General features: G+C 64.5%; 55 protein-coding genes, 1 tRNA gene and 1 pseudogene (1 of these 57 running past the window's edge). 16 read left to right on the forward strand and 41 right to left on the reverse strand.

From position 1 onward, the window contains the following. Positions 1-303: 303 nt before the first annotated feature. From GTW58_RS03870 to GTW58_RS03885, 4 genes are all read right to left on the reverse strand, one after another. A tRNA-Val gene (locus tag GTW58_RS03870) sits at positions 304-379 on the reverse strand. Between the two features lie 202 nt (positions 380-581). Beyond that, positions 582-1493, reverse strand: a complete 912-nt coding sequence (locus GTW58_RS03875; RefSeq protein ID WP_119932616.1) for a Sir2 family NAD-dependent protein deacetylase — start codon at positions 1491-1493, stop codon at positions 582-584. A gap of 70 nt (positions 1494-1563) precedes the next feature. Continuing rightward, positions 1564-2034: a peroxiredoxin gene (locus GTW58_RS03880; RefSeq protein WP_047691100.1), complete on the reverse strand. Its 471-nt coding sequence runs from the start codon at positions 2032-2034 to the stop codon at positions 1564-1566. A 93-nt stretch (positions 2035-2127) separates the two neighbouring features. Beyond that, positions 2128-2544 (reverse strand): DUF3052 domain-containing protein, encoded by a 417-nt coding sequence (locus tag GTW58_RS03885; RefSeq protein ID WP_119932615.1) that lies wholly within the window; start codon positions 2542-2544, stop codon positions 2128-2130. Positions 2545-2640: 96 nt separating this feature from the next. Here GTW58_RS03885 and GTW58_RS03890 point away from each other — a divergent pair, with 96 nt between their 5' ends. The 7 genes from GTW58_RS03890 to GTW58_RS03920 all read left to right on the forward strand — a co-directional run bounded on the left by GTW58_RS03890 (position 2641) and on the right by GTW58_RS03920 (position 11320). Beyond that, positions 2641-2823 (forward strand): hypothetical protein, encoded by a 183-nt coding sequence (locus GTW58_RS03890; RefSeq protein ID WP_157980457.1) that lies wholly within the window; start codon positions 2641-2643, stop codon positions 2821-2823. Between the two features lie 130 nt (positions 2824-2953). Further along, positions 2954-5689 carry a pyruvate dehydrogenase (acetyl-transferring), homodimeric type gene (gene aceE, locus GTW58_RS03895; RefSeq protein WP_119932614.1) on the forward strand — a complete coding sequence of 912 codons (2736 nt, stop codon included), beginning with the start codon at positions 2954-2956 and terminating at the stop codon, positions 5687-5689. A gap of 107 nt (positions 5690-5796) precedes the next feature. Continuing rightward, the gene (locus tag GTW58_RS03900) at positions 5797-7098 is read left to right on the forward strand and encodes a PucR family transcriptional regulator (RefSeq protein ID WP_119932613.1); all 1302 of its coding nucleotides are present in this window, start codon (positions 5797-5799) and stop codon (positions 7096-7098) included. Between the two features lie 163 nt (positions 7099-7261). Continuing rightward, positions 7262-8173, forward strand: coding sequence for an ACP S-malonyltransferase (locus GTW58_RS03905; RefSeq protein WP_119932612.1), 912 nt, complete (start codon positions 7262-7264; stop codon positions 8171-8173). A gap of 84 nt (positions 8174-8257) precedes the next feature. Continuing rightward, on the forward strand, positions 8258-9325 hold the full coding sequence (locus GTW58_RS03910; RefSeq protein WP_119932611.1) for a beta-ketoacyl-ACP synthase III: 1068 nt from the start codon (positions 8258-8260) through the stop codon (positions 9323-9325). Between the two features lie 338 nt (positions 9326-9663). Then, positions 9664-9909, forward strand: coding sequence for an acyl carrier protein (locus GTW58_RS03915; protein ID WP_006215098.1), 246 nt, complete (start codon positions 9664-9666; stop codon positions 9907-9909). 151 nt (positions 9910-10060) lie between these two features. Then, positions 10061-11320, forward strand: a complete 1260-nt coding sequence (locus tag GTW58_RS03920) for a beta-ketoacyl-[acyl-carrier-protein] synthase family protein (protein ID WP_119932610.1) — start codon at positions 10061-10063, stop codon at positions 11318-11320. Between the two features lie 124 nt (positions 11321-11444). Here the strand turns inward: GTW58_RS03920 and GTW58_RS03925 are convergent, their stop codons facing one another. From GTW58_RS03925 to ftsY, 25 genes are all read right to left on the reverse strand, one after another. Continuing rightward, entirely contained in the window at positions 11445-11948 is a 504-nt protein-coding gene (locus GTW58_RS03925) for a DUF3145 domain-containing protein (RefSeq protein WP_119932609.1), read from the reverse strand. A 248-nt stretch (positions 11949-12196) separates the two neighbouring features. Next, positions 12197-13177 (reverse strand): tyrosine-type recombinase/integrase, encoded by a 981-nt coding sequence (locus GTW58_RS03930; RefSeq protein WP_119932608.1) that lies wholly within the window; start codon positions 13175-13177, stop codon positions 12197-12199. 15 nt (positions 13178-13192) lie between these two features. After that, a complete protein-coding gene (gene dprA / locus GTW58_RS03935; RefSeq protein WP_231559447.1) occupies positions 13193-14440 on the reverse strand; it encodes a DNA-processing protein DprA in 1248 nt (415 codons plus the stop codon). Next, on the reverse strand, positions 14437-15990 hold the full coding sequence (locus GTW58_RS03940) for a YifB family Mg chelatase-like AAA ATPase (RefSeq protein WP_119932607.1): 1554 nt from the start codon (positions 15988-15990) through the stop codon (positions 14437-14439). The genes dprA and GTW58_RS03940 overlap by 4 nt, the downstream gene beginning before the upstream one ends. A gap of 176 nt (positions 15991-16166) precedes the next feature. Further along, positions 16167-16631: a YraN family protein gene (locus GTW58_RS03945; protein ID WP_232817991.1), complete on the reverse strand. Its 465-nt coding sequence runs from the start codon at positions 16629-16631 to the stop codon at positions 16167-16169. A gap of 134 nt (positions 16632-16765) precedes the next feature. After that, on the reverse strand, positions 16766-17464 hold the full coding sequence (locus tag GTW58_RS03950) for a ribonuclease HII (protein ID WP_119932605.1): 699 nt from the start codon (positions 17462-17464) through the stop codon (positions 16766-16768). Then, positions 17455-18354, reverse strand: a complete 900-nt coding sequence (gene lepB, locus GTW58_RS03955; RefSeq protein ID WP_119932604.1) for a signal peptidase I — start codon at positions 18352-18354, stop codon at positions 17455-17457. The genes GTW58_RS03950 and lepB (GTW58_RS03955) overlap by 10 nt, the downstream gene beginning before the upstream one ends. Then, a complete protein-coding gene (lepB, locus tag GTW58_RS03960; RefSeq protein WP_119932603.1) occupies positions 18351-19124 on the reverse strand; it encodes a signal peptidase I in 774 nt (257 codons plus the stop codon). The genes lepB (GTW58_RS03955) and lepB (GTW58_RS03960) overlap by 4 nt, the downstream gene beginning before the upstream one ends. Positions 19125-19226: 102 nt before the next feature. Continuing rightward, positions 19227-19982 (reverse strand): signal peptidase I, encoded by a 756-nt coding sequence (gene lepB, locus GTW58_RS03965; protein WP_119932602.1) that lies wholly within the window; start codon positions 19980-19982, stop codon positions 19227-19229. A gap of 56 nt (positions 19983-20038) precedes the next feature. Continuing rightward, entirely contained in the window at positions 20039-20398 is a 360-nt protein-coding gene (gene rplS, locus GTW58_RS03970; protein WP_119932601.1) for a 50S ribosomal protein L19, read from the reverse strand. Positions 20399-20624: 226 nt separating this feature from the next. Next, entirely contained in the window at positions 20625-21458 is an 834-nt protein-coding gene (gene trmD, locus GTW58_RS03975; RefSeq protein WP_119932600.1) for a tRNA (guanosine(37)-N1)-methyltransferase TrmD, read from the reverse strand. Beyond that, positions 21458-22048 carry a ribosome maturation factor RimM gene (rimM, locus tag GTW58_RS03980; RefSeq protein ID WP_119932599.1) on the reverse strand — a complete coding sequence of 197 codons (591 nt, stop codon included), beginning with the start codon at positions 22046-22048 and terminating at the stop codon, positions 21458-21460. Before rimM ends, trmD begins: the two co-directional genes overlap by 1 nt. A 104-nt stretch (positions 22049-22152) precedes the next feature. Then, the gene (locus tag GTW58_RS03985) at positions 22153-22395 is read right to left on the reverse strand and encodes an RNA-binding protein (RefSeq protein WP_047691158.1); all 243 of its coding nucleotides are present in this window, start codon (positions 22393-22395) and stop codon (positions 22153-22155) included. 2 nt (positions 22396-22397) lie between these two features. Next, the gene (gene rpsP, locus GTW58_RS03990; RefSeq protein WP_047691132.1) at positions 22398-22856 is read right to left on the reverse strand and encodes a 30S ribosomal protein S16; all 459 of its coding nucleotides are present in this window, start codon (positions 22854-22856) and stop codon (positions 22398-22400) included. A gap of 191 nt (positions 22857-23047) precedes the next feature. Continuing rightward, positions 23048-24247, reverse strand: a complete 1200-nt coding sequence (locus tag GTW58_RS03995; RefSeq protein ID WP_047691135.1) for an ABC transporter permease — start codon at positions 24245-24247, stop codon at positions 23048-23050. After that, the gene (locus GTW58_RS04000; RefSeq protein WP_370448265.1) at positions 24244-25170 is read right to left on the reverse strand and encodes an ABC transporter ATP-binding protein; all 927 of its coding nucleotides are present in this window, start codon (positions 25168-25170) and stop codon (positions 24244-24246) included. The genes GTW58_RS03995 and GTW58_RS04000 overlap by 4 nt, the downstream gene beginning before the upstream one ends. Positions 25171-25332: 162 nt before the next feature. Then, the gene (locus GTW58_RS04005; protein WP_119932597.1) at positions 25333-26076 is read right to left on the reverse strand and encodes a response regulator; all 744 of its coding nucleotides are present in this window, start codon (positions 26074-26076) and stop codon (positions 25333-25335) included. A gap of 3 nt (positions 26077-26079) precedes the next feature. Further along, entirely contained in the window at positions 26080-27504 is a 1425-nt protein-coding gene (locus tag GTW58_RS04010) for a sensor histidine kinase (RefSeq protein WP_157980456.1), read from the reverse strand. A 25-nt stretch (positions 27505-27529) separates the two neighbouring features. Continuing rightward, complete coding sequence (locus GTW58_RS04015) at positions 27530-28744, reverse strand: hypothetical protein (RefSeq protein WP_157980455.1); 1215 nt, start codon at positions 28742-28744, stop codon at positions 27530-27532. Positions 28745-28779: 35 nt separating this feature from the next. After that, positions 28780-29262, reverse strand: coding sequence for an NUDIX domain-containing protein (locus GTW58_RS04020; RefSeq protein ID WP_119932594.1), 483 nt, complete (start codon positions 29260-29262; stop codon positions 28780-28782). A 25-nt stretch (positions 29263-29287) separates the two neighbouring features. After that, complete coding sequence (gene ffh / locus GTW58_RS04025) at positions 29288-30913, reverse strand: signal recognition particle protein (protein ID WP_119932593.1); 1626 nt, start codon at positions 30911-30913, stop codon at positions 29288-29290. A 131-nt stretch (positions 30914-31044) separates the two neighbouring features. Further along, entirely contained in the window at positions 31045-31683 is a 639-nt protein-coding gene (locus GTW58_RS04030) for a GtrA family protein (RefSeq protein WP_119932592.1), read from the reverse strand. Positions 31684-31863: 180 nt separating this feature from the next. After that, the gene (locus GTW58_RS04035) at positions 31864-32202 is read right to left on the reverse strand and encodes a P-II family nitrogen regulator (RefSeq protein ID WP_119932591.1); all 339 of its coding nucleotides are present in this window, start codon (positions 32200-32202) and stop codon (positions 31864-31866) included. A gap of 51 nt (positions 32203-32253) precedes the next feature. Next, on the reverse strand, positions 32254-33558 hold the full coding sequence (locus tag GTW58_RS04040) for an ammonium transporter (RefSeq protein WP_047691795.1): 1305 nt from the start codon (positions 33556-33558) through the stop codon (positions 32254-32256). 170 nt (positions 33559-33728) lie between these two features. Continuing rightward, positions 33729-34868, reverse strand: a complete 1140-nt coding sequence (ftsY, locus tag GTW58_RS04045) for a signal recognition particle-docking protein FtsY (RefSeq protein ID WP_119932590.1) — start codon at positions 34866-34868, stop codon at positions 33729-33731. Between the two features lie 113 nt (positions 34869-34981). Here ftsY and GTW58_RS04050 point away from each other — a divergent pair, with 113 nt between their 5' ends. Beyond that, positions 34982-36286, forward strand: coding sequence for an MFS transporter (locus GTW58_RS04050; protein ID WP_232817990.1), 1305 nt, complete (start codon positions 34982-34984; stop codon positions 36284-36286). Positions 36287-36384: 98 nt separating this feature from the next. Next, a complete protein-coding gene (locus tag GTW58_RS04055; protein ID WP_119932589.1) occupies positions 36385-37569 on the forward strand; it encodes a Fic family protein in 1185 nt (394 codons plus the stop codon). A 30-nt stretch (positions 37570-37599) separates the two neighbouring features. Here the strand turns inward: GTW58_RS04055 and smc are convergent, their stop codons facing one another. After that, positions 37600-41352, reverse strand: coding sequence for a chromosome segregation protein SMC (smc, locus tag GTW58_RS04060; RefSeq protein ID WP_119932588.1), 3753 nt, complete (start codon positions 41350-41352; stop codon positions 37600-37602). 158 nt (positions 41353-41510) lie between these two features. Between smc and GTW58_RS04065 the strand changes: the two genes are divergently transcribed. The 4 genes from GTW58_RS04065 to GTW58_RS04080 all read left to right on the forward strand — a co-directional run bounded on the left by GTW58_RS04065 (position 41511) and on the right by GTW58_RS04080 (position 47557). Next, on the forward strand, positions 41511-42539 hold the full coding sequence (locus tag GTW58_RS04065; RefSeq protein WP_119932587.1) for a 3-oxoacyl-ACP synthase III: 1029 nt from the start codon (positions 41511-41513) through the stop codon (positions 42537-42539). Beyond that, positions 42536-45310, forward strand: a complete 2775-nt coding sequence (locus GTW58_RS04070) for an alpha/beta fold hydrolase (protein WP_232817989.1) — start codon at positions 42536-42538, stop codon at positions 45308-45310. The genes GTW58_RS04065 and GTW58_RS04070 overlap by 4 nt, the downstream gene beginning before the upstream one ends. Beyond that, positions 45307-46455, forward strand: a complete 1149-nt coding sequence (locus GTW58_RS04075; RefSeq protein WP_119932586.1) for an NAD-dependent epimerase/dehydratase family protein — start codon at positions 45307-45309, stop codon at positions 46453-46455. Before GTW58_RS04070 ends, GTW58_RS04075 begins: the two co-directional genes overlap by 4 nt. Positions 46456-46555: 100 nt before the next feature. After that, positions 46556-47557 carry a hypothetical protein gene (locus GTW58_RS04080; protein WP_119932585.1) on the forward strand — a complete coding sequence of 334 codons (1002 nt, stop codon included), beginning with the start codon at positions 46556-46558 and terminating at the stop codon, positions 47555-47557. A 120-nt stretch (positions 47558-47677) separates the two neighbouring features. Here the strand turns inward: GTW58_RS04080 and GTW58_RS04085 are convergent, their stop codons facing one another. The 3 genes and pseudogenes from GTW58_RS04085 to GTW58_RS14270 form a co-directional block, all read right to left on the reverse strand. Then, the gene (locus GTW58_RS04085) at positions 47678-48478 is read right to left on the reverse strand and encodes an HTH domain-containing protein (RefSeq protein ID WP_198673413.1); all 801 of its coding nucleotides are present in this window, start codon (positions 48476-48478) and stop codon (positions 47678-47680) included. 134 nt (positions 48479-48612) lie between these two features. Then, positions 48613-49308 (reverse strand): annotated as a pseudogene (locus GTW58_RS14260) (LysR substrate-binding domain-containing protein). Between the two features lie 74 nt (positions 49309-49382). Continuing rightward, positions 49383-49523 (reverse strand): helix-turn-helix domain-containing protein, encoded by a 141-nt coding sequence (locus tag GTW58_RS14270; protein WP_197052084.1) that lies wholly within the window; start codon positions 49521-49523, stop codon positions 49383-49385. A gap of 149 nt (positions 49524-49672) precedes the next feature. Here GTW58_RS14270 and GTW58_RS04095 point away from each other — a divergent pair, with 149 nt between their 5' ends. Both GTW58_RS04095 and GTW58_RS04100 read left to right on the forward strand, forming a co-directional pair. After that, the gene (locus GTW58_RS04095; RefSeq protein ID WP_119932584.1) at positions 49673-50509 is read left to right on the forward strand and encodes a sulfite exporter TauE/SafE family protein; all 837 of its coding nucleotides are present in this window, start codon (positions 49673-49675) and stop codon (positions 50507-50509) included. A gap of 160 nt (positions 50510-50669) precedes the next feature. Beyond that, a complete protein-coding gene (locus tag GTW58_RS04100; RefSeq protein ID WP_119932625.1) occupies positions 50670-50876 on the forward strand; it encodes an antitoxin MazE-like protein in 207 nt (68 codons plus the stop codon). A 62-nt stretch (positions 50877-50938) separates the two neighbouring features. On the opposite strand, the gene mutM is transcribed toward GTW58_RS04100, so the two are convergent. The 5 genes from mutM to coaD form a co-directional block, all read right to left on the reverse strand. Beyond that, on the reverse strand, positions 50939-51919 hold the full coding sequence (gene mutM, locus GTW58_RS04105; RefSeq protein ID WP_119932583.1) for a bifunctional DNA-formamidopyrimidine glycosylase/DNA-(apurinic or apyrimidinic site) lyase: 981 nt from the start codon (positions 51917-51919) through the stop codon (positions 50939-50941). 3 nt (positions 51920-51922) lie between these two features. After that, positions 51923-52759 (reverse strand): ribonuclease III, encoded by an 837-nt coding sequence (rnc, locus tag GTW58_RS04110; RefSeq protein ID WP_119932582.1) that lies wholly within the window; start codon positions 52757-52759, stop codon positions 51923-51925. A 5-nt stretch (positions 52760-52764) separates the two neighbouring features. Continuing rightward, complete coding sequence (rpmF, locus tag GTW58_RS04115) at positions 52765-52968, reverse strand: 50S ribosomal protein L32 (RefSeq protein ID WP_047690457.1); 204 nt, start codon at positions 52966-52968, stop codon at positions 52765-52767. A gap of 2 nt (positions 52969-52970) precedes the next feature. After that, a complete protein-coding gene (locus tag GTW58_RS04120) occupies positions 52971-53474 on the reverse strand; it encodes a YceD family protein (RefSeq protein ID WP_119932624.1) in 504 nt (167 codons plus the stop codon). Between the two features lie 183 nt (positions 53475-53657). After that, positions 53658-54128, reverse strand: coding sequence for a pantetheine-phosphate adenylyltransferase (gene coaD / locus GTW58_RS04125; protein ID WP_119932623.1), 471 nt, complete (start codon positions 54126-54128; stop codon positions 53658-53660). A 76-nt stretch (positions 54129-54204) separates the two neighbouring features. On the opposite strand from coaD, the gene GTW58_RS04130 reads away from it, so the two are divergent. Then, positions 54205-55521, forward strand: coding sequence for an aminotransferase class I/II-fold pyridoxal phosphate-dependent enzyme (locus tag GTW58_RS04130; RefSeq protein ID WP_232817988.1), 1317 nt, complete (start codon positions 54205-54207; stop codon positions 55519-55521). A 7-nt stretch (positions 55522-55528) separates the two neighbouring features. On the opposite strand, the gene GTW58_RS04135 is transcribed toward GTW58_RS04130, so the two are convergent. The 3 genes from GTW58_RS04135 to GTW58_RS04145 form a co-directional block, all read right to left on the reverse strand. Further along, on the reverse strand, positions 55529-56890 hold the full coding sequence (locus GTW58_RS04135) for a UDP-glucose dehydrogenase family protein (protein WP_119932580.1): 1362 nt from the start codon (positions 56888-56890) through the stop codon (positions 55529-55531). Between the two features lie 194 nt (positions 56891-57084). Then, positions 57085-57666 (reverse strand): 16S rRNA (guanine(966)-N(2))-methyltransferase RsmD, encoded by a 582-nt coding sequence (gene rsmD, locus GTW58_RS04140; RefSeq protein WP_119932579.1) that lies wholly within the window; start codon positions 57664-57666, stop codon positions 57085-57087. Continuing rightward, positions 57666-57671, reverse strand: partial view of an ATP-dependent DNA helicase RecG gene (locus tag GTW58_RS04145; protein ID WP_232817987.1) — the 3' portion only. The gene runs 2346 nt beyond the window's last position; only the last 6 of its 2352 coding nucleotides appear in the window; the start codon falls outside the window, past its right edge; the stop codon is at positions 57666-57668. Before GTW58_RS04145 ends, rsmD begins: the two co-directional genes overlap by 1 nt.

A 57671-nucleotide genomic window follows, 5' to 3' on the forward strand; every position in this document is an offset into this window, starting at 1 on the left:
GGGAGATCAGCTGTCCGCCCACGGGGAGATCACCTGACCGCCCACAGGGAAGTCGGGCTGACCGTTGACAGGCACGGCGCCACACCGACGCCACCAAATTACGCATGGCGGTTGCCTGGACCGTTGGCTCCAGCCGTGTGGCCTACCGGTTGGGGCGGCGACTGCCGGAGCCGCAAGTTGGACTGGGCCTGATCGACTGAGACGCCGCACATGGCACCTCATAGAAACGCCGAGTGGGCTGTTTGATCGCCCCTGGAATACTCGGCAACGATCAAACAGCCCACTCGGCGGTGTGGAGAACGGTGGTGGGCCCTACCGGGATCGAACCGATGACACCTGCGGTGTAAACGCAGTGCTCTACCAGCTGAGCTAAAGGCCCTGGGTGCAGAAAGTTGAGTGCACCGGGTGGACGACTTCTACAGACGCCAGCACCCAGTGCTGACGCATACAGTACCTCTCAGACCCGTACCAAAGTTGCCCTCGAGTGTGGGGAATGTGTCGATATGTGTATGAGATTCATCACACGGCTGAAAGGTGCATGTCACCCGCTGTTCATCTGCACTGCAATTGGGCACAGCAGGTCAATCCGAACCCCACAACTGCTGCGCAGCGTTCAGGAACTCAGCCACGGGCGCATCAATCTTCACCGTGGCGTCCTGGTCCGAGCGTGTCTTGCCGTGGTTCACGATCACCACCGGCTTGCCGGCCCGTACCGCCCGGCGCACAAATCGGCGTCCCGAGTGCACGGTCAGAGAAGATCCCAGCACCAACACGGCCTGAGCCGAGTCCACGATCGCTGCCGCATGGGCGACGTCGTGGGTGGCCGCGGATTCACCGAAGAACACCACATTCGGCTTGACCACACCGCCACACACAGGGCAGTCGGGCACGCTGTAGCGACCGTCGTAGACAATCTCGGCATCGGCGTCCGGGGCGAATTCGATGTCCTTCGGATCCCGGGAGTGCTGCGCGAACTCCGGGTTGGCAGCCTCCAGCATCTGCCCCCACCGGGCGCGCTGCAGCACGGTTCGGCACTCCACGCACAAGACTTGGTCATAGCGCCCGTGCAGATCGACGACGCCGAAGGCCCCCGCACGTTGATGCAGTCGATCAATGTTCTGCGTGATGATCCCGCGAATCCGGCCGACAGCCTCCAACTGGGCCAGGACACGGTGCGACGCATTGGGCTCAGCCAGCGCCAGGTGATGCCAGCCAACCTGGTTGCGCGCCCAGTACCGGGATCTGTTGGCCGCCTGGGCCATGAACTCCTGATAGGTCATGGGAGCGCGCGGGGCCGAGTCAGGGCCACGGTAGTCAGGGATCCCCGAGTCGGTGGAAATGCCTGCGCCGGTCACCACCGCCACGGGCCCACGGCGCAGCAGTTCAACTGAAGCAGAAAGTCCTGCCTCAAGCGTCAACGCATGCGGGTCAGGGAAGACGTCCTCCTGCCCGCGGGGCCCGTAGCCGGCGCCCAGAACACGTATGGGAGTCATGGAGACACCCGGCTGGAGACGGTGTGAACCGTGGCGGTCAACGCTTCGGCTCCGATTCCAGCAATGACTCTCAAGCCGGCTGGTCAGCCAGTTTCGCCAGGGCAAGTCGGTAGGACTCCGTCACGCGCGGAGTGCCCAACTCGGCAGAGGTGAAGCGGTCCAGGATCAGTCCGTCGGCATCGATCAGGAAGGTGGTACGGCTGGGCACACCCTTCTCCGGGTCGAGCACCCCGTAGCTGTCTGCCACCTGGCCGTGGGGCCAGAAATCGGAGAGGAGGTCGAACTCCAAAGATTCTTGGTCGGCAAAGGCCTTGAGCACGTGGATGGTGTCCGTGGAGATCGCCAGCAACAAGGCATCAACCTCCTGAACTTCCTCCAGCATGTCCTGCAACTGGCACATCTCGCCCGTGCACACGGAGGAGAAGGCAAAGGGGTAGAAGACCAGGACCACGGGGCGTCCGCGGTGTTCAGAGAGCTGGACTTCCTCCCCGTACTGGTTGAGCAAAGTGAAATCGGGGGCGAACTGGCCGATGTCAAGCATTGTGTGTCCTCACATCCGTTGGGTGAAGCGCTGGTCAGCGCCTGCCGGGACCGCCGTCACGGCGTGATCCGCAGATGCGCCACAGGCGACCGATCAAGAGTTTCGTTTGGGGGCCAGGCGCACGGCCGACCAGTCCTCGCTGACACCGGCGGTGGTGGTTCGGTGCAGACCTGCCGTGGAGGCAGCAGCCTCGACCTCGCCAGGATTGACGTAGCTGTCCCTGCCGGACTTGGGGGTCAGCAACCAGACCACACCGCCGTCATCGAGCTGGGACTGGGTGTCCACCAGGGCGTCCACCAGGTCGCCGTCGCCGTCACGCCACCACAGCAGCACGGCATCCACCACCTCTTGGTCGTCCTCGTCCAGGATTTCTTCCCCGGTGAGGTCCTCGATTCGTTCCCGCAGGGCGAAGTCGACGTCGTCGTCGTAGCCGAATTCCTGGACGATCGAATCCTCCGTGAGCCCGAGCTCGCTGAATGATCCGTCAGCGGTGGCCTTGGCCTCGCTCACTTCAGTACTCCTAACCGTGGGGCCTACGCCCCGTCCTGTGTCTGTGGTGGCATCTGCGCAACTCAACCGGCAGTTTCCGCACCGGTGCGGTTGCCCATGATCGACGGCGCCTGCGGCATCGCCGCCACCTGGGAGGTGTGCTGCGAACTTCCGTTCGCATGCCGCCTGGTGACCAGACAACACCGGATCGCAGCCAGGTGCAACCGGCCTGCAAGCAATCCGGCAACCCCGCGCAGCAGTCTGGACAAGAGTCTGGAGAAAATCCAGCACCAGCAGTGACCGGGTTCATATGGTGAAAACCTCGTTACACAGTGTGCGTGTGCCTGCCCGGATGTTGGATGATGGGTGCCAGTGTTTACCAACGCTTCAACGCGCAACTGCCGCGGAACTCGACGAAGAGAGGTTGAACGTGGCTTCTGAAAGCAACAACCACATCCTGAGCGGTCTGACCAATGACCTCAAGGACTCCAACACGGAGGAGACCCAGGAGTGGATCGAATCCTTCCGTGCCCTGGTGGAAACCCAGGGCACGGAGCGTGCGCAGTACATCATGCGCGCCCTTCTGCAGGACGCCGGCGCGCAGTCCGTGGGCGTTCCCATGGTCACCACCACTGACTACATCAACACCATTCCGGTGGACCAGGAACCCGAGTACCCCGGTGATGAAGAGGTGGAGCGCCGCTACCGTGCGTTGATGCGCTGGAACGCCGCCATGATGGTGCAGCGGGCCCAGAAGCCGGAGATCGGCGTGGGCGGCCACATCTCGTCGTTCGCCGGTGTGGCCACGTTGTACGAGGTCGGTCAGAACCACTTCTTCCGCGGTGCGGATCACCCCGGCGGTGGCGACCAGGTCTTCTTCCAGGGCCACTCCTCCCCCGGCAACTACGCACGCGCCTTCCTGGAAGGCCGGTTGACCGAGGAAGACCTGGACGGATTCCGCCAGGAGCGCACCAAGGAGGGCCATGCCCTGTCCTCCTACCCGCACCCGCGCATGATGCCTGACTTCTGGCAGTTCCCCACCGTGTCCATGGGCTTGGGCCCCATGAACGCCATCTACCAGGCACAGTTCAACCGGTACCTGGAGAACCGCGGCATCAAGGACACCTCGGACCAGCACGTCTGGGCTTTCCTGGGCGACGGCGAGATGGACGAGCCCGAGTCGCGTGGCCTGCTCCAGGCTGCCGCCAACGACAAGCTGGACAACCTGACGTTTGTGGTCAACTGCAACTTGCAGCGATTGGACGGGCCGGTGCGCGGCAACGGCAAGATCATCCAGGAACTCGAGGCCTTCTTCCGCGGTGCCGGCTGGAACGTCATCAAGGTGGTCTGGGGCCGTGAGTGGGATGAGCTGCTGGAGAAGGACACCAGCGGCAACCTGGTCAAGATCATGAACGAGACCTTGGACGGTGACTACCAGACCTACAAGGGCGAGTCCGGCGGGTTCATCCGCGACCACTTCTTCGGCCGCACCCCGGAGACCAAGGAACTCGTGGCGGACATGACCGACGACGAGATCTGGAAGCTCAAGCGCGGCGCCCACGACTACTTCAAGATCCACGCCGCCTACAAGGCAGCCCTGGAGTTCAAGGGTCAGCCCACGGTCATCTTGGCTCAGGGCGTCAAGGGTTACGGCTTGGGCCCTCACTTCGAGGCCCGTAACGCCACCCACCAGATGAAGAAGCTCACGGTGGAGAACCTCAAGGCCTTCCGAGACGCCCTGCGCATCCCCATTGAGGACGAGCAGCTGGAAGACCAGTACAACGCGCCGTACTACCACCCGGGTCCTGACGCCCCGGAGATCAAGTACCTGTTGGAGCGCCGCGAGGCCCTGGGCGGTTTCCTGCCTGAGCGCCGTCACGAGCAGAAGGAGATCACCCTCCCCTCGGACAAGGCTTTCGCCTCCGCCAAGAAGGGCTCCGGCAAGCAGATGGCGGCATCCACCATGGCCCTGGTGCGTGTGCTGAAGGATCTGATGCGGGAGAAGGAGTTCGGTCACCGCATTGTGCCGATCGTCCCGGATGAGTCCCGCACCTTCGGCATGGACTCGTTCTTCCCCACCGCCAAGATCTACAACCCGAACGGTCACAACTACCTGTCTGTGGACCGTGAGCTCATGCTCTCCTACAAGGAGTCCGAGCAGGGCGTGATCTTGCACCCGGGCATCAACGAGGACGGCGCCACCGGCCAGTTCATTGCCGCTGCCACGTCCTACGCCACGCATGGCGAGGCCATGATCCCGTTCTACATCTTTTATTCGATGTTCGGGTTCCAGCGCACCGGTGACAACTTCTGGGCTGCCGCTGACCAGCGGGCCCGTGGTTTCATCATCGGTGCCACGGCCGGGCGTACCACCCTGACGGGCGAAGGCACGCAGCACGCCGACGGTCACTCCCCGTTGATCGCCAACACCAACCCGGCTGTGATCACCTACGATCCCGCCTACGGTTACGAGATCGGGCACATCGTCCGCCGCGGCATCGAGCAGATGTACGGCACCAAGGACGAGGACCACGACGTCATGTATTACCTGACGGTCTACAACGAGCCCATCCAGCAGCCGGCCGAGCCGGAGAACGTGGACGTGGAGGGCATCCTCAAGGGCATCTATCTGCTCAAGGAGTCCGAGAAGGACGGTCCGCGCGCTCAGCTGTTGGCCTCCGGTGTTGCGGTTCCGTGGGCTCTGGAGGCCCAGCAGATGCTGGCCGAGGACTGGGGAGTTTCCGCAGACGTGTGGTCCGTGACCTCCTGGACCGAGTTGCGCCGGGACGCCCTGGCCGCGGAGAAGGAAGCCTTCCTGAACCCGAGCGAGGGCGCCCGTACCCCGTACGTGACCCAGGCTCTGGCTGGTGCCACCGGGCCGATCGTGGCTTCCACCGATTACGTCTCCGAGCTGCCGGATCTGATCCGCCAGTACGTGCCGAACGACTTTGCCACCTTGGGTGCAGATGACTTCGGTTTTGCAGACACCCGGGCCGGTGCCCGCCGCTGGTTCCACATCGACTCCGCCTCCATGGTGGTCCGCACCCTGGAGATGCTGGCCAAGCGCGGCGAGGTCGACTGGTCAGCACCGCAGCAGGCCATCGAGAAGTACGACCTGCTCAACCCGCAGGCCGGCACCTCGGGCAACGCCGGAGGCGACGCCTGATTCTCCCGGCACCCCGGACGACGTCCCTGCCCTGACGGGCAGCACGTGAGTTCTGGCCATACGGCACCGCAGTGGTTCATCCGCTGCGGTGCCGTATTGTTTTGGCCATGCCAAAGGAGACATCACCGGAGTCCGAGACCTTCGCCGCTGGGGGCAGGGAGCGCAGCGGATCGGGTCTCCTGGGAACGGGCTCACGGTGGATCTTGGGGGGTCGAACCGCGCGCACCGCGCCGCAACGCACAGCGCGCACAGGTGCTCCGCTGCCGTCCAAGAAGACGCTGGAGAACATCCGGGGCAATGTGGGCGCCATGTCCGGTGTCGCCGTTCAACGGTTGGAGTCCGAACTGGACTGGTTCCGGGACTTGCGTCCCAAGGACCGCTCGGAACTGGGGTTGGTGGCCCAGCGCGGCATCGCAGCTTTCGTGACCTGGTATGAGCAACAGGACGACGACGGTTTGCTGCTGAACCGACTGTTCAGGGATGCCCCCACCGAACTGGCTCGCGCGATCTCCCTGCAACAGGCTCTGCAGGTCATGCGCGTGGTGGTTGAGGTGGTGGAGGACAAGGTCCCTGAACTGGCCACCAGCCACGACGAACCCGTCCTGCGGGAGGGTGTACTGCGCTACTCACGGGACATCGCTTTTGCCGCCGCTGACGTTTATGCTCGCGCCGCAGAGAACCGCGGCTCCTGGGATGCCAGGTTGGAAGCCTTGGTGGTGGACGGGGTACTGCGCGGGGAGCACACGGATTCGCTGCGTTCCCGTGTGGCAGCCCTGGGGTGGAAGAGCAGTGGCCCCGTGACCGTGATGGTGGGCCATGCGCCGGAGCAAACCAGCCCCGCAGGTGTGGCGCGGATCCGGCGGACTCTGGCGCGGCACACCACGGATGCACTGGTCTCCATCCAGGGCAACCGGTTGGTACTGATCGTGGCGGGACTCTCCACTTTGGACCGTTCCCAAGACCGCATTGTGGGGCTCTTCGGCCCCGGACCCGTGGTGCACGGACCGGAGGCGGAGAATCTGTTTGCAGCAGCCGATTCGGCAGAACCCGCCCATGCGGCACTGACCGTGGCGGCAGCTTGGCCCGAGGCTCCACGCCCGGTGGACTCGGAGGAATTGTGGCCGGAGCGCCTGATGGCAGGCGATGCCACGGCCCGAAGCGCTCTGGTGGAGCAGATCTACCGAAAGTTGGAGGGCTCCTCCACCGGCCTGACGGAAACCCTGTCAACCTACGTTTGCGTGGGCCACAGTCTGGAGGCCACGGCCCGCGAGCTCTACGTCCACGCCAACACCGTGCGTTACCGGTTGCGCAGGATCGCTGATCTCACGGGTTGGGACCCGCTGATCCCCCGTGACGCGTTTGTCCTGCACTGCGCCATCGTGGCAGGGCGCCTGGCTGATGCCGACTAGGTCACGCGCTGCCGGTTGTGACACCCATCGCAACATGGTGTGACGTTCATTGCTGATTGCCTCCCGGTCCCGGCAAAGTTTGTAGGGACCCCACAAACCTGCCGCGCGGGCTTGGTCCGTCACCTTCCTGCCCCCAGGCCGCGTCAGTTGGTGCAATAGTCGGGTGATTGCAATCGTTTGCCCCGGACAGGGTGCCCAGAAACCCGGACTGCTCAACGACTGGCTCGCCCTGGACGGCGTCGCTGACCACTTGGCCGAACTCTCCGAGGCGGCGGGCCTGGACCTGGTCCACTACGGCACAGAGGCCGATGAGGAGACCATTCGGGACACTGCTGTGGCTCAGCCGTTGATCGTGGCCACCGGGCTGGTGGCCGGCAAGCTCCTGCGTGAGCAGCTCACCGGGCGTACCGACTTGGTGTTCGCCGGACACTCCGTGGGCGAGATCACCGCGGCGGCACTGTCTGGAGCCTTGAGTGAAGCCGATGCCATGACCTTTGTCCGGACTCGAGCCACGGCCATGGCGGAGGCCGCAGCCACGGTCCCCACCGGCATGTCGGCCGTGCTCTCCCCCAAGGAGGATGAGGTGCGCGCCGCCATTGAGGCGGCAGGCTTGACCCCGGCCAACTCCAACGGTGGTGGCCAGATCGTGGCTGCCGGCACCTTGGAGCAGCTGGAGGCCTTCGCAGCAGAGCCACCGGCCCGGGCGCGCGTGATCCCTCTGAAGGTGGCAGGTGCCTTCCACACGGAGCACATGGCACCGGCCCTGGAACCCTTGCGCGAGCTGGTGGGCCAGTTGCATCCGAAGCAGCCCACGGCACCGCTGCTCTCCAATTACGACGGCGCCCCGGTGGCTGACGGTGAAGCCAACCTGAACTCCCTGGTGGAGCAGGTCTGCCGCCCGGTGCGCTGGGATCTGTGCATGGCGCAGCTGACGGAGATGGGAGTGCAGCAGATGATTGAAATGCCTCCGGCCGGGACTTTGGTGGGTCTGGCCAAGCGTGGCATGAAGGGTGTTCCTGCACTTGCCGTGAACTCGCCTTCAGACCTGGATGATGCCCGTAACATTCTCAACTGAGGCACGGGGGCCGGGGCCCGCTCCGGTCCAATACGTACACAAGGTCTTGTCGCACGTCCCTTCGCACTAAGGAGCACTCACCACGTGGTGACTCTCAAGCAGTACACACCGAATACCCACTCGCGCATCTTGGGGATGGGCGCCTACCGCCCTGACACGATCGTGACCAATGACGACGTCTGCCAGTGGATCGATTCCTCCGACGAGTGGATCCGCCAGCGCACCGGGATCGTGACCCGACACCGTGCGGATGAGAACACCTCTGCGCTGGACATGGCCGTGGGCGCCGCCCAGGAAGCCATTGAGGCTGCCGGGATAAAGCCGGATGAACTGGACACCGTTCTGGTTTCCACCATCTCCTACCCGTATCTGACCCCGTCCATGGCCGCAGTCCTGGCCGACAAGCTCGGGGCCTCCCCCGCAGCTGCCTACGACATCTCCGCAGCATGTGCCGGTTACTGCTACGGCATCGGTCAGGCTGACGCCCTGGTGCGTTCCGGGATGAGCAAGTACGTCTTGGTGGTCGGTGTGGAGAAGCTCTCGGACGTCATCAACAACGGGGAGCGCTCCATCAGCTTCCTCCTGGGAGACGGTGCCGGCGCCGCCGTCGTCGGCCCTTCCGAGACCCCGGGAATCGGCCCCACCGTGTGGGGTTCGGATGGTTCCAAGCACGATGCCATCCGCATGACCCACCCGCTCACGGACATTCGCGACGCCGAAGCCGGTGAAAAGCGCCCCTTCCGCAAGGACCTGGCGGACCCGAAAACCGGTGAGATGCCGGAGGACGCGCCGTTGTGGCCCACGCTTCGCCAGGATGGTCAGACCGTGTTCCGCTGGGCCTCCTTCGAGGCTGCCAAGAAGGTCACCGAGGCCTTGGAAGCAGCAGGGCTCAAGCCGGAGGACCTGGGCGCCTTCATCCCTCACCAGGCCAACATGCGCATCATCGATCAGATGGCCAAGGTGCTCAAGCTGCCCGAGTCCGTGGTGATCGCCCGTGACATCGCAGATGCCGGGAACACCTCAGCGGCTTCCGTCCCGTTGGCTGCCCACCGGTTGCTGAAAGAGCACCCCGAGCTCTCCGGCATGCCTGCCCTGCAGATCGGATTCGGCGCGGGCCTGGTGTTTGCCGCGCAGGTTGTGATCCTGCCCTGAGATTTGGTGGTGGGAACCTGCACTGCGTGGGTTCCCACCGCTGCACGACGACGGTCCTGCGGCCGAGGCGTTCGTGGCGGATGACTGCTGAACCTGCTGCGCGCGAGTACGGACAAGGTTCACGGGACGTCAAGTACCGGTAGCAACAAATCCGACGCACCCGCCCGGGGACCGGTCACGCACGCCAGGCACCACGTGCCCGTCGTAAAGTGGCACCGCACTGCACTCCGGTTGAACCGGGTCGGGCTGGTCCCGATCCAACAAACCACAGGTCGTCACCCGTCGACCGAAACCACAGCAGGCCCGTGACCACGGGCCGCGAGGAAAGGAATGCCGAGATGGCGAGCAAGGAAGAAATTCTGGCCGGCCTGGCCGAAATCGTGAACGAAGAGACCGGCCTGGAGACCGAGGCCGTTCAGCTCGACAAGAACTTCACCGAGGACCTGGACATCGACTCCATCTCCATGATGACCATCGTGGTCAACTGCGAGGAGAAGTTCGAGGTCACCATCCCGGACGAAGAGGTCAAGAACCTCAAGACCGTTCAGGACGCCGTCGACTTCATCGACAACGCCCAGGGCTGATTCCCTGTCAACCCGCCGCCGTGCGGTGCGTGCACACTCACCCGAGTACATGACCGGCCAGGCCGCTTCCAGCGGCGCCGCGGTCCATGGCACGCACCGCACAGCGCGCGAGGCGTAAGCCCCTCCCCGGACACCAGGAAGTAGTGCATACATGCCCCGCAAAGTAGTCGTCACCGGTTTGGGCGCAACCACCCCCATTGGTGGCAACGTCCCCGAACTCTGGAAGAATGCCCTGGAAGGCGTCTCCGGTGTTTCCAAGCTCGAGGAGGACTGGGTTGAGACGTACGACCTTGCCGTGCGCATCGCCGCCTCCGTCTCCACCCCGGCCTCCGAGGTGCTCAGCCGTGTGGAGGCCAAGCGCCTGGACCCCTCCGGCCAGCTCTCACTGATCGCGGCCCGTGAAGCCTGGGCCGACGCCGGCTTCTCCGCTCCCAACGCGGATGACGCCGAAGAAGTCGACCCCACGCGGGTTGCGACCGTGTTCGGCACGGGTATCGGTGGTGCCTGGACGCTGCTCAGCGGCTGGGACACGTTGCGTGAGAAGGGTCCGCGCCGCGTCATGCCCCTGACCGTTCCCATGCTCATGCCCAACGGCAACGCAGCCACGGTCAGCATGGAACTCAAGGCCCGCCGCGCTGCCATCACGGCCGTGTCCGCCTGCGCTTCAGGCACGGAGTCGTTCTACCAGGGACTCGACCTCATCCGCCTCGGCAAGGCCGACGTCGTGATTGCAGGTGGCGCTGAGTCCGCCAACCACCCCATCAACTTTGCGGCCTTTGGTGCCATGCAGGCCCTGTCCCGCCGCAATGACGAGCCCGAGCGGGCCTCCCGCCCCTACGACATCGACCGTGACGGTTTTGTCATGGCCGAAGGTGCAGGTGCCGTGATCCTCGAGTCCGAGGAACACGCCAGGGCGCGCGGTGCCCGGATCTACTGCGAGCTGGCCGGTGCCGGTCTCTCCGCAGATGCCTTCCACATCACCGCCCCCGACGACGCCGGAACCGGTGCGACTCGCGCGATCGCGGAAGCCATGGAATCCGGTGAGTTCGTGGCGGAGGACGTCATCCACGTCAACGCCCACGCCACCTCCACACCCAAGGGTGACATTCCGGAAGCCGGTGCCGTGCGCAACGCGTTTGGTTCCGCCACGGACAACATTCCGGTCTCCGCCACCAAGTCCATGACCGGCCACATGCTGGGCGGCTCCGGAGCGGTGGAAGCCATCCTGGCCATCAAGGCGCTGACCGAGCGCACCGCGCCGTGCACCATCAACTTGGAGAACAAGGACCCCCAGATCGACCTGGACGTGGTCACCACACCGCGTGAGCTGCGCAAGGACGGCGGCGTGGTGGTCTCCAACTCCTTCGGCTTTGGTGGACACAACGCGGTGGTGGCATTCCGCGACTACTGACGGGTGCCCGGGACTCGCCCGCCGCGTACGGGAAAGCGCCCCTGGAGAATGCTTCCAGGGGCGCTTTTGGCGTACGCGGCGGAGGAACTGAGCGTTTTGGTGGGTTCAGGGCTTGTTGGTGGGCTCAGGAGACGCGATGCAGCCAGCGCACCGGCACACCTTCTGCGGCCAGACGGAACGGCTCAAGTTCTTCGTCCCAGGCCTCGCCCAGGGCCAGTGACAGTTCATTGACCACCAGCGCGGGATCGCCCTTGGAGTTCACGTAGGCGTGGCGGATACGGTCCTCAGAGACGACGACGTTGCCGGCTGCGTCCGTGGTGGCGTGGAAAACTCCAAGATCAGGCGTGAAAGACCACCGGGAACCGTCGGTGCCGGGGGACGGTTCCTCCGTGATCTCAAAGCGGATCTTGCCCAGGGTTCGAAGGGCTGAAGCCATGAGGGCACCGGTACCCACGGGACCGGCCCATTCGAGCTCAGCACGAAGCGCCCCGGGTGCGGCCTCCTGGGGAACCCAGTGGAGTCCGCTGCGCCCGCGGGAAAGCGACTCCAGTGCCCACTGAACATGAGGGCACAGAGCCTGCGGCGCGGAGTGAATTTGCAACACTCCGCGCGTGATGGATGACGACATGACCTGTTCCTCCGGCGTGTAGGTGCGTCTTCCCCAACGACCTGCCACGTCAAATCTTCCGAAGGAACCGATCCGTGGAGACGGATCAGCCCGGTGTCACAGTGATGATCGGAGGGGATTCGAGGCCCGCCGTCACATCAGATGATCATTCAATTGTTGAGTCCAAACATACGTGCAGATTCGAGGCTGCAGATACGGGACATGGCAATTTTCATGATCTGCGCGGGAATAGTCAACCCGGTCGGCTTTCAGGCACGCGGGTGCGCCTGTTGGAAAGCGGCCCCCAGGCGATCCACGGAGACGTGGGTGTAGATCTGAGTGGTGGCCACGGATTCGTGGCCCAAAAGCTCCTGGACGCTACGGAGGTCCGCACCGCCGTCCAACAAATGGGTGGCTGCCGAGTGCCGGAGCGCGTGGGGACCCCGGGCAACCACGTCATCCTGCTGTGCCAGTTCCCGGTTGACCACCTCACGGATCTGGCGCACACCCATGCGGGCCCCTCGCAGTCCCAGCAGCAAGGCATCCTGAGCCTGGCTCCCCGACAGTTCTGGCCGACGTTGCAACCACAGCTCCAGAGCTGTCTGCGCCGGGGTGCCGTAGGGCACCGTTCGTTGTTTGTTGCCTTTGCCCGTGACCACAGCCGTACGTCTGCCGCGGTCAAGGTCAGCGACGTTCAAACTGGAGAACTCCGAAACTCGGATGCCCGTGGCCCACAGGAACTCGATGATGAACCGGTCCCGTGCGGCCACGGCCTGCTCACGGGGGCTCAGATCTGGTGATTCGGCCGCCTGCGCCAGGCGCTGCGCCATGGAACCCAGGTCTGCAGCCGAGACCACAGAGGGCAGATGCGAGCCTGATTTCGGGGAGGACAACCGCACAGTGGGATCTGTGGGGAGCCGGCCCGTGGTCACACACCAGCCAAAAAACGTGCGCACGGCAGAGGCCCTGCGGGCAGCACTGGCAGTACGTGCAGTTCTGCCAGAACCGGCTGCGCTGCCCGCGCTCACCGCCTTGCCGGGACCAGCCAGGCGCTCGGCCATCCAGGCACGGATCACGTCAAGATCGATCAGGTCAAGCTCCAGGTCTTGGGCTGATGCGTAGGCAAGCAGCGAGCCCACATCCCCCGTGTAGGCACGCACCGTGGCTTGGCTGCGGGATCGTTCAAGACCCAGGTGATCCGCAAAGGCCTCCAGATGACCCTGCAGATCGGCTCTCAGCTCCGGCTCCATCTGTGTGCTCTCCGTTCATGTCCTGCGTGGACGTACCCACAAACCGCCGCGATCCACGGCCAGCCCCGCGCGCTCCAAACGGCGCAATCCGCCCAGGACAGCCCGTACGGGCAATCCGGCAACGCGTGCCAGCGAATCCACCGTAGCGCCCTGAGTGACAGGAAGCGCATCGGCAACGTGACGGTCGGATTCGCTGAGGCCGTCGAACATGGCGGTTTGGCCGGTCTTCGAGTCTGCACCGTGTGGAGATTCGCCATGGGCCTCCAGCGGGGCCACCAATCCCAGGACGTCGTCAACATCGGTGACCAGAACGGCTGAGCCTTCCCGGATCAACCGGTGACATCCGGCTGAGGTGGCGGACTGGACGCTGCCCGGAACAGCCCCCACCGGACGGGACAACTCAGCGGCATGGTGAGCTGTGCTCTGCGCTCCGGAACGCCACCGGGACTCCGTGACCACGGTTGCTCGGCCCACCGCTGCGATCAGGCGGTTGCGGTCCAGGAACCTGAAACGTGCCGGCATGGTTCCCGGTGCAGCTTCCGAGATCACCAGGCCTTCCTGCACCACCTGCTCCAACAAGGCCTGATTGCCCACTGGATACAGGCGATCCACTCCCCCGGCCATGACCGCCACGGTGGGCACAGGCCCGACACCGGTTGCCAGGGCTGCACGGTGCGCGGCCTCGTCCACCCCGTAAGCGCCCCCGGACAGGACGGTCCATCCCCGAGCGGCCACACCGCCGGCCACGTCAAAGGTCACTGATCGACCGTAAGTGCTGCAATCGCGGGATCCAACCACCGCGATGCTGCGATCTGAGAGATCCCGCAGACGGGTCCGGTCACCACGTCCCCACAGACAGACAGGCTCGGCTTGCTGCAAGTCGCGCAAGGCGGCGGGCCAGTCGGGGTCCTCCGGCATGCACATCCACAACCCTTGCTGCATCGCGCGGGACCAGTCCCGTGCGGGATCACAGTCTTGGGCACGTGCCGACCACCGCTGGGTCATGGTGGCAGCGTTGAGACCGCCCCCGCCAGGCAGGGGTTTTCCGTAGGCTCGGATGGTGGCTTCCAGTGCCCCGTGTTCAGTGCCGGTCACGCCACGCAGCCCGGAAATGACCTCCCAGGCAGCCACCGGACCCAACGCTTGCAGGATCAGATGGCCCGTGACGTCCCGGGGTTCCAGCACACGGGACAGTCCTACGCGAGCCAACCGAACGGCGTCGTGATGGCGGTCTGAGGTCATGTTCACATCCGGGCGGTTCATGCCAGCTCCATGGATCGGAAGTACAGGGCTGTGTCGATGTCGTCTGCATCGGGGGCGCTACGGCCGTCCAGGTCCGCCACGGTCCATGCCACCCGGATCACCCGTTGCATGCCGCGTGCGGTCAAGGCACCACGCTCCATGTCCCGTTCCAGAGCTGCCGTGACCCGAGGTGGTTGGCGTAGTTCACCGGTCAGCAGGGACGCACCCACTTCCGCATTGCAGCGCAGTCCGTATGGCGCCAACCGTTCCCGTTGCACAGCACGCGCCTGAGCCACCCGGGCTGCAACGGTGGCGGTGTCCTCTCCCGTGGACGCGGAGGTCAATTCGGCGTAACTGACGGCAGGCACCGTGATCCGAAGATCCACGCGATCCAGCAACGGGCCTGAGAGCTTTCCGAAATAGGACCGGCGTTCACGTGGCGTGCATCGGCAATCCTGGGCCTTGCCGGAGGCTCGACCGCACGGACACGGGTTGGCAGCCATGACCAGCTGGAAGCGGGCGGGATACTGCGCGGAAGCAGCAGCCCGATCAATGCGCACGGTTCCCGTTTCCAACGGCTGGCGCAGTGCATCCAGGACTCCGCGATCGAACTCTGGGGCCTCGTCCAGGAACAACACTCCATGATGGGCACGGGACACGGCCCCTGGGCGCGGAATACCGCTGCCGCCGCCCAGCAGTGCTGCCGCGGAGGCCGAATGGTGAGGGCTTTCAAAGGGCGGTCTGCGAATCAGCTCACGACGTTGACTCACCCGCGTGTCCAGCGAATGAACGGCCGTCACTTCTGTGGCTGCGCCGTCGTCCAGTGGAGGCAACAAGCCCGGCAGCCGTTCTGCCAGGAGGGTTTTGCCGGCCCCCGGCGGTCCGCACAACAACAGATGGTGCCCGCCGGCAGCAGCCAGTTCCAATGCCGCGCGGCCGTCGTACTGGCCTGCCACGTCCGCAAGATCAGGTGCGGCCGGCTGCTCCCCACCACCGGTTGCGGACTCGAACACGGCTGAGGCGCTGGTGGTCGAGGGCCGCAGGAGATCGGTCGGGTCTGCTCCGGCCGCTTCCAGAACGTCCGCCAGGCAATCGAACCCCCGAACCACCGCTCCAGGGACCAGGGCTGCTTCCGCAGCGTTGGCCTGTGCCACCACCACCGCCGGATGACCAGCGGTGACCGCAGCCAGCACGGCCGGAAGAATTCCCCGCACGGGGCGCAGTGCACCATCCAGGGCAAGTTCTGCCAGATAGACCGTCTCCGGTGAGCCTGGCATGACACCATCGGCCTGCAGAACAGATGCTGCGATGGCCAGGTCGAAGTGGGATCCCTTTTTGGGCAGAGTTGCCGGAGTGAGATTCACCGTGATCTGCCGTGGACTCAGCGGCGTCCCGGAGTTTCGGGCGGCTGAACGCACCCGGTCCTTGGCTTCCTTCACGGACAGATCCGGCAGGCCCAGTACGTTGAAACTGGGCAGTTGGGACCCGATGTCCGTTTCCACCTCAACCACTGTGCCTTGCAACCCGATCAACGCCACGGACAATGCTCTGGCAAAACGTTGCCCTGCCATTGCGCACCTGCCTCATCTGCTCTCTCACGGACTTCCATCCGGTGCTCTCCAGGTGAGTGCACTGAGATCAGAATGGGTACATCCCTGCACCTGCGGTGGGCCTGGATGCCATAGGTGGACAGCGACCCCAGAGCAACCGAGCAGAACCTTCACCTGTGGAGTCGCGAGCACTGGGCTCAGGTCAATCCCGGCCGGTGTTCCACACTGACAGCTGTGGGGCGCCCGGGACGCCTGCGGATCATCACGGCCACGGCATCAATCCTCCGGGGCCTTGCATGGTGACCGTTCTCCGATGTCCACGCAGCCAACAACAAGTGCAGGCGGCGCAGCTTGACGGGCGTGATGGACTCCAGCGGGTGGCCGTAGCCAACCCCTGAGCGGGTTTTGACCTCCACGCCCACCACCACGGGGCCCAGGCGCAAGACCACGTCCAGTTCCCCGGTCACACCGTGGTGGGATTTCTGGGCACGCCAGTTACGGGCCAGGATTTCAGCACCGCGTGCTTGTAAATACTCAACGGCAATCTCTTCCCCCACACGCCCCAGGGACTGCCTGGCATTCAGATTGGTCTCCACGGGGTGCTCCCACGCAATTCCGCGGAAGTTTCGGCAGCACCCCGCAATGACTGACCCTGAGCTCACCAAGGCTCCTGGTGTTGTCAGAGTGCAGCGTGACCGCAGCTGGCCACCACCCGTACACCTGATCTGTGGATTCAGCCCCGATGGTTGCAGAAGATTCATATCAGCCGGGCGCAAAGGATCCAGCCCAGGCCGGCTCAGACCCCCAGTTTCCAGGACCGGCGGTGGTGGACTGTGACACCGTGGTCCATCAGGGCAGCACGGTGGGCCGCGGCTCCATAGCCTTTGTTGCCCAGCCAACCGTAGGCAGGGAACTGTTGATGGAGGTCCTCCATCACCCGGTCTCGGTGCACTTTGGCCACCACGGAGGCAGCCGCAATGCTGGCGCACCGCATGTCACCTTTGACCACCGTGCGCACCGGGGAAGTCCAGATGGGTGCGGCATCAACCGGTGAGAGTGGGGCAAACAGATCTGCATCCGGTTCCGTGAGCCAGTCATGCACACCATCCAGCAGAATCAGGTCCGGAAGGTGCGCAGGCTCCAGGGCGGCCACTGCGCGGCGCCCGGCCAGCCGAAGAGCTCCCACGATCCCCAGGGCGTCAATTTCCTCCGGGGTGGAGGATCCGGTCCGTGCCTCCACAACCCATGCCTCGATCTCAGGCACCAGCGCGTCCCGCACCGCCGGTCTGAGCAATTTGGAGTCCCTCAATCGGCCCGGCACAGGCCCTGTGGAGGCATCCACCACGGCCACTCCCACCGTCGCGGGACCGGCCAGGGCACCGCGCCCCACCTCATCCATGCCGCCTATCAGCACTGGCCGGGCTCCTTGGCCTGCCCGGCCCGCCACCATCAGCTCATGCTCCAGATCGAGCGTGGGTGCTGGAGTCACTGCCACCGGTTCATCCTGTGGGAAGCCGACGGGTCCGGGACACGGTCAAAAACCTCACTCCAGTCCGTCATCGCACCGGTGCGGCCCAGCGGCCAGGTGACCACGAACGCAGTGCCGACGACGTCGTTCTGGCTGACGAATGCACGGTTCTCCGGCAGGTAGAAGCGTGAGTCCTCTGAGGCGGTGCGGCGGTCGCCCAGTACAAAGTAGTGGTTGTCCGGAACAATCACGTCAAACGGTGTGTCCGAGGCCACGTCACCGGCGGGCAGGTAGGCGTCCGTTTCATCCACCGGAACGTCGTTGATCACCAGGCGCCCTTGGGAGTCGCAGCACCGCACGCGGTCACCACCCACGCCGATCACGCGTTTGACCACGTGGTTGTCCGAGTCGTCCACGGTCACGCCAAGAAACGCCATGCCGTCGCGGATCCAGTCGAACACGGTCTCCGGTTCATCGGCCGGCGGCAACCACCCCTGGGTGTCCTTGAACACGATCACGTCCCCGCGCTCCGCAGGGCGCAACGTGGTGTCCAAGACGTTGACGAACACCCGGTCCCCGGACACCAACGTGGGTGCCATGGCATCGGAAGGAATCAGGAATCCCCGGACCAGAACGTGTTTGGCCACGAAAGCGATCAGCAACGCCCAGACCACCACCACGGCCAGTTCACGCAGGACGGTGACCACGCGACCCCGTGGCCGGGTGGGCGGATTGGCATCCCGGGCCCGCCGCCCGGAACGACGACGGTACATGGGGACGCCGTCCTCGCGGGTGGCAGGAGCTTCTCCCAGGTCCTCCCACCGCTCGGCAACCCAGGTCTCAGAGGTCGAGGACCCGGTGCCCTGTGATTCGCCAGAGCCTGCTGCGGTCCGCGAATCAGTGTTCCACGGTGTCATTGCCCGTCCCCGGTGTCCTCACCGGAGCCGTCATTCACGCGGGAGAAGGTGTCTTCCTGGCTGGAGATGCCCTGCCAACGGTCGATAGGCCACATGATGCCCGTGGCCTTGCCCACAATGTCCTCTTCACTGACAAAGGCGGTGCCCTGCTCAATGTGATAGCGGGAATCGCCGGAGGCTGAACGGTGGTCCCCCAGCATGAAGTAGCTGCCCTCCGGCACCGTGACCTCAAAGGGAATGGTTGACGGGTCATCTCCCTCAAAGAGGTAGGGCTCATCCAGTGCCACGCCGTTGACGGTGACCTTGCCATCAGCATCACAGCAGGTCACGGTGTCCCCACCCACACCGATCACACGCTTGATCAAGTAGTTGGTGCTGCGATCCGGTGCCAGTCCCACGAACTCCATGGCCTGACGCACGGGGTTGCTGGTCGAGTTGGCAGGCCCCATCCACCCTTGGGTGTCTTCAAACACCGCCACGTCCCCACGTTCCAGTTCCCCGTACCAGGAATGGGCCACGTTCACCCCGATCTTGTCATCCAACTGCAGGGTGTTCTCCATGGAGCCGGACGGGATGAAGAAGATCCGGAACAGAAAGGTCTTGACCAGGAAGGAAATGAGCAGGACCACCAGCACGGTGATCAGGATTTCCTTGAGCAGCCCGCCGGAGGAGTCCTTCTTGGCCTTTGAGCCCTTGGCATTGCCCGCGGTGTCAGCCTCGGCAGCAGCGCGCGAGTTGGGTCCCGGCTCGGGGGTGGTGCTCTGGCTCATGGATTTCCTTCCGGAGGGCAAAGGCAGCCGCGGCGGCTGTGCGGTGACGGGGAGAATCGCGTGGCATCAGGGCCGGACACGACTGCATCACTGTCGAAGAATTTACTCCAGGTCCGCCCGGCCCGTGGGCCACACAACGGTCACGGGTTCGCCGATCACTCTATCGGCCCTGACCAGCCCGCCACCGGGGGCACCCAGCAGGGAACGGGAATCCACAGAAACGGAACGGTGATCTCCCAGCAACCAGAGTCGACCGGCCGGAACCATCACCTCGAACTCGGTGTCACTGGGGGCGTCTCCGGCAAAGAGGTACGGCTCATCCAGGGGCTGGCCGTTGACCTTCAGGCGGCCGTCGTCGTCGCAGCAGGCCACGGTGTCCCCGGGGACGCCGATCACCCGTTTGACAAAGGTGTCCTGGTTGGGGCGGACGCCCAGCCACGCACCGAGTTGCTGTAGTGCCTGCACCGCTGGGGGGTCGTCGTCAAGGGGTGCAAAGGAGCCACGGCCATCAAAAACCACCAGCTGGCCGCGTTCCAGCTGGTCCGTGTCCACCCATTTGGTCACCAGCACACGATCCCCGGGCACCACTGTGGGTTCCATGGAACTGGAACCCACGTAGTACACGTCCACCACCCAGGCGCGGATCACCAGGACCACCACCATGGCCAGCGCCACGGCCACGGCTATCAGTCGCCACCCGTAGGTCCATCGGCGCCACCCGGTCTCAGGGAGGTCCTCAGATCCAGTGCCTTGATTGCCCTCGGACTCCCGGGCCTTTCCTGTGGCTTGCCGGGACTGGCTGGCAGAGGACAAGAACCCGGTGGCAGAGGAATCTGCCACCGGGTTCTTGTTGCTCATGTGCTCAGGCACAGCTGGGGTGATCCGGGGTCACATGGTGTGTGGGCCCCAGTGGATCACTTGCCCTCGTTACCGCGCTTCTCGCGGATACGAGCAGCCTTGCCGTGACGATCGCGCATGTAGTACAGCTTGGCGCGGCGGACGTCACCGCGGGTGAGCACCTCGATCTTGTCGATCACCGGGGAGTGCACCGGGAAGGTACGCTCCACGCCCACGCCGAAGGAAACCTTGCGAACGGTGAAGGTCTCACGGACGCCGTCACCCTGGCGGCCCAGGACAAAGCCCTTGAAGACCTGCACACGGGAGCGGTTGCCTTCAACAATGTTCACGTGAACGTTGAGGGTGTCGCCGGGGCGGAAGTCGGGGACATCGGTGCGCAGCGACTTGGCGTCGAGCTGGTCAATGATGTTGGTCATCACAGTTTCTCCTGGTGAACGCCGCAGGCCGTTCACGTGGGTCATACGGCACCCCAAACGACTGCCACCGTGAACCGGCGCGTTGTGGTTGGTGTGCCGCAAAAGTCAGTCACCCGCGAAATTCAGGGGAATCCTCACGGGGTGTGTGCTGTGTGGTCGCTCTTCCCCCTGCGGCGAGGGCGTGCCCAGCACACACGCAACGCACCATTATGCCACAGTCAGTCCTTCACGACGACGACGCCGGGGTGGCGTCCCACACCAAACGGTCTCCCTCAACAGTCCACCCGAGCTCAGCCAAGGTGGTCAGGTCCTTTTTGTCCAAGGCACCGGAATGCAGTTGCTCAAGGAGGTCCGGACGCCTGGCTGAGGTGCGGCGCAGTTGTTGGTCCCGCCGCCAGCGCGCGATCTGACCATGGTGTCCGGAGAGCAGGACGTCAGGGATGCCCTGCTCCCGCCAGGTCGCCGGTTTGGTGTAGACGGGGTATTCCAGCAGCCCATCCGAGTGGGACTCCTCCACCAGGGACTCCGGGTTGCCGATCACCCCGGGCACCAAACGGCCGATGGCCTCCACCATGGCCAGAACGGCCACCTCTCCCCCGTTGAGCACGTAATCACCCAGGGACATCGGGCGGACCTCAAAGGACTTTTGGGCCCACTCGATCACCCGCTCGTCAATGCCCTCGTAACGTCCGCAGGCAAAGACCAGGTGGTCGCGTTCGGAGAGCTCCTGAGCCACCGCTTGGGTGAAGACCTGCCCGGCGGGGGAAGGCACCACCAGAACGGGCCGCCGGGCACCGATGGCCGGATCACCGTCCGAATCACCAGCTGAAGCCTGGCTCATCACGTCTTCCAGTGCCAATGCCCACGGTTCCGGCTTCATGACCATGCCGGCACCCCCACCGTAGGGGGTGTCATCCACCGTCCGGTGGCGGTCGGCGGTGTAGTCCCGCAGATCCCCCACGTTGACCTGCAACAGACCGTCACGGCGTGCTTTGCCGATCAGGGAAAGATCCAGCGCAGCCAGGTACTCCGGAAAGATGCTCAGAACGTCAATACGCATCAGCGGGTGTCCTCTGGGGCATCTGCCGCCTCGCCCGTGGGGTCCTCGGCGCCCAGTTCCAACAACCCTGGTGGTGGGGTCAGCACAACGGTGTTGGTCTCTTCATCAATCTCCGCCACGATCTCCTGGACAAATGGAACGTCGATTTCGCGGTCATCGGCATCCAGTGTGACCTGCAGAAGGTCTTGATGCGGCAGAGTGCGCAGACCCGTCACCGTGCCGATACGGCGTCGCTGTGGGTCATCCACCACAACGTCCATCTCCAGAAGTTCGTGTTCGTACCAGGCGTCATCGGCGTCGTCGTCGTTGGAATCTCCGTCCACGAACAACTCGCTGCCGCGCAAGGCCTCAGCGGCATTGCGGTCGGTGACCTGCACAAAGCCCACCACCAGAATGTTCTTGTTCCAGCGGGACTTGCTGACCTCCAATTCACCGCCGCGCACGATCGCGGCTGCCGCATCGGTGGAAGGCTCCACGGACAGGCGAGCACCTGGGGCAAAACGCACGTCCGGCTCGTCTGTGAACAACTGGACCGTGACCTCCCCGCGGATACCGTGGGGTTTGCCAATCCGCGCAACTTTGACCTTCATGGGCGCTTCCGAACTCCTTGATGGATGGATCCGATGACCGTGGCCCCGCACCCTGGGCGGGTACGGGGCCACGGTTCATGTGAGATGAGTTTAGGTGACTCGCGTCAGCGTCGGCGGTCGGTGTCGATGACATCCACGCGCACGGAGTCGTTCTCCGCCAGAGCGGTCACAACGGTGCGCAAGGACTTGGCGGTGCGCCCCTGGCGTCCGATCACTCGGCCCAGGTCATCGGGGTGGACACGAACTTCCAGGGTTTCACCCCGGCGGCCGTTCTTGGCCCGCACGTCAACGTCGTCAGGATTGTCAACGATGCCGCGGACCAGGTGCTCCAACGCCTCAGCGAGCATGATCACTCAGCCTTCTCCGCCTCAGCCGACTCTTCAGCTGCAGCCTCGGTGGCCTCGGCGTCAGCCTCAACGGCGTCCTCCGTGGGCTCCGCGGCTTCATCGGCCTTGGGGGTGATGGCCTCGGGAATGATGACCGAGCCCTTGTCCGGTGCCACGAAGTCAGCCTTGGCATCCGGGGACTTCAGCGTGCCCTCGGCACCTGCTTCACCCTTGAACTTCTGCCAGTCACCGGTGATCTTCAGGATGGCGGCAACAGCCTCAGAAGGCTGCGCACCCACACCGAGCCAGTACTGCACGCGGTCAGAAACCACGCTGATGTAGGACGGGTTCTCGGTGGGCTGGTAAACACCAACTTCCTCGATCACACGGCCGTCACGCTTCTTGCGGGAATCGACGACGACGACGCGGTAACGGGGATCGCGCATCTTGCCCATGCGCTTCAAACGAATCTTGACTGCCACTGGTGCAATCTCTCCTGGTTCTTGGAATGTGTCGGGTTCACTGGTCTCGCTCCCGTGGGGCGGGCCGATTGTCAGTGGTCCCTGTGGACACGAAATTCGCGCGGAGAGAGGGTCCGCGCGCATCGAGTACCCGGCCATTGTGCCAGAGATGTCCATCTCATGCAGGGACCGGGTAGCCGATGTCGGTGAGATCACTGCTCGATCTTCAGCGCCTCACGCCACTTCAGGGAGCGGCCGCCTTGGAACACGGCCCGCTGGTAGACCTTCTCCCCCAGCCGGAGCATGAACCATCCGAAGGCCAGGCACAGTGCCAGGGCCACAAACGGTTCCCACACCTGAGCCTGTCCCTCCAGCAGCCTGACCGGCATGGCGATGGAGGAAATGATGGGGACGTAGGAGGCCACGGCCAGCCACGGACCCTGTGCCATGATTCCGGCGAACATGCCCGCCACCAGCACCATGCTGATGACCGTGGTGTTGGACTGCAGGTCCTCGGTCCGTGAGGCCAGCGACCCCAGGACGGCCCAAATGGTGGCTTGGGCGGCAAAGCCGAAGACGAAGAACACGATGAACCAACCAGCTGCCTCAAAGGCCCAACCGAGGTCGGCAGCGACTCCGGTGACGTTGGCAGCGGCCAGTCCAACCCCTGCGTACAGGCCGATCTGGGCAAAGACCAGGACACAGTTGCCCAGGACCTTGCCGTAGAGCAGTTCTCTGATGGGAATGGCCGTGGCCAGGATCTCCACCACCCGGTTCTGCTTTTCCTCCAACACCGAATTGGCAATGGCCAGACCGAAGACCAGTGCGGACATGTAGAACAACATGGCAAAGACGAGCCGGAGAATGTAGGTGGTCAAGCCGCGGTCTTCCCCACCGGTGAGGTATTCCACCCGGTGTTCGGACCCGGCGCGCAGTTCTTCCATGCCCACACCGGCCCGCTCGGCGTTGGTGGCCATGCTGAACTCGGCGATGGCGGAACTCAACGTGCTGTTGAGGGTTCCGCCGAGTTCCGTGTCAACCAGAATCACCCACTGGCCGTCCTCCTGGTAGACGGCCGCATCCGCATCACCGTCGGCAACAAGGTCACGGGCCTGATCTCGGGAGAGTTGCTCGGCCGTCATGGAATCGCCGTCGGAGAGCATGGAATCAGCAATCTGGACCACCTGGCCACCGGCCTGGCTGTCCGTGGCCACGGTGTAGTCCGAGGACCGGTCCCACAGGAAGGCACTGAAGCCCATCAGGCCCACGATCAACACCAAGGTGGTGATGGTGGAGAAGATGAACGCCTTGTCCCGCACCTTGACCGTGATCTCGCGCAGCATCACGATCAGCCAGGGACGGCTCACTGATGTCTGGCTGTCCTGGTGCTGTTGGTCGATGGAGGAAGTCATCGGGTCACCTCACGGTAGATTTCGGACAGGGTCGGTTTCAGATCGGTGAATTCGCGCAGGCCGCTGTCCAATGCCCTCTGCAGAAGCGCATGGCGGGCGTCGTCATCGGCCAGGGCCACGGTGGCTTGGCATCCGTCAACGTCTTCGACCGTGACCCCGGGCATCCCCCTGACCCAGCCAACGTCCTGGGCACACCGGAGTCGATGGCGTAGGGGCCGGGAATCCCGCAGCTCATCGGCTGTCCCAGAGGCCAGGACCTTGCCGCCGTCCAGGATGACCATGGAATCGCACAGTCGATCCACCAGGTCCAGTTGGTGGGAGGAGAACAAGACGGGGACACCGCGGGCCATGTGTTCCTCCAAGAGCTCCACCATGGAGTCCACGGCTGTGGGATCCAGCCCGGAGAATGGCTCGTCCAGGACCAGTGCCGAGGGTTGGTGAAGGAGAGCCGCAGCCACTTGAACACGCTGTTGATTGCCCAGGGACAGCGTTTCCAGCTTGTCCTTCTTCCGGTCCCCCAAACTGAAGCGTTCCAGCAGACGCTGTGCTTCAGCCAACGCCTCCGCACGGGTCAGCCCGCGTAGCTGCCCCAGGTAACCGAGCTGGTCCAGGATGCTCTGTTTGGGGTAGAGCCCCCGCTCCTCCGGCATGTAGCCACAGGCGGCTCGGTCTGTTCTGGTGATCGGCCGACCGTTCCACAGCACCTCACCGGAGGTCACCTTCAGCACGCCCATCATCATGCGCATGGTGGTGGTCTTTCCGGCCCCGTTGGCTCCGATGAAACCGGTCATCTGCCCCGGCTCGACCGAGAACGAGATGTTGTCCACCACCGTTGTGTCACCAAAGGTTCGTGTCAGTCCTCGAACCTCCAGTTGTGTGCCCTGCGCACTGGGCGCATACGTCACCGATCCACGACGACGAATCCCGTCTGGTCTGGGTTCTTCCACCGAATCCTCCTGTTGTTGGCTGCTTCCAGCCTATGGATCTCCAGGTTGGAGAGGATCGGCCGACAGGGGGAAATACTGTCAGTCAGAAGCTTTGAACCACTGGCTTTCTCCCCCGCGAGGTGGAGTTCTCCCCCGGACTCAGGTCAGGTGGAGCCCCGTTCGGTACGCGAAGACCACCGCTTGGACGCGGTCGCGGCTTCCGGTCTTGGCCAAGATGTTGGACACGTGGGTCTTGATCGTGGCCGCGCCCAGGTACAGGTCTTGAGCGATCTCTGCATTGGACATGCCTTGGGCCATCAACTGCAGGACCTGGTGTTCTCGCTGGGTCAAGGAAGCCAGCGCGCTGTCATCGGGGATGGTACTCGGCACACCCCCTTGAGCCTGCACCGCGTGCTGCGACGCAGAACGTGAACCAGCCGCCGGTTGATCCGTGGCTGCTCCCTGATCCTCACCACGGAGGTCTGCCGTCCCGTTGAGGTGGCGGATGACTGCCAGCGTGACCTCCGGTGCCAAGAGCGCGTGCCCACCAGCAACGGCGCGCACAGCGTCAATGAGGTCATCAGGGTCCGCATTCTTGAGGAGAAACCCGCTGGCACCGGCACCCAAGGCCGCAAACAGGTAGTCCTCACGGTCAAAGGTGGTCAGGATGATCACCTTTGACCCACCGGCCGCAACAATGTTGCGGGTGGCCTCGATGCCGTCCATCACGGGCATCTGAACATCCATCAACACCACGTCCGCATGGTGTTCTGCCATCCAGTCAACAGCCTGCCGGCCATTGGCCGCTTCACCGGCCACGCGGATGTCCGGGGCCGATGACAACACCATGGAGAACCCCGAGCGGATCAGGGCGTGGTCATCCACCAGCAGCACGGAGATCACCGGTCACAAGCCTTTCATTGGAACGGTCGAACCTGCTCCGAATGGCCTCGGAGATTCATCAGGGCCTGCTTGGGCCGAGACGGGGAATGTGAATCGTACTCGCCATCCAGGGCCCGGGGTCCGCGGACCGGATTCACAGCTGCCACCGTGCAATTGGGCCCGTTCGCGCAGACCAACCAGACCATAGCCACTTCCGCTGCCGCTGGGTCGGGGCCGGCCTGCGTCCAGGACCTCGATTTCCAGTGCCTGCGAGTGTTGCTCACCAAGGGATCGCAGGGTGACGGAAACCCGGCGTGCGGTCGAATGACGCAGGACGTTGGACAGGGATTCTTGGACGCATCGGTACATGGACGCTCCAAGCGCCGGTGGGAGACGGTCCAGATCGACGTCGTCGGCCACCGCGGTGGAAAGTGTCACGGCCAGGCCGAGGTGGGCGTGTTCACGCACGAGTTCCTCGAGGTCGTTGATTCCGCGCCCCAGGAACTCGGTGGCCCCGCTGTGGTCGTCTCGCAGCACCCCCAGCAATTGACGAGTCTCGGCCACGGCCTGGCGGCTGGATCCTTCCACGGTTTTCAGCGCAGTCTGGGCCGCTTGAGGGTCGGTGTCCAACACCATGCGAGCGGCACCGGCTTGAATGCCGATGGCAGAGACGTGGTGGGCGATGACGTCGTGAAGTTCACGTGCGATCCGCAGGCGTTCATCCACCACCGCCCGGCGGGCAAGTTCTTGGGCCTGGCGCTCGATGGTTCGTGCCTGTTCCTGATTGCGGTGCCTGCGCAGCGCCGCCCGCCAGGAGGCACGGCCTGCATAGACTGCTCCGCCGAAGAATGCGACGTTGACCAGGATGTAATACAGCGTGAACCCGGTCAGCGGATCGAACGGTCCGTCAGCGCTGCCAAGTTCTGCCACCAGATCCCGGTAGCTGGAGGAGATGGTCAAGTCGATCAGCAGCCACACGCCGATCACGATCCCCAGCATCACGACGGCGACCGCCACCACCTGCCGCGACTTGCCCCACGCCACGGCGGCGTACACGTAGGTGAAGAACGCCACCAAGGTGGTTTGCAGAGCCGCGACCTGGCCGTTGGCGTAGGCCCCCGCGATGTAGGCCACGGTGCCCACGGACAGGGCAGCGATGGGATGGCTCCGCCTCCAGATCAAGGGCAGGGTGATGACTGCAATGGCGGCGTATCCCCACCACCGAGGCCGATCCTCCAGCACCCCCGCGTAGCTCTCTGTCAGAGCCAGCCCCACGAAGCCAACCAGGGTCAGGGCCAGGGCACCGATCAGATCCCGACGGAAACCCGTTCTGCCCGGTGAGGCTCTCTCCCAGTCCGGAGCCGTGGGATCTCCCAGGACGGCCACCAGCCCGCCCTGGGTGGTGAAGCGTTGGAGAAAGGTCTGGGGCTCTGCTGCAGTTGGGGACATGGCAGGTGGTTGGTGGCCCACTTCCTCAGACCGCGTCCGGCTTCTGGGATTTGCGCTTGCGAGCCACCGAGTACAGCGCAGTGGTGCCGGCAGCATCGGCAAAGGCCAAAGCGGACAGTGCGCCCAGGGCAGGAGCCGCTTGTCCCGCCCGGCGAGCCAGAGCAGCCAGCCCGGTACCAGCCGCCACCTGCATTCCCGCCACCGCCAACAACAGTTCTGGACGGCGCAGCACGGTGCGGTGCACCGAAGCTCCCAGGCCGTGCGCGGTGGGCTCCTGCGTCAGGGACTGGATCCAGGCCTCCGGCAGGGACGACGGCTCATACCTGGCAGCATCGTCGAGTTCCTCCAAGGATTTGGCGCCCTCCACCACCTTGGCGGCGATCACGGGCAACTCCAGCAACTGCAGCACGGATTCCAGGACCAGCGGGCTGGAGGCCCCGTGGACGTAGTTGGCCAGGCGTTTGGTGTCCGTTGGATCCAGATCAAAAACCGAGGCCACGGATTCGATCTGGACCTGGCTGGTGCGTGAGGCGCAGATTCCCACCACTTCCCGGGTCAGTTCAGCCGCAGCGCTGGAATCCTCCGCAACGGAGACTGCCGTCCATTGGGGACCCCAGGACAGACCGCACACGGCATCTGCCTGGTCCTTGTCCGTGTACCCGGCAGGGTCCTGGTCCCCCAGCAGCACTTCCAGGGACCTGGCAGCACCGTCCGAGGACAACGCGATGGCGGGCTCGGCCAGTCCGGTGCGCAGCGCCCACCAGCCGGATTCGTCATCAGTGACCACCACGGACCATCCATCCCGAGAGATCGCCGAGAACGTCACCGAAGAGGCTGCAGCCAGTACCGGCAGGTCCGGGGCGTCCAGATGAACCACCAGGGCGCGGCGCAGATGTGGGTGCAGTGGCTCCAGGCTCTGCCCGGTCATGCGGTGAACCGTGGCCGCCAACTCCTCCACGGCATCCCCTGCCACAACAGAACCGTCCTGGCCCACGGAGGCGGTCCGACCGTCGTCGTCCACCAGTACCGCAACCTGCAGGTAGGACGGGCCTTCAGCGCAGGCGGCCACGGCGCGGTGGTGGTCCAGGACGCTGCGAATCCCGCGCGCGGTGGGCACCAACTCGGCGGGCTTGTCCGTGACTGCGGGCAGATCGCCTGGCAGTGAGTACGGCTGGACACCGTCAATGCGGACGGCCAACGGCAGAATGTTCCATCCGGCAAGGTGGGAGGGCGTGGTCATGCCGGTCATGGTACTCGGGGGCTCTGGGTGTCAGCTCAGTGCAGGGATCCGACTTCCACCGTGGTGCCATCGGCGATGCAGTTGATGGCTGAACGGACGCGGTCCGCCACGCGCGGTGAGAGGTAGCCGTCCAGATCCTGGGGATCCACCCAGGCATGACCCAGCAGTTCCTCCTCCTGGACCGTGATGGTGGTGTTGGACGGGATCTGACCGCCGTCGTACAAGAAGGAGACCGAGTCTCCCCAGATGCCTTGATTGATCCCGTGCGCCACCAGCAGCAGGCGGCCTTCCGGAAGCTGCAGCCCCACTTCCTCGAGCACTTCACGGAAACAGCCGGTCCGGGGGTCCTCCCCGGCCTCGGTGGTGCCGCCGGGCAGAGTCCACCCGTCCCTGTAATTGGGTTCAACCAGCAGAACTCGCCCGGCCTCATCCCGGATCACTGCGGCCGAAGCCAAACGGCGAGTTGGCAAGGAATCGATGAATGTCTTCAGCTCGTCCTCAGGCAGATGGGAACTCATGGCGCGGCGCTGACCTTCCGTGTTGTCACTTCAGGAACTTCTCAAAACCCTTGGGCAGATCCTTCAGATCCGGTTCCTGCTGGGCGGGTGCGCCGAAGGCCGAACCGGCCACCGACTGCTTGGTGGTGGCGGCTGCATTCTCCTGCGCACGCTTGGCCGGGTTGCCGGAACGGGAACCCTTCTTCTTGCCCTTGGCGTTCTTGACCTTGCCCTTGCCACCTGCACCCATTCCGGGCATGGGCGGCATGCCCCCCATTCCCGGCATGGCCGCACCACCACCGGCGCCTGCGCCCATTCCGGGCATACCGCCGGGCATTCCCGGAATCCCCTTGCCCTGGGCCATCTTCTTCATCATCTTCTGGGCCTGCATGAACCGCTCCATGAGCTGGTTGACCTCAGAGACCGTGGCACCGGAACCCTTGGCAATACGCGCGCGGCGGGAGCCGTTGAGGATCTTGGGAGCGGCACGTTCGTGCGGGGTCATGGAGCGGATGATGGCCTCGATGCGGCCGATCGAGGACTCGTCGAAAGCCTCGATCTGTTCACGCATGCCGGCCATGCCGGGCATCATGCCCAGCAGCTTCTTCATGGAGCCCATCTTCTTGAGCTGCTGCATCTGAACCAGGAAGTCGTCAAAGGTGAAGTCCTCCTGATCGGCGAACTTTTGGGCCATCTTCTGGGCCTCGGCCCGGTCCCAGTTCTGTTCGGCCTGCTCAATCAGGGTCAGAACATCGCCCATGTCCAGGATGCGGCTGGCCATGCGGTCCGGGTGGAACTGCTCAAAGTCCTTCACACCCTCGCCGGTGGAGGCGAACATGATGGGCTTGCCCGTCACGGAGGCGACTGACAGGGCGGCACCACCGCGGGCGTCGCCGTCGAGCTTGGAGAGCACCACGCCCGTGAAGTCCACGCCCTCGTTGAAGGCCTGGGCGGTCTGCACGGCGTCCTGACCGATCATGGCGTCGATCACGAACAGGACTTCCTGCGGATCCACGGCGTCACGGATGTCACGGGCCTGCGCCATCAGCGCCTGGTCCACGCCCAGACGACCGGCGGTGTCCACGATCACCACGTCAAAGAGCTTGGCACGCGCATGGGCCACACCGTCGCGGGCCACTTGCACGGGATCGCCCGTGGGGTCATCGAACTCGGAGGTGGTGCCGGGGTGCGGTGCCCACACCGGAACACCTGCACGGTCACCCACCACCTGCAACTGGGTCACGGCGTTGGGCCGCTGGAGGTCAGAAGCCACCAACAGGGGGCGGTGGCCCTGGGACTTCAGCCAGTTGCCGAGCTTGCCGGCCAGCGTGGTCTTACCAGCACCTTGCAGACCGGCCAACATGATCACCGTGGGCCCGGACTTTGCCATCCGGATCCTGCGGGTCTCCCCACCCAGGATCTCCTGGAGCTGGGTGTTGACGATCTTGACGATCAGTTGGGCAGGGTTCAGGGCCTCATTGACCTCAGCCCCCAAGGCACGTTCCTTGACGGCTGCTGTGAACTCACGGACCACGGGCACGGCGACGTCGGCGTCCAACAACGCGCGGCGGATCTCCCGCACGGTGGCATCAACATCAGCCTCAGTGAGTTTGCCTTTGCCCCGCAGGTTCTTGAACGTGGCTGTCAGGCGATCGGAGAGGGAGTTGAACACGGATTCCTCGCTGTGCGGTACGGGTCAGGGGTGCCACACCACCACCGGGCCGACATGTGGTCGGGCCCCAGTGCCTTGGTGGGCAACAATGCACCAGGTTAACAACCTTCACAGGTCCTGGCGGATTCGAGTCAGGCAGAGATGCGCTGGGCGTCTTCAGATTCTGTGGCGGACACCGCTGCTGCAGCCGGTGCGGTGGCACGGGCCTTCTGGATGCGGATCTCCGCAGTGTTCAACGGAGTCACTGTGGCCACGTAACGCTGACGGCCTTGTTCATCCATCCCGGCCGGTTCTGCCACAACCACCTTGCGCACCTTGGGGAAGACGAACTTGTCCATGGCCCACCACCGGAAAATCATGGCGATGGCCGTGCCCAGGATGGGACCGGCAATGAAGTCAGCGGTCTCCTGTACCAGCAGGCTGTAGGCCGGGGTTTCCAGACCGATCACGTAGCGGGAGATGTAGACCGGGGCGCTGTTGAGCAGGATCCCCACTCCACACACGACCGCGAACAGGAACATCTCCAGCCCCGAGTTGTGGCTGCCCTGTTCGGAGAACGTCCACTTCTTGTTCAGGTGGTAGCTCACGATGCTGGCCACGGTGGTGGCGATGATCATGGAGGTGGTGGGGTTGCTGCTGAGCACCGTCCACTTGAGGGCAAAGTTCAGCACCACGGTCAACACAAAACACGTGCCACCCACGGCCAGGAAACGCATCTGGCGGCTGTACTTCTCACGCAGCGCCGTTGCGTTCTGCTTCCATCCAGTCACGATCCGGATTCACCTTTCACCCGCGCCTGGTGCCTCCACGCGCAATCTGTCACTGCCCGAAAAGTCTAGGGAAGAACAAGCTTGCTGACGGAAAGAAGCATGTGATGTTGACGACGGCGATGGGCCCGGAGGTTCACCCGGGCCCACCGCCGTGGTGGTCATGACCGCCAAAACAGCCTGTCAGATGGCACTTTCCCCGCGTTCTCCGGTCCGGACGCGAACTACCTGGGAAACGTCTGTGACCCAAACCTTTCCGTCGCCGGCGCGGCCGGTGTTGGTGGCAACCATCAACACGCCCACCACGTCCTGCTCCTGGGAGTCCTCCACCAGGATCTCGATTCGGGTCTTTTCCAGGAGGTCAACGGTGTATTCGGCACCGCGGTAGACCTCCGTGTGGCCACGTTGTTGACCGTATCCGTGGACGTTTTGGACAGTCATGCCTTGGATGCCGTAGTCCTCCAGAGCCGTTTTGATGTTCAAGAACTTCTCCGGGCGGACAATTGCTGTGACAAGTTTCATTGGGTTCCTATCTCAGTTGGTGCATCAGGTGATTCGGCAGGTCACGGCGCGTCAGTGCGCAGACCCGGCACCTGTTTCACTGGGGCGGATCGAGGCACCTGTGGTGGTGCGGGGCAGGAAGGAACCGGCGGCATCGCCTGCCAAGTTGTATCCGGACTCGGCGTGGGTGGTGACATCGATCCCCTGGATCTCTTCCTCCTGGGTGATGCGGAAGCCCATGGTCTTGTCGATCACCAGGGCGATCACGGTGGTCATCACAGCGCAGTAGAGCACGGAGATCACCACCGCCAGGATCTGGGTGCCCAGCAGGCCGAAGCCACCGCCGTAGAACAATCCGGCCGTACCCTCAGAGGGCAGGGCCACGAATCCCAGGGCGATGGTGCCCACCAGGCCGGAGACCAGGTGAACGCCGATCACGTCCAAGGAGTCATCCACCTTGAGGCGGTATTTGAAGCCCACAGCAATGGCGGAGCAGATGCCGGACACGAATCCCAGCACCATGGCCCACACGGGGGAAACGTTGGCGCAGGCGGGGGTGATGGCAACCAGGCCTGCCACCACGCCGGAGGCACCGCCCAGGGAAGTGGCGTGACCGTCACGGATGCGTTCGGTCAACAACCAGCCCAGCATGGCCGCGGACGGAGCCGCCATGGTGTTGACCAGGATCAGGCCGGCCTGTTCCGGGGAACTGGCCGCACCCACGTTGAACCCGAACCATCCGAACCACAGGATGGCAGCACCCAGCATGACCAGCGGGAGGTTGTGCGGGCGCTGGTTCGGGTCCTTGCCAAAGCCCTGGCGTGCTCCCACAACCAGGATGAGGATGACGGCGGCCACACCGGCGTTGATGTGCACCACCAGACCACCGGCAAAGTCGATGGCTTCACCAAAGCGTGAGCCGATCGCACCGTCCTCGGTCAGCAGGCCCCCGCCCCAGACCATGAAGGCCAGTGGGGCGTAGACCAGGGTGGCCCAGATGGGGACGAACACGGCCCAGGCACCGAACTTGGCGCGGTCGGCAATGGCACCGGAAATCAGGGCCACGGTGATGATGGCAAAGGTTGCTCCAAAAGCAGCCCCCAGCAGGTCACTGGTGCCGATCAGGTTGGTCAAGCCGAAGGCAGAGGTGGGATCGGCCACCAGGCCGCCCAGGATGGAATCCCCGCCGGACATCGAGTAACCCCACAACACCCACACCACGGTGACCATCCCGATGGAGATGAAGCTCATCAGCATCATGTTCAACACGGCTTTGGCGCGCGTCATGCCGCCGTAGAACAACGCCAGGCCAGGCGTCATGAACAAGACCAGGGCCGAAGCCACCACGGTCCACACATCTGCAGCTGTCAGCGTGATCTGATCCACGCTGCCTCCCTTCATGCCGGTCCGAGTGAGCTCTTGGACCGCGGTGATTGATTCACCAGCATTCAAGGGTGGGGATGTTTCCTGTCCCGGAATTCAGTGTTGCGGTGGTGTTTCCACAGTTGTGATTGTGTGACGGGCGTGTGTCGCCACTGGTGGGGACTTCAGTCCAGCAGAGCGTCCACGAACTGTTCGGGGTCAAAAGGTGCCAGGTCATCCGGGCCCTCCCCCAAGCCGATCAGCTTGACCGGTACACCCAGTGCACGCTGGATGGCCACCACAATGCCGCCCTTGGCCGTGCCGTCCAGTTTGGTGAGCACAATGCCGGTGACATCCACGGCCTGGGAGAAGACCTTGGCCTGAACCATGCCGTTCTGCCCGGTGGTGGCATCGATCACCAGCAGGACCTCGTCAACTTCTGCCGCCTTGGAGACCACGCGCTTGATCTTGCCCAGCTGATCCATCAACCCGGCCTTGTTCTGCAATCGGCCTGCGGTGTCCAGCAGCACGACGTCGGACTCCGCCTCAATGCCCACCTTCACCGCGTCAAAAGCCACCGACGCCGGATCCGCGCCTTCCGTCTCCGAACGCACCGTGACAACACCCACTCGGTTGCCCCAGGTCTGGAGCTGGTCGGCCGCCGCCGCACGGAAGGTGTCCGCTGCACCCAGTACGACGTCCTTGTCCTCTGCCACCAGCACACGGGCCAGCTTGCCCACAGTGGTGGTCTTGCCCACTCCGTTGACACCAACCACCAGTATCACGGCCGGAGCAAGGTCCTTGCGCTCAATGGCCAGGGAGCGGTCCATGGTGGGATCCACCACCGTGAGCAGTTCCTCCCGCAACATGGCTTTGACACGGACGGGATCCTGGGTGCCTTCAACCTTGACCCGCTTCTGCAGCGCCTCCACCAGGTCCATGGAAGCCTCAGAACCCAGGTCGGCCAACAACAGGGTTTCTTCGATCTCGTCCCAGACGTCCTGATCGATCCGGTCCCGGGACAGCAGCGCCAGCAGGCCACGGCCGAACAAGTTGTTGGACTTGGACAACCGGCCGCGCAGACGCGCCATACGGGAGGAGACGGATTCCGGGCGGTCCACCTTGCGTTTGGTGGTGGTCGCAGCCGGCACATCTTCCGTGGAGGTGGGCGCGACGTCGTCGTTGGAATCCCCACTGCCACCGGGGGCGGGATCATCGGCGTCACGGGTGGACTCGTAGCCACCCGGAGGTGCCTTGGGGCCGCGCAGCAGCACGAATCCCAGGATCGCCAGGATGACAACGGCAACAATCACGTACACAAACATGGGTATCTGGTCCACATGGCTATTGCATCACGGCCGGAGGCCACGGCGCACGTGGCGATCGGCCTCCGGCGAACGCGAGAGGCCCGGGAGGATCCCCCTCCTAGACTGCTCGCGTGCCCCTCACCAGACGCTCCACCAAACCGCGTACGCCCAAGGAACCGATTCCGCAGGAAGTCAAGGTTCTGATTGCAGCGGCCTTTGCCATCGCCATCGGCTTCGGCATCGTGGTTCCCGTGCTGCCCCAGTACGCGTCCAGCTTCAACGTCGGCGTGGCTGCGGCCTCCGCGGTGATCTCAGCCTTCGCCTTCTGCCGCTTGATCTTTGCACCGGCCGGCGGACGGATTCTGGACAAGATCGGTGAGCGTCGGACCTACCTGACCGGTTTGGTGATTGTGGCGCTGTCCTCCTTTGCCACGGCGTTCGCTGCGAACTACTGGCAGTTGTTGCTCTTCCGCGGTCTGGGCGGCATTGGGTCCACCATGTTCACTGTCTCTGCCATGGGTTTGATCGTGCGGCTCTCCCCCGTCAGCGAGCGCGGCCGAATCTCCGGTCTGTACGGTTCCACGTTTCTGATCGGCGGCATTCTGGGTCCGGTGATCGGTGGTTTGTTGGCCGGGATCGGATTGCGGGCACCGTTCATCATTTACGGTGTGGCCATTCTGATTGCCGCCGCCGTGGTCTTCCGTCGCATTGCCCCGGAGGCCCTGGGAGACAGGGCGTCCCGGGCCGCGCAGCCGCGTATGGAGTTCCGGGAGGCGTGGCAGTTCGGTCCGTACCGGGCAGCACTGGTCTCTGGATTCGCCAACGGTTGGACCTCCTACGGCATCCGCGTGGCGTTGGTGCCACTGTTGGTGGCTGCTGCCTTTGGTGCCGGTCCAGTGCTTTCCGGTATCGCCTTGACCATCTACGCTGCAGGCTCCGCGGTGGCACTGACCTTCACGGGGAGGCTGGCTGATCAGCTGGGCCGTAAGCCGCTGGTCATCACGGGTCTGGTGGTGGCCGGCGCCATGACCATCGTGGTGGGTGTCACGGAGAACGTGTACCTGTTCGCCGTGGCATCGTTCCTGGCCGGCGTGGGTTCCGGGACCCTGAACCCGGGACAGCAGGCCGCCGTGGCGGACGTGGTGGGGCCGCACCGCTCAGGTGGTCAGGTCCTGGCACGGTTCCAGATGTCCATGGACGCCGGGCAGATCGTGGGCCCCGTTGCCGCCGGTGCCATCGTGGACGCCACGGGCTTCGGCTGGGCGTTCGGCCTGTCCGGACTCATGTTGATCCTGGCCGCTCTGGCCTGGATTCCGGTCACGGACACCACCAAACGCAAGGACGTCGACGCCGTGCCCACCGGCTCCATCCCGCAAGTTCCCGTACGGGACGGCACCGAGGACGACGACGCCCCGGCTCCGGGCCCAAAGTCATAATCAACGAACAGTTTTTTATGACTTTCGCCGAAAGTCATAAAGTTGCCCTGTGCGGATTATGACTTGATCCGCTGCACCGCAACCGTGAGGGGAAACCGTTGGCTGCTTCATGGCCCGCACTGCAGTACGAGGAACTCACCTGGCACCCCGCTGCCTCGGTCTTCCCCAGGGCCGGCGCGGCCACGCATCCCTTCACCTATCGTGCCGCCGTCCCGCCGCACATCGGTGCTCTCCAGCCCAACCTGGACTCCCGCACCACCCAGTTGGCGCTCGAGGCGGAGAAGGAGCTGGCCCGTTTTGACGCTGCTCAGGGCGGCAGCATCGCATCATCGGCCCCCGTCCTGCTGCGCTCGGAAGCATCATCGTCATCACAGATCGAAAACCTCAACGCAAGCGCTCGATTCATCCTCAGCGCCGAGCTCGGCGCCAAGCGCAGCCGCAACGCGGAGCTGATCGCCGGTAACACCAGGGCACTCCAAGCCGCCCTTGAACTTGCCGGTGACTTCTCGTCCACTTCAATACTGCAGATGCACGCCACCCTGCTGGCCTCTCAACCACGCCACGCTCCCGGGCAATGGCGGCAGGAGGCGGTCTGGATCGGGACCCATTCCGACTCACCGGCCGGAGCCGACTACGTGGCCCCCGGTCACGAGCGGGTTCCCGAACTGATCGAGGACCTGGTCAGGTTCGGGCTCCGCACGGACATACCTGCTCTGGTCTCCGTGGCGATCACGCACGCACAGTTCGAGACCATCCATCCCTTCACGGACGGCAACGGAAGAACCGGGCGGGCCATCGCCCAATCGATGTTGCGTCGCCACGGCGTGACACGCAACGTTGCCGTTCCCGTGTCCGCGGGCCTTCTGGCTGACGTCCGCGGTTACCACGCGGCGCTGACGGCCTACCGCAACGGCGAGATCGCTCCCATGATCGACGCCTTCGCCCACGCCTCCCTGCGCGCGGTGGCGAATGCTTCCCGACTGGTTGCCGAGATCCAAGCGATCCGGAAGAGCTGGGATGATCGTTTGACCGCGCGGAAGAACAGCAATGCCTGGAAGTTGTTGGACGTCATCGCCCAACGCCCCGTGCTCAACTCGGCAGCTGCAGCTCGAGCCCTGGGTGTGCAACAACCCAACGTTTATCCGCCGTTGAACGCATTGGTCGAGGCCGGAATCCTCAAGAACAAGACCGAGCACCAGCTCGGACCGTTCTGGCGCAATGACGAGGTCCTGCAGGCCATCGATGCCTTCGCTGCCCGGGCCGGCCGCAGGGACCGCACCTGACGGCTCCTTGTGGGTGGCCCGTCGAGCACGTCACCGCAGTTCTTTGAGTCTCTGTCCCAGCACGGTGGTCACGCCGTCGCGCATGGTGACCCCGTAGACGGCGTCGGCGATTTCCATGGTGCGCTTCTGGTGGGTGATCACAATCAACTGTGAGGATTCCTGCAGCTGCCGGATGATGGTCAACAATCGCCCCAGGTTGCGGTCATCAAGGGCTGCCTCCACCTCGTCCAGGACGTAGAACGGTGAGGGCCGGGCCTTGAAGATGGCCACCAGCATGGCAATGGCCGTCAGGGAGCGCTCACCGCCGGAGAGCAGGGAAAGCCGTTTGATCTTCTTGCCGGCGGGACGGGCCTCCACCTCAATGCCCGTGGTCAGGTAGTCGGACGGATCGGTCAGTCGTAGGCGCCCTTCACCACCGGGGAACAGCGTGGCGAACACACCGGTGAATTCACGTTCGACGTCATGCCAGGCCTCGGCAAAGACCTTCTCCACGTGCTCGTCCACGTCCTTGATGATCTGGCGCAGATCCGCACGCGACTTCTTGACGTCTTCCAGCTGCTCGGAGAGGAACGAATGGCGTTCTTCCAGGGCGGCGAATTCCTCCAGGGCCAGCGGGTTGACCCGCCCCAGTTTGGTCAGGTCCTTCTCTGCTGCGGCCAGCCGCCTTTCCTGCTCGGCACGGACGTAGGGCCTGCCCATGAGGTCCTCGGGCGGGGCGTGGTGGCCGTCGTCGCTGTCCGGTGATTGCCTGTCACGGTCTTCCGGTTCCTGTGGGGCAGGTTCCGGCTCGGCCGGGTCGATCCCGTCCCGTTCGGCTTCCAGCTCACGCCGGGCCGCGGCCGCGGCCGCCCGCTCATCCCGGGACTGAGCCGCCTCCAGCACGGCATCGGCATCCGGAATCAGCAGATGCGGCCCGTAGTTCTCCACCAGGGCATCCGGGGTCAGGCCCAGGTCCTCCAGGGACTTGGCCTCCAAGGCTTCGATCCGTGCACGCTGTTGCGCCCGCGCCAGTTCGTCCCGGTGAACGCTGTCCGTGAGTTCATGGACCTTGGTGGCCAGGGAGTCATTGGCCGTGCGCACGGACTGCAGTTCGGCATCAATCTGCGCGCGCAGGTGCTCTGCGCGCGCCCGCTCGGACTCCGCAAGGTCCACGGAGTCATCGATCCGCACCAGAATCTGGCCCACCGCCGCCACAACGGCTTCGGCATTGCGCGCCTGCAGACGCCGCCGTTCTGCCCGCCGGGCGGCTTCCTCCCGGGCCCGCCGTTCCGCCGCAGCCGCCCGCTCCTGGGAATGTGCACGGTTGCCCAGAGCACGAGCCTGTTCTTCCAGCGAGCGCAGTGCCAACCTGGCCTCGGTCTCGGCAGCGCGAGCCTTGGATGCCGCGTCATGGGCGGCATCCCGGGTGGCCACGGCCTGCAGATGCCGCTGTTCATCAGCCTCTGCATCCGTGGTGTCCTGCGCGGCCTCCAGCCGGTTCACGGCCTCCGTCAGGGCGCGTTGATGGGCAGCAACCTGGTCCTGAGCCTGGCTGACCTGCCGGTCGAATCGCTCAGATTCGGCTTGGGCTGAGGTGAGCACGGCCTCCGTGCGGGACAACGCAGCCTGTGCCTGCTGGTGCTCGCGTTCTGCCGCCTGGAACGCGTTGCGGGCAACCTCTGCCTGGGGGCGCAGCTGATCGCGTTCGCCGTGGGCGGCCTGGGCCACCGTGGTGGCTTCCTGCAAGGTGGCGGCCAGTTCCGCCAACAGGGTTTCCGCTTCTTCGGCACGGGCCAGGGTCTCCACAGAACCGGCGGCCTCCGTGGCCCCACCCCACGCGCTGTGGGGGGCAAACACATCGCCGTGGCGGGTCACGGCACGCACCTGGGGGTGTTCGGTGATCAGACGCAACCCCGTTGCGGCGTCGTTGACCAGGACCGTTCGGGCAAGTTCCGCGCGCACCTGTTGCGCCACCGCCTCAGCGGCCTCCGATTCCGCGCCGGTGGTGGCGTGCACGGCGTCGACGGCGGGCACAGTTCCGGCCAGTCGACGGATCTCCGGTGGCAGAGCATCCGACACTTCACCTGACCCGGTGCCTGCCACCAGGACATGGACACGGCCGGACCCGGACTCCCGCAGTGCCTGAAAAGCGGTGGCTGCCGCCGTGTGAGACCGCACTGCCAGTGCCTCGGCCAGTGGTCCCAGGGCCGCAGTGACGGCCTTCTCCCAGCCCGGTTCCACCGCCAGCAGTTCAGCCACAGCGCCCACCACGGATTCCGGAGCCCGGCTGCGCACCACATCAGATCCATCCGGCTGGCGTACCGAGGCCCGCAAGGTCTCCGCGCGGGCTGCTTGGGTGTCATGGGCCCGCAGCGCCTCCGTTCTGGCGGTGTCTGCAAGCCGCGCGGCATCACGGGCGGATTCAAAGGCCTCGACGGCCTGCTCCCGTGAGTCGCGGGCACGTTCCAGTGCCTGCGCCGTGTCATCGGCGGCAACCCGCAAGGCATCCACTTCACCGGAAGCCTTCTGCCTGCGCAACGCGGCCTGCCCCACGGTCTCCCGCAGGCGCTGCAGTTCGTTTTCGGCTGCCTCAACCCGCGAGCGCGCCGATCCCACGCCACCGGAGAGTTTGGCCATGCCCTCGCGGCGATCTGCCGCGGCACGCAGGATGGCACTCACGGCAGCCTCGGCCTGTTTGGCCTCGGCTTCGCTGTCCTCCCGGTCCTGGATGGCCACAGCCAAGGTGTCCACGGCCTGCTCCACCCGAGCCAGCATCTGCTGTTCTTCCTCGCGGGTGCGGCGTGCCTGATCGGCCAGTCGCTCGGGATCACGTTCGGTGGAGGGGGTCTGCTCGGCGGTGCCCAGCAGTCGTCGTCGTTCGGAGGCCACCTGCTGCAAGGACCGATGGCGTTCGCGCACCGCGGTGAGCTCGTACCAGGTCTCCCGGGCTGCGGTCACCGCCGGTGTGGCCTGTGCGGCGCGTGTCTCCAACTCCTCCTGACGCGTGCGGCCGGTGGCCAGGTCGCGCTCTGCGGCCTCCTTTTCTTCCTTGAGCCGCCGCTCGGTGTCCACGTCCACGGCCAGCGCCGACTGCGCCTGCACCAGGTCATCGGCCAGCAGACGCGCACGGGCGTCCCGGACGTCGTACTGGATGCGCTGGGCGCGCCTGGCCACCTTGGCCTGGCGTCCCAGCGGGGTGAGCTGCCTGCGGATCTCAGCCAGCAGGTCCTCCAGGCGATCCAGGTTGACCTGCATGCCCTCCAGCTTGCGCACCGTGCGTTCCTTACGACGCCGGTGCTTGAGAATCCCCGCAGCCTCCTCAATGAAACCGCGGCGTTCCTCCGGGGTGGCGTGCAGAATGCGATCCAACTGGCCTTGCCCCACCACCACGTGCATCTCCCGGCCGAGCCCGGAATCGGAGAGCAGCTCCTGGATGTCCAGCAGTCGGCAGGATTGGCCGTTGATGGCGTATTCGGAACCACCGGTGCGGAACAGGGTCCGGGCAATGGTGACTTCCGTGTACTCGATCGGCAGAGCGCCGTCGGTGTTGTCAATGGTCAGCGAAACATGCGCCCGCCCCAACGCCTGGCGCCCGGAGGTCCCCGCAAAGATGACGTCTTCCATCTTGCCGCCGCGCAGGGTCTTGGCACCCTGCTCCCCCATGACCCAGGACAGGGCGTCCACCACGTTGGACTTGCCGGACCCGTTGGGACCCACCACACAGGTCACCCCTGGTTCGAACTCAAAGGTGGTGGCGGAGGCGAAGGACTTGAAGCCACGCACGGTGAGGGTCTTCAAGTGCACGGGGGTCTTCTCCTAGTCAGGGGGTCGGCAGCATCCTAACGCCCGGGTGGCACCGCCTCCGCCACGGGAGAACACAGGCACCGATGCGCAGGGGGCTTCCCACCGATCGTTAGACTGGCCCAAGCTGTCCCCAGTCCGTTCGAAGAAAGCGCCGTGCTTTGCCAGGAAACTCGATCATCCGCCACCAGAACGCCTCCCTCTTGTCCATCAAGAAGGTAGAGGCGGATGTGGTCGTCAAGTCGGAGACTGCCGATGAGAAGCTCGCTGAGACGTTCGAACGTCTCAAGCTGCCCACCGGGTTGCTCGAGCGTCTGGCCGGTGTCAAGGAACACCGCGAGTGGTCCCCGGGCCGCCACTACACCGACGGCGCCGTGGAAGCCGCCCAGGCCGCCATGGACGAGGCCGGTGTCACCCCGGATCAGGTGGGTTTGCTGGTCAACTGTTCGGTGACCCGCGACGGCTACGAGCCCGCACTGTCCGTTTTTGAGCACGCCCGACTGGGAATGCCGTCCTCAACCCTGAACTTTGACATCACCAACGCATGCCTGGGCTTTGTCAACGGCTTGACCGTGGCATCCACCATGGTGGATGCCGGTGCCGTGGACTACGCGGTGGTTGTGGCCGGTGAGGATCCCACCCGCTGGCACCGGGAGGCCTTTGAACGCCTCAAGCAGCCGAGTGTGACGCGCGCGGATGTGATTCGCGAATTCGCCACCCTGACCCTGGGCTGCGGCGCAGCGGCTGCAGTGGTGGGCAAGGCTGATGCCCACCCTGATGGTCACCGCATCCGCACCTCCGTGACCCGCTCGGCCACCGAACACCACGAACTGTGCATCGGCGGGTTCGACGGCATGTTCACAGACGCCTCCGGCCTGCTCAAGCACGGTGTGGGCCTGCTGACCGCCACCTGGGAAGAAGCCCGCACGCAGGGTTTCGAGTGGGATGACTTCGACTGGGTGATCGCCCACCAGGTCTCCACCTCTCACACGGACAAGACCGAAAACGACATCGGCATCCCGTCGCACAAGCTGCCGCGCACTTTCCCCTTCTGGGGCAACGTGGCTGCAGCAGCACTGCCCATGACCTTGGCCCAGCAGGCCGAGGGTGCCTTCCAACCCGGGCAACGGGTTCTGGCCATGGGTGTGGGATCCGGACTGAACGCGACCTTCATGGAGATCGACTGGTGAGTCACTCGGGCAACACATCCGCAACTGCAACCCCCCACCTGCCCTTCACGGACACTGGGCTTCTGGGTCTTGATCCCCGGTGGTCCACCACGGTTGAGGTGGCATCCAACGCGGCATGTGAGCCCGTTCGTGGCCGCCTGCGGCGCTGGCATGTACTGGACAACATCTCCGTGCTGGAGGCAGAAGGCAAACAGCCGGTGGGCACCATTCTGGCCGTCCACGGCAACCCCACCTGGTCCTACCTCTGGCGCGATGTGATCACGGCGGCCACGGAAGCCGAACACCCGTGGCGCGTGGTGGCCGTGGATCACCTGGACATGGGCTTCTCCGAGCGCACCGGGCTGAACCGGCGCTACGAGGACCGCATCCAGGACCTCAGTGATCTCACCGCCGCCCTGGGGCTCGACGACGAAGACCGCGTGGTCACCCTTGCCCATGACTGGGGTGGATTGATCTCCATGGGGTGGGCGGAGCTGCATCCCCGCGCCCATGCCGGGATCATCATGACCAACACGGCCGTTCACCACGATCCTGCAACGGGGCCCATCCCCGCGCCGCTGCGCCTGGCCCTGGCCCCAGCTGTTCACGGTTCCCTGACCTCCAAGTCCAAGGCGTTCTTGAACGTTTCCGTGACGCTGGTGGATTCAGGCATTCCGGAGGAGATCCAGGACGCGTTCGAGGCCCCCTACGCCACTGCCGAACGCCGTCAGGGCATTCGGAACTTTGTGGCGGACATTCCCGCGTTCGAGGGCCACCCGTCCAACTCCCGCTATGAGCGCACCGCTGCCTGGGTGGCCACTGCCACCGTGCCGGCTCTGTTGCTGTGGGGCACCAAGGACCCGGTGTTCAAGGAGCAGTATCTGCAGGACCTGATGCAGCGCCTCCCCCAGGCCACCGTGCACCGCTATGAGGGTGCCAACCATCTGTTGCCCCAGGACCGTTCGGTCCAGGAGCCGATCATGCGGTGGCTCACGGAGACGTTCGTGGATGACACCACGCACCGCCAGCAGCACCAGGCAGCACGTCCCGGCGGGACCTCCGATCCCCTGCCCGCTGATTTCAAACCCTTCCACACGGGCCTCAGCGAGCGTGCCGCACAGCAGGCTCACGCCTGGGAGGTGGCCACCGCTGACATGGGCCCGGCCACCAACAACAACGAACCTGCCGTGAAGAAGCGGCTGTCCTGGACCGAGTTGGATCAGCGCGTCAACAGCATTGCTTCCGGGCTGCTGAACGTGGGCGTTCGACCCGGGGACCGGATCAACCTGATGGTTCCCCCGGGCACCGATCTGACCACCATGATCTACGCCTGCTTCCGCATCGGTGCTGTGATTGTGGTGGCAGACACAGGTCTGGGGGCCAAGGGACTGTCCCGGGCCTTGAAGGGCGCCTCCCCCAAGTGGTTGGTGGGCATCCCGCGGGCGCTGGCTGCTGCCAAGGCCTTCGGCTGGCCGGGAACCCGGATCAGCGTGACCGGCATGGATCCTGTGCGCGCCAAGGCTCTGGGTGTTGAGCACACGGTGCCGGAGCTGGCCAAGTCCCAGCCCATTCCGTTCCCGGAGCTGGACCCGGAAGCTGATGCCGCCGTGCTGTTCACCTCCGGATCCACGGGCCCCGCCAAGGGAGTGGTCTACACCCAACGTCAGATGGCTGCCATGCGCGATGCAGTGGCTGCCGTGTGCGGTTTGCGTCCCGGGACCGGCCTGGTGGCCGCCTTTGCACCGTTCGCCCTGTTGGCTCCGGCCATGGGTGCGGCTTCCGTGACCCCTGACATGGATGTCACCAAGCCCCGGACCCTCACGGCTCGAGCCCTGGCAGATGCCGCCGGCGCCATTGAGGCCACCTCCGTGTTCGCCTCCCCCGCGGCAATCGTCAACATCCTGGCCACTCAGGGTGAACTCTCCGAGCACCAGCGCCAAGCACTGGGCAACGTCAAGCTCATGCTCTCAGCAGGTGCTCCGCTGCCGCCCACCCTGCTGGAGGATCTGCAGGACCTGTTGCCCAACGCGGTGCTGCACACGCCCTACGGCATGACCGAGTGCCTGCCGCTGACGGACGTGGATCTGCCCACCATCCGTGAGGCCGCCGTGGACGCACAGCCGCAGGACACCGAGTCCGGTCTGCACGGCAGCCCTCGTGTTGAAGGTGCCGGCAGCGGCGTCTGCGTGGGGACCCCCGTTCCCGGCGCCACCATCCGCATCCGGCCGCTGGATCACGACGGCGTCCCTGCAGGTGATCTCACGGAAGAACCCGGTGTGCTGGGAGAAATCGTGGCGCAGGCTCCTCACATGAAGGACCGCTACGACAACCTGTGGATCACGGAGAACGAATCCACGCGGGTGGCTGGGTGGCACTCCACCAGCGACGTCGGGCACTTTGATGCCAAGGGTCGCCTGTGGGTGGAAGGCCGCTTGAGCCACGTGCTGCACACCGCCGCCGGTGTGGTGGCCCCCGTTGCAGCCGAACACGCGGCCGGCGACGTTCCCGGAATCGGGCGCACCGCCATCGTGGGTGTGGGGCGCAAGGGCGCTCAGGTCCCGGTGGCCGTGTGCGAAACCCAACCTGCGTCACGTTCCGTGGGTCTGGCCCGGCCGGCGTTGGCCGCCAAGGTGCGCGCCGCCGTCGTTGAAGCCACCGGACTGGATCTGGCTGCCGTACTGGTGCTCAGGGCCCACCCCACGGATGTGCGCCACAACTCCAAGATTGACCGAACCCTGCTCGCCGAATGGGCCGAAAGTGCCCTTGGCGGGGGAAAGATCAAGAACCCATGAGCCACACCCCCACCACTCCCGCCAAAGCCCATGCCCCGCGCCGCGCCCACCGCGCCACGCCCGCTGACCTGGAGAACGTTTCCGAGTTGAGTGGCCAGGGCCGCCGCGTCCTGGTGACCGGTGCCTCCGGAATGCTCGGTGCCGCGGTGGCCCGCCTGCTGCGTGACCGTGGCTGGCAGGTGCGCATCATGCAGCGCAGCCCAGCGCCGTTGGCCCAGGAGGACGGGATAGAGCAGGTCCTGGGCTCCATCACGGATCCGGATGCCGTGGAAGCGGCACTGGAGCGGGTGGATGACGTCGTCCATTTGGCCGCCAAGGTCTCCTTTGCCGGGGACTGGGACGAGTTCGTGCACACCAATGTGACCGGAACCCGTGTGGTTTTAGAATCAGCACGGCTGGCCGGTGCCCACAACGTGGTGTTCGTGTCCTCACCCTCCGTGGCCCATACGGGCGAGTCCATCCAGGGTGATGGCGCTGAACCTGCCGACCCCCGCCACGCCCGCGGCAACTACGCCAGGTCCAAGGCCGCCGCTGAGCTGTTGGCCTTGGAAGCCGATTCCCCCAAGTTCCGGGTGGCTGCCATCCGTCCGCACATTGTGTGGGGACCCGGTGACACCCAGTTGGTGGAGCGGATCGTGGACCGTGCCGCACGGGGTCGACTGCCGCTGCTGGACGACGGCGCTGCGCTGATCGACACCACCTACATCGACAACGCCGCGGAGGCAATTGTCCGGGCCTTGGAGCGGATCGAGGTCAGCCACGGTGAAGCATTCGTGGTCACCAACGGGCAACCGCGCCCGGTGGGCGAGATCATTGCGCTCATGTGCAAGGCCGGGTCCGTGGCACCTCCCACCCGGAAGGTGCCGGCAGGGATCGTGAAGTTCGCGGGCAAGGTCATTGAGAAGGTTTGGGCAGTGAAGCCTGGCAAGGATGAACCCCCCATGACCGAGTTCCTGGCTGAACAGCTCTCCACGGCCCACTGGTTCGATCAGAAACGCACGCATGACGTGCTGGGGTGGAAGCCTTCCGTGAGCATTGAGGAAGGCATGTCCCGGATGAAGGCCTACTACACGCAGAACCCCATGCCCGTTGTGCAGGAAATGCAGGACGAGCGCATGGAGAAGATCCGCCGCAAGAGCAACTGAGTCTCTGTTCCGCAACTTCCGCATGGAGAAGTGCAATCCCACATCAGGATTTGTCCTTTTCCATGCGGAAGTTTTTGTTCTGAGCAACCCTTGAAGTGACATGAAGTCAACAGCCATCAGGCGTCTGCGGGTCCGTGAGATCCACCCTGATCCGCACGATGCACGTGCGGAGTCTCTGCGCAGGCACGGGCTGCCGTTGGTGGTGCGCCCACGGCACCGCTTGCGGACACTGGTGCCCTACACCGGCCCCGTGCTGGTGGTGCTGGGAGTGCTGCTGATGGTCCAGGCCGTCACCGCCGTGGCAACTCGCGGCGGCAGTACTCGTCAGCTGCTGATCAGCGCACTCGGGCTGGTGCTGATTCTGGCCGCGGCCCTGACCAGTTCCTGGCAGTCAGGAGTTCTACTCAACTTGATCAGTTCAGCGGTCACCGTGGCGATTGTGCTGGCCGGCGCTTATCTGGGACTGGGCGTGATCACACTGTGGGTCATGCAACGGATCCTGCAGGAGCTCACCAGCATCGGCGCCATGATCATCCGGGTGCTGCCGCTGCTCATGTTGGTCCTGCTCTTCCTGTTCTACAACTCCAACATCTGGCAGATCGCAGTCGGGATTTCCTGGCTCAATGTGGCCCTCACCGCAGCAGTCCTGGTGATCCTGGCCAACGTGCTCAACGTGGTGGTGACCGCAGACATTGTGGGCGACTCACACCTGCGCGATCATCTGCGGGATTCCACCACCCGCACCCGCTGCAGCGAACGAGCCAACATCCTTGCCGTGCCGTCCTTGGTGGTGACCATCCAGGCGGGGATCTTCAGCGTTCTGGTGTTCATCTTCCTGGTGGGCTTTGGAATGCTGTCCATTCCCGTGGCCACCATCAAACAGTGGATCTCCCAGGACCCCAACATTGTGTTCCCATGGCTGATGCCCGGCCTGCCGCTGACCCAGGAGTTGCTGAAAGTCTGTCTGGTCCTGGCTGCCTTTGCGGGCCTGAACTTTGTGGCGTCCATGGCAACAGATCAACGGCACCGCACTCTGTTCATGGACGGCGTGCTCAATGACCTGGACCAGGGCCTGAAGGTCCGGGAGCAATACCTGCGCTGAGCACGGCAAGCGGTGGGTGTGACCGTCACCGCGCCCCACCCTGCAACTTGGGCATGGAAAAATACTCGCCGCATCAGTCTCAGCGCATTTTTCCGTGCCCAAGTTGGTATCAGAAGCCCATCAGTCGTCTTTTAGCAGTCTCTGGAGCATGGCCCGTCGTCGCTTGCGTTCGATCTCCGGATCCGTTTGCTGGATGAACTCTGTGGCATTGAACCCGTCGCCACGCCGCCTGTTCTGCGGCGGTTCAAGGCCTTCGATCAGGAGTGCCTCCATGGTCACAACCAACATGGACACCCCGAACTGTGCACTGCTCGGGATGGCCCCTAGCCGGCCGTCCGGCCTCACGGCTCGGACGCCGAACCAGGAAAACCGGTCCCACCGTCCGCTGAGCCGATCACGCGTGTGTTCCCACAGTCTGGGCCCCAAACGAGCCTCGGTGATCCTACCCACGTAAATGACCCGCTCTCCGGAGTAGAGAATATAGACGCCCACCTGTTCGGCAAAGTTGATGGAGTCGGATGCTTTGAGCTGGGCACCCCATAGGCTCGATCCGCGCTGTTCCCAGTCCACTTCGTCACGCCGCCAGAACATGCCAAAAGCGTTGAGAAATCCTGTCTCTGGATCAGAAGAATCCTCGGAATCCGTGGTCTCACTCTGCTGCGTTGGCGGAACCGTTGAGGCGTCTGTCGCGGCCAACTCCGATGTGCGAGATGCCAACGTGTAGACACCCCGGTCAACTCGAACCACCTCTTCCACCAGTTGCTGGGACAGAACTGCGGCAACAGTGGCTGCGGGGGTGGCACCGGTGCTGCGTCGGTAATCGTTGTCAATGATGTGTTGGGCAATCTCGGCGTAGTGAAGCGGTCCTTCGGACTCGCTCAGAACTCTCCGGACGGCTGCTCGCCACGTCATCTCAGTCATGATCTGAGCCTAACGAAACTCCTGAGGCCGCCCCCGGCAACTTGGGCACGGAAAAATACTCGCCGCGTCAGTCTCAGCGCATTTTTCCGTGCCCAAGTTGGTGACTGGGTTGGCGCCCGCCGTGGGCGGTGGGTTCAGTCCACAAGTTCCTGCCGGTAGCGCAGCATGGCCTCCACAAAGGATGACTGGATGGGAGACCCCTTGTGGTCGGCCCGAGTCAGCAGCAGGGCCTGGCGTTGCGCCCACGGCTGCGCGATCGGGTGCACCAGCTTGTCGGGTGCACCCAGGCGGCGGGCTGTGCCCTGCGGCAAGATGGCGGCACCGGCACCCGTGCTGGCCACCGCATACACGGCACCCAGCGTGGGCAGGCGTACCCGATAGTCGGGCGTGACGCCCCGTTGGCTCAGATGCTCATCGATGTAACTCTGCAGTGGAACACCCTCGGTCAGACCGATCATGGGGCCCCGGATGGCTGACTCAAACGGAGCTCCTGCGGCGTCGTCGTCGGAAACGGCACCACCGAGCAACTGGGGTGCGCACACAACGACGAGCGGGTCCGACGACAGCTGTTAGACGGACAGCCCCGGGTCCCGGGGCGGTACGGACACGACGCCCAGATCGGCGCCGCCGTCACGGACTCGCCGAGCCACCTCGGTGCTGGTGGTCTCCTCCAACGCAACGTGCAGGTCCGGGAACCGGGACATCGTGGAGGCCAGGAACTCGGTGAGGGCATCCATGGCGGAGGTGTTGCTGGCCAATCGAATGCGCCTGGACTCACCGTCCCTTTGGTGGCGCAGCTCCTGGAGAAGGTCATCTGCCTGAGCCATCATCAACCGGCCACGCTGCACGAACGCCTCCCCCGCAGGCGTGGGGGCCACACCGCCATGACCTCGTACCAGCAGCGTTACGCGAACCCCTTCTCCAGGGCAGTGATCCGGGAACTTGCTGCGGAGAGCGAGAGTCCTACGGCCTGGGCGCCGTCCGTGATGGAGCCCCGGTCCACGACGGCGACCAACAACTCCACGTCTCGTGTCTCGATTCGCATGGGTGATCCTTCCGTCATCCCGAAGACCCCTTCGGATCCTAGCAAGCCAGATTCAGGCTCCACCTGCAGGGCTGAAAGGACGATACGGACGGCGCGGTGTCCTCAGACTGGCGCCCCAACGCACACATCAATGCGGAAGGAACCCGGGGATGTCGATCGACTGGTTACAGGTCCTGGAATGGGCCGCGATTCTGGGTGCCTGTTTTCTGGCGGGCGGGATCAACGTGATTGTGGGCGCAGGAACCCTGGTGTCCTTCCCCATCCTGGTGTTCCTGGGCTTCCCACCATTGACCGCAACCATTGCCAACACGATCGGCATTGTCCCGGGCAGCCTGTCCGGAGTGGCGGTCTACCGGAGGGAACTGCGCACCCACATCAAGACAGTACGGATGCTGTTGCCGGCCTCCGCCATCGGAGGTGTCGCGGGAGCCACCCTGCTGCTGCACTTCTCCGCCGAAGTGTTCGCAACGGTCATCCCCTGGCTCATCGTCATCGGCACCATCCTGGTGATGGCGGGACCTGCCATCAAACGCCGCATCAGTACAGCGGGGCGGGACTCATCAGCAGGCATGGTCTCGTCAGCCGATCCGTCCATCCGCGGTGAGCCCCGGCCATTCGCCACGCGGACAGCCTTGGTTGCCTCCGTGACCGGCGCGTTCTTCCTGGGTGTTTACGGCGGCTATTTCAGCGCCGCCCAGGGCATCCTGCTCATTGCCCTGCTGGGGATCACATCGAGCCTGAGCATGCAGGAACTCAACGCGATCAAGAACCTGACCGTGGCGGCCGTCAACGTGATTGCCGCGAGTGTGTTCATCATCGTTTCCCCGGAGCTGATCTCCTGGCCCACGGTCGGCCTGATCGCCGTCGGCGCGACGTTGGGTGGCTTGGTGGGCGGCCGCTTTGCCCGCCGGCTTCCGGCGGGGTTGTTCAGGGTGTTCGTCGTGGTCATCGGTGTGGCCACCGTGGTGGTCATGACTGTCAGATGACGCCGGTTGGTGTATGTGACCAGCTATTTGGGCTCAACGGAGAGCGGCACGCAATGGCCGTGACCGGTGTGGATCTGGACCCTGTGCTCGTTGCAGCAGGTGGGTCGGCTCTGGACAATGATGCTTGGTGTTCGTACTCCTTACCTGTCACCATGTGGCCATGGCAGTCAGGGAACGTGTTCGAGAGGACCGTCACCGGATGCATGCACGCGGTTACCACCCGGTGCAGATCTGGGTGCCCGATGTACGCAGCGAACAGTTCGCTCACGAGGCGGACCTTCAAGCAGCGGCGGTTGCGGACGCCAACCAGCGCAACGGACACCAGAATTTCATCGAAGCTGTCTCGGTCGAGCAGGACCGGGAGTGAAACTCGGCGTGGTCAGGCCATCGGGCTGAAGCCGCCGAACGTGGTCCTACGCACCGCACAACTCAGAACCGTGCGTTGCGCGGCTTCCGCTGGCAGCAGTTGCAGCGGAAGGACGAGCGGTTCATGAACTGCTCCCGCACAATCAACCCGTCCCGGCCGGCGGCAGCACACCGCGGGCATGGATTGCCCGTCTGCCCGTAGGCGTTCAGGGACAGCGCAAAGTACCCGGACTCACCGTTCACGTTGACGTACAGGGAGTCAAAGCTGGTGCCGCCCGCCTCCAACGCCCGGGTCATCACGTTTTGCACGGCCTCCAGCACCCGTCGGGTCTCGGTCCGGGTCAGGGTTTCCGTGGGCCGGGCGTAGTGCAGCCGCGCCTCCCACAGGGCCTCGTCCACGTAGATGTTGCCGATCCCGGACACCAATCCCTGGTCCAGCAGCGCCCGTTTGATACCGGTTCTACGACGACGCAGGCGATCGTGCACGGCGTCGATGTCAAAGGCCGGATCCAACGGATCGCGGGCAATATGAGCGGCGTGCTGCGGGATCAAGGCGTCCCCACGCAGCCCGCGGCCCGCTGCAGCCCCATCCGCGGTGGGAACCAGGTCGTCGATGAACAACCCACCAAAAATCCGCTGGTCCACAAACCGCAGTTCGGTCGGCAACTGATCGCCAGGATTCTCGGGGTCCGAGGCTTCGGACAGGGTCAGGCGGATGCGCAGGTGCCGGTCATCCGGCAATCCCGCGTCCTTGATGAGCATCTGCCCTGACATCCCCAGATGGGCCATGAGCGCCAGAGTGGGAGAATCGCCGGACCCCATAGAGTCAGTCTCCGGTGCACCCAACGGCATCCACAGAAACTTTCCGCGCCGCACCACGTCCAACACGCGGCACCCGGCCAGATCCTGGACAAAAGCCTCAGGGCCGTCCGTGTGGCGGCGTACCGAGCGAGCTTCCAACACCTGGACATCCTCAATCACCCGGCCGGCAACCCATTGGGCCAGGCCTCTGCGGACCACTTCCGCTTCAGGCAGTTCCGGCACGGGTCACCCTTGAGAGTCTCCGGTGGAGGGCGCGCCGGTTCCGCGTCGGGCTCGCCGGGAGGTCTTACGCGCAGAAGGAGCCGCGGTTTCAGATGCCTGCTCGGACCGAACCGGCGCGGATTCAGTGTCCGGGATGGGACACCCGTGGCCATCCGTCAACGTGGTACCCGTCAGATTGAGGTAGGCGGCAGCAGCAGCTCTCCGCTCAGCTTCTTTCTTGGACGTGCCCTCGCCGGTTCCGGCGTCGTCGTCGCCGATCACGCACGTGGCCACAAAGGCGCGGTTGTGATCAGGACCGGTGCCCACCACGGCATAGTGGACCAAACCCAGCTGCCGCATGGCCGCCAGCTCCTGGATCTCGGTCTTCCAGTCCCGGCCTTCGTGGATCACAAAGTCGTCTTCCAGCAGCGGCACGATCATCCCCAGCACAAAACGGCGGGCCCGCTCGATCCCGTGGGTCAGGTAGACGGCACCGATGATCGATTCCATGGTGTCGGCAAGGATGGAGGCTTTGTCGTGCCCGTCCGTGCGAACCTCACCCTTGCCCAGACGGATGAAGGACCCCAGCTCCAGGCCTCGCGCCAACTGCGCCAGGGTGCGGGTGGAGACCACGGAAGCCCGGATCTTGGCCAGCTCTCCTTCGGTGCGCTCCGGGTACCGCCGGTAGATCTCATCCGTCACGGACAAACCGAGCACGGAATCCCCCAGGAACTCCAGGCGTTCGTTGTGCACCGTCCCCGGATGCTCGTAGGCGTAGGAACGGTGTGTCAGGGCAATGAGAAGCGTCTCGGCATCGATGTCGACGCCGAGACGCTTCTCAAGATCCTGAAATTCGTTCACCGTTTTCAGGCGTCAGCTACCTTGCGGCCCTTGTACTCGTAGTACAGGGCGGTGCCGGCGGAATCGGTGACCAGCTTGGCCTGGTGCGGCAGGCTGTAAACGGTCTTGCCGTTTTCAACCGAACGGACCAGCTTGGGAGCCTTTGCCTTCCACTGTGAACGGCGCATGCGAGTGTTTGCACGCGAGAGCTTCCTCTTGGGAACAGCCACTGCTATCTCTCTTCTCTCGTGGTGTCGTGATCCTCACCGAACAGCCCCTCCAGGGCGCTCCAGCGCGGATCGAGCACTTCGTGTTGATGACCCGGGTTCTCATCCAGCCGCACACCGCATTGGGCGCACAAACCTTCACAGCTGACCCGGCACACCGGTTGGAACTGCAGCTTGGTGATCGCTGCGTCCCGAAGCATGGGTTCCAGGTCGATGGACTCGTCCTGGACTTCGTACATGTCGTCGGCCTCGTCGTCGTCCTCCGAAACTTCGGAAGGGGCGTCGAACAGGAAGAGTTCCTGCACTTCAACCACCAAGTGATCGGTGATCGGGTCAAGGCATCGACTGCACTGGCCTTCAAGGCTAATGGTCACGTCCCCGGAAACCAGGATTCCGTCATGGACGGATTCGAGTCTCAGATCGCAAACCATGTCGGAGCCTTCGGGGGCCCCGATCAGTGCGTTGCCGAAATCGCTCGGCGCGGGCACTGTCTCCTGCCAGGTGCGCATGGTTCCCGGACGGTGTTCCAAATCCCTGACGTTGATGGTCAAGGGTGTTGGGGTCGCGCGTACGATGATGAGCTCCTGTAGGTCCAATACCAGCCGCCCATCTTACTCGGTTGTCCTCTCATGGCTCAACCGTCAGCGTGCGGCGTGGCGAATCTCTCCTCCGGCAGGTGGCCAGCCCTGCCCTCACCGCGCTTTCAAGGCCGCCAGAACCGGTGCGGGCACAAATGCCTCCACGTCCCCACCCAGAGCGTGAACCTCTTTGACCAAGCTGGAGGAGATGTGCAGCAACTCCGGATTGGCGGGCAGGAACACGGTTTCCACCTGCGTCAGCGCACGGTTCATGGCCGCCATGGGCAGTTCGTAGTCGTAATCCTGCCCGGAGCGGAGGCCCTTGACCAACGCCACAGCACCCCGGTCCGCCGCATACCGTGCCAGAAGCCCCTGCTCCAGAGGTTCGACGACGACGCCGCTGATCCCCTCCAAGGACGCCTCCGCCAACTCGAGCCGCTGAGATCGGTCAAGAAAATACGTCTTCTTGGGGTTGTCACTGACAGCCACCACAACTTCTTGGAACAGCATGGCCGCGCGGCGAATGATCTCCACGTGCCCACGATGGATGGGGTCGAAGGAGCCGGGGCAGATGGCGCGGCGGATGTGGTTCTGGGTCATGGTGCTCAACGCTAGCGTGCTGCAGCATGACGTGGTGGGCAGAGTTCATAGACTCGGGCACATGAACGCAGCCCACCAGAGCCCCGCCACCCTAATCGATACTCACCCTCCTGCCGAGCAGTCGGGACCTGCCGCACCGTGGAGGGCCATGGCAGCTGGTGGTGGCCTGTTGGATGCCTGCGGAGGATTCCGCTCCACCATTTTTGACGAAACTTCTGCGTTGGCTGCCCGCCATGAAGCCATCAACCTGGGGCAGGGATTCCCGGATCAGGACGGCCCCGCCCACATGGTGGCTGCTGCGCACCGCGCCCTTGATGCGGGCCTGAATCAGTACACGCCCGCTGTGGGATCCCCGCGCCTGCGCAAGGCCATTGCTGATCAGCAGGAACGAACCCAGGGACGCATTCTGGATCCCGAAACGCAGGTGCTGGTCACGGTGGGAGCCGCAGAAGGCCTCACGGCCGCCCTGCTCTCCGTGGTGCGCGCCGGTGATGACGTGGTGGTGCTGGAGCCCTATTACGACCTCTATGCGGCCGTGGTCTCCTTCATCGGCGCCACCCTGCGAACCATCCCCTTGCGCCCACCGCACTTCCGCCCGGAAGCCCAGGACATTCACAACGCCTTCAGTTCCCGCGCTACAGCGGTGTTGCTCAATGACCCGCACAATCCCACCGGTACGGTCCTGGCCCCCGACGACGCCCGGTTGATCGCGCAGCTGGCCGTGGAACACGACGCCGTGATCATCACGGACGAGGTCTACGAACACCTGCGCTTTGTGGGCAACCACGTGTCAGTGGCGGCCACGAACAACCGTTCTCTCTTGGGCAGCGAACCCGCAGATCTGACGTTGGCCCACCAGGTTGCCGAACGAACGCTCGTGGTCTCATCGGCCTCCAAGACCCTGCGTGCCACGGGGTGGCGCATCGGTTGGGTGACCGGACCTGGGCACTTGATCATCGGTGTGCGGGCGGTCAAGACCTATCTGACCCACTCCCCTGCAGCCCCGTTGCAGGACGCTGTGGCGGCCGGGCTGGAGGACAGCTGCCAATGGGTCCGTGATCTTGCCACCGAGCAGGGTGAACGCTCCCGGATGGTGGCTGAAACTCTGCATGAGCTGGGCCTGAGCGTGGCCGAACCATGCGGGTCCTACTACGTGGTGGCCGACTACTCCCCGCTGTACCAGCGCTGGGGTGTCTCAGACAGCACAGAACTCGCGGCGGCGTTGATCGAGAGGGCCGGTGTGGCTCTGTTGCCGATCTCAGCTTTTGCCTCCCCGGTCAACGCCGGGCTCTACGACGGCTGGATGCGCGTTGCCGCCTGCAAGCAGACCGCCACCTTGGAGCAGGCCATGCAGCGATTGCGCAAACACCTGCAGTGAGACACCCTCAGCCCTTGCGCCCCAACGCCCGATAGGTCCAGCCCTGCTCCTGCCATTGCTGCGGGTCCAGGACGTTGCGGCCATCCAGGATCTGGCGTGACTTCACCAGGGGCGCCAGCTGCTGCGGCGTCATGGAACGGAACTCCTCCCATTCGGTCAGCAGCACCACCACTTCCGCCCGGGCCACCGCCTGCGGCAAGGAATCCACGTAATCCACGCGCGGGTAGCGTTTGGCGGCATTCGCGTTGGCTTTGGGGTCATAGACGTGCACATCCGCGCCGATGGAATGCAGCCGGGCAGCGATGTCCAGGGCCGGTGAGTCCCGGACGTCGTCGGACTCGGGTTTGAAGGCCGCACCCAGCACCGCCACCTGTTTGCCCATCACCGAACCACCCAGCATGTCCGTGACCACCCCCACCGTGTGGTCGCGGCGGCGGATGTTGATGTCATCGATTTCCACCAGGAAGCGCACCGACTGGTCCAACCCCAGTTCAGAAGCCCGAGCGCGCAGGGCACGGATGTCCTTGGGCAGGCAGCCTCCACCAAAACCCACGCCGGCATTGAGAAACTTCCGGCCGATGCGGTCATCCATCCCAATGGCATCGGCCAGCGTGCGGATGTCCCCACCCACCGCCTCTGTGAGCTCGGACAGGGAATTGATGAAGCTGATCTTGGTGGCCAGGAACGAGTTGGCGGCCACCTTGACCAGCTCAGCGGTCTCGTAATCGGTGATGATCAGCGGAATCTGAGCCTCAAGCTGCTGGGCGTAAACCTCACGCATGACCGCCTCCAGCCGTTGATCGTCAGAGGGATCGGCAGCGGCGTCGTCGTGGTGTGCTCCGTGACCCGGCAGTCCAAGGACCATGCGGTCCGGGCGCAACGTGTCCTCCACTCCGTGTCCCTCTCTGAGGAACTCCGGGTTCCAGACCAGGTCCACCTGAACCCCGGCCGGTGCGTTCTGGCGGGCCAGCTCACGGAGCCGACGAGCAGAGCCCACAGGAACGGTGGATTTGCCCACGATCACGGCATCGCGCTGGGCATGGCGCGCGATCGAGGCGACCGCCGAGTCCACGTAGCTCATGTCAGCGGCATAGGAACCGGGGCGCTGTGGTGTTCCAACCCCCACAAAGTGGACGTCACCAAAGGCACCAGCCTCTGCATAATCACTGGTGAATCGCAGGCGCCCGGAATTCACGTGCTTCTTGAGCAGCTCCGCCAATCCGGGTTCGTGAAACGGCAGAACGCCCGCGGAAAGCGCCTCCACCTTGGAAGGATCCACGTCCAGGCCCAGGACCTCAAAGCCCATCTCCGCCATGGAGGCAGCGTGGGTTGCGCCCAGGTAACCGGTGCCCAGAACCGTGATCTTCATGCCGTGTTCCTCCTAGAACGCACGCAGCGTTGTGGGTGACACAACCGGGGTTCTCCGCGGTTGTTAGCTCGGTGACCACCTTGCACCGCGCACATGAACCGCGGATGAAAAGGCCACGACCTCAATACGCTCCCCCACTCCAGTTGTCTGTGCTCTGGCGCAGAGCATCCGGGGGTCATCCCGCCTGGCGATGATCAGTCCGTCACAGATTCCGCGTGCACTTCTTCTGCGAACCACAGAGTGGTTTCGCCGTGTTTGGAGGATTCCAGCAGGTGTAGTCCCTGCGGCCACGTGGGCTGCGGCGAGCGCGTGGAACGTTCCACCATGATCACTGCCCCTGGCCCCAGTCGCCCCACCAGGGGTTCCAGGAATGCTGTGACCTCATGCTCCGGGAGCGGGTACGGGGGGTCGGCCAGCACCAGGTCCCAGGGCCCATGATGGGCGCTCAGGTAGGTGGCCACGCTGCCGCGGTGTGCCACGACCTTCTCCGATCCCACCGCGGAGTTGAGCATCCGAGCATTGGCCTGGGCCACCTTCAAGGCCTTGGAGTCACGCTCCACCAGATCCACATGCGCAGCCCCCCGGCTGGCTGCCTCACAGCCCAGCGCGCCGGATCCTGCAAAGAGGTCCAGAACACGGGCATCCGTCAGCATCCCCCAAGCCTCCAGCCGGGAGAACAGTGATTCCTTGACCCTGTCTGTGGTGGGCCTGGTGCCGGTTCCGGGTACGGAGGTCAACCGCAGGCCACCAGCTGCTCCTGCAATGATTCGGCTCATCAGCC

The organism is Kocuria subflava (assembly GCF_012163155.1).
In the GTDB taxonomy this organism is placed as follows: Bacteria; Actinomycetota; Actinomycetes; order Actinomycetales; family Micrococcaceae; genus Kocuria; species Kocuria subflava.

Excerpts from the sequence above, each read along its gene's own strand:
- GTW58_RS03995 (WP_047691135.1), bottom strand. The coding sequence starts at position 24,247 with ATGACTTCCTCCATCGACCAACAGCACCAGGACAGCCAGACATCAGTG.
- dprA (WP_231559447.1), bottom strand. The coding sequence starts at position 14,440 with ATGAACCGCCCGGATGTGAACATGACCTCAGACCGCCATCACGACGCC.
- GTW58_RS04020 (WP_119932594.1), bottom strand. The coding sequence starts at position 29,262 with ATGAGTTCCCATCTGCCTGAGGACGAGCTGAAGACATTCATCGATTCC.
- GTW58_RS04010 (WP_157980456.1), bottom strand. The coding sequence starts at position 27,504 with ATGTCCCCAACTGCAGCAGAGCCCCAGACCTTTCTCCAACGCTTCACC.
- GTW58_RS04085 (WP_198673413.1), bottom strand. The coding sequence starts at position 48,478 with ATGACTGAGATGACGTGGCGAGCAGCCGTCCGGAGAGTTCTGAGCGAG.
- GTW58_RS03900 (WP_119932613.1), top strand. The coding sequence starts at position 5,797 with ATGCCAAAGGAGACATCACCGGAGTCCGAGACCTTCGCCGCTGGGGGC.
- GTW58_RS04035 (WP_119932591.1), bottom strand. The coding sequence starts at position 32,202 with ATGAAACTTGTCACAGCAATTGTCCGCCCGGAGAAGTTCTTGAACATC.
- GTW58_RS03985 (WP_047691158.1), bottom strand. The coding sequence starts at position 22,395 with ATGCTCGCTGAGGCGTTGGAGCACCTGGTCCGCGGCATCGTTGACAAT.
- GTW58_RS03940 (WP_119932607.1), bottom strand. The coding sequence starts at position 15,990 with ATGGCAGGGCAACGTTTTGCCAGAGCATTGTCCGTGGCGTTGATCGGG.
- GTW58_RS03915 (WP_006215098.1), top strand. The coding sequence starts at position 9,664 with ATGGCGAGCAAGGAAGAAATTCTGGCCGGCCTGGCCGAAATCGTGAAC.
- GTW58_RS03880 (WP_047691100.1), bottom strand. The coding sequence starts at position 2,034 with ATGCTTGACATCGGCCAGTTCGCCCCCGATTTCACTTTGCTCAACCAG.
- GTW58_RS04015 (WP_157980455.1), bottom strand. The coding sequence starts at position 28,744 with ATGACCACGCCCTCCCACCTTGCCGGATGGAACATTCTGCCGTTGGCC.
- lepB (WP_119932602.1), bottom strand. The coding sequence starts at position 19,982 with ATGAGCAACAAGAACCCGGTGGCAGATTCCTCTGCCACCGGGTTCTTG.
- ftsY (WP_119932590.1), bottom strand. The coding sequence starts at position 34,868 with ATGTTTGTGTACGTGATTGTTGCCGTTGTCATCCTGGCGATCCTGGGA.
- GTW58_RS04095 (WP_119932584.1), top strand. The coding sequence starts at position 49,673 with ATGTCGATCGACTGGTTACAGGTCCTGGAATGGGCCGCGATTCTGGGT.
- lepB (WP_119932604.1), bottom strand. The coding sequence starts at position 18,354 with ATGACACCGTGGAACACTGATTCGCGGACCGCAGCAGGCTCTGGCGAA.
- GTW58_RS03925 (WP_119932609.1), bottom strand. The coding sequence starts at position 11,948 with ATGTCGTCATCCATCACGCGCGGAGTGTTGCAAATTCACTCCGCGCCG.
- lepB (WP_119932603.1), bottom strand. The coding sequence starts at position 19,124 with ATGAGCCAGAGCACCACCCCCGAGCCGGGACCCAACTCGCGCGCTGCT.
- GTW58_RS03890 (WP_157980457.1), top strand. The coding sequence starts at position 2,641 with ATGATCGACGGCGCCTGCGGCATCGCCGCCACCTGGGAGGTGTGCTGC.
- GTW58_RS03930 (WP_119932608.1), bottom strand. The coding sequence starts at position 13,177 with ATGGAGCCGGAGCTGAGAGCCGATCTGCAGGGTCATCTGGAGGCCTTT.
- GTW58_RS04100 (WP_119932625.1), top strand. The coding sequence starts at position 50,670 with ATGGCAGTCAGGGAACGTGTTCGAGAGGACCGTCACCGGATGCATGCA.
- GTW58_RS04075 (WP_119932586.1), top strand. The coding sequence starts at position 45,307 with ATGAGCCACACCCCCACCACTCCCGCCAAAGCCCATGCCCCGCGCCGC.
- rimM (WP_119932599.1), bottom strand. The coding sequence starts at position 22,048 with ATGAAGGTCAAAGTTGCGCGGATTGGCAAACCCCACGGTATCCGCGGG.
- GTW58_RS14270 (WP_197052084.1), bottom strand. The coding sequence starts at position 49,523 with ATGCGAATCGAGACACGAGACGTGGAGTTGTTGGTCGCCGTCGTGGAC.
- GTW58_RS04080 (WP_119932585.1), top strand. The coding sequence starts at position 46,556 with ATGAAGTCAACAGCCATCAGGCGTCTGCGGGTCCGTGAGATCCACCCT.
- GTW58_RS04120 (WP_119932624.1), bottom strand. The coding sequence starts at position 53,474 with ATGCGCACCTGGCAGGAGACAGTGCCCGCGCCGAGCGATTTCGGCAAC.
- GTW58_RS03920 (WP_119932610.1), top strand. The coding sequence starts at position 10,061 with ATGCCCCGCAAAGTAGTCGTCACCGGTTTGGGCGCAACCACCCCCATT.
- GTW58_RS04135 (WP_119932580.1), bottom strand. The coding sequence starts at position 56,890 with ATGAAGATCACGGTTCTGGGCACCGGTTACCTGGGCGCAACCCACGCT.
- GTW58_RS03875 (WP_119932616.1), bottom strand. The coding sequence starts at position 1,493 with ATGACTCCCATACGTGTTCTGGGCGCCGGCTACGGGCCCCGCGGGCAG.
- rsmD (WP_119932579.1), bottom strand. The coding sequence starts at position 57,666 with ATGAGCCGAATCATTGCAGGAGCAGCTGGTGGCCTGCGGTTGACCTCC.
- trmD (WP_119932600.1), bottom strand. The coding sequence starts at position 21,458 with ATGCGTATTGACGTTCTGAGCATCTTTCCGGAGTACCTGGCTGCGCTG.
- rplS (WP_119932601.1), bottom strand. The coding sequence starts at position 20,398 with ATGACCAACATCATTGACCAGCTCGACGCCAAGTCGCTGCGCACCGAT.
- GTW58_RS04130 (WP_232817988.1), top strand. The coding sequence starts at position 54,205 with ATGAACGCAGCCCACCAGAGCCCCGCCACCCTAATCGATACTCACCCT.